Origin of the sequence: Pseudomonas fluorescens (assembly GCF_000968015.1) — a bacterium.
GTDB lineage: Bacteria > Pseudomonadota > Gammaproteobacteria > Pseudomonadales > Pseudomonadaceae > Aquipseudomonas > Aquipseudomonas fluorescens_W.
The window spans coordinates 14,900-61,849 of record NZ_LACH01000056.1; the positions used below are offsets into that span (position 1 = coordinate 14,900).

45 protein-coding genes are annotated in these 46,950 nt (G+C 59.4%); 24 read left to right on the top strand and 21 right to left on the bottom strand.

The window, feature by feature from the left end:
- Positions 1-174: 174 nt before the first annotated feature.
- A complete protein-coding gene (locus tag VD17_RS23915; RefSeq protein WP_046055970.1) occupies positions 175-570 on the bottom strand; it encodes a YbaN family protein in 396 nt (131 codons plus the stop codon).
- A 10-nt stretch (positions 571-580) separates the two neighbouring features.
- Positions 581-1,168, bottom strand: coding sequence for a UPF0149 family protein (locus VD17_RS23920; protein ID WP_008156162.1), 588 nt, complete (start codon positions 1,166-1,168; stop codon positions 581-583).
- A 415-nt stretch (positions 1,169-1,583) separates the two neighbouring features.
- On the opposite strand from VD17_RS23920, the gene recQ reads away from it, so the two are divergent.
- The 4 genes from recQ (at position 1,584) to VD17_RS23940 (ending at position 6,503) form a co-directional block, all read left to right on the top strand.
- A complete protein-coding gene (gene recQ / locus VD17_RS23925; protein WP_046055971.1) occupies positions 1,584-3,710 on the top strand; it encodes a DNA helicase RecQ in 2,127 nt (708 codons plus the stop codon).
- Positions 3,711-3,829: 119 nt separating this feature from the next.
- Positions 3,830-4,264: a MarR family transcriptional regulator gene (locus VD17_RS23930; RefSeq protein ID WP_046055972.1), complete on the top strand. Its 435-nt coding sequence runs from the start codon at positions 3,830-3,832 to the stop codon at positions 4,262-4,264.
- Between the two features lie 128 nt (positions 4,265-4,392).
- Positions 4,393-6,183: a FimV/HubP family polar landmark protein gene (locus tag VD17_RS23935; RefSeq protein ID WP_046056002.1), complete on the top strand. Its 1,791-nt coding sequence runs from the start codon at positions 4,393-4,395 to the stop codon at positions 6,181-6,183.
- 32 nt (positions 6,184-6,215) lie between these two features.
- The gene (locus tag VD17_RS23940; protein WP_033055915.1) at positions 6,216-6,503 is read left to right on the top strand and encodes a SelT/SelW/SelH family protein; all 288 of its coding nucleotides are present in this window, start codon (positions 6,216-6,218) and stop codon (positions 6,501-6,503) included.
- On the opposite strand, the gene VD17_RS23945 is transcribed toward VD17_RS23940, so the two are convergent.
- Entirely contained in the window at positions 6,497-7,390 is an 894-nt protein-coding gene (locus VD17_RS23945; protein ID WP_046055973.1) for a DMT family transporter, read from the bottom strand. The genes VD17_RS23940 and VD17_RS23945 overlap by 7 nt on opposite strands.
- Positions 7,391-7,547: 157 nt before the next feature.
- Complete coding sequence (locus VD17_RS23950) at positions 7,548-8,312, bottom strand: helix-turn-helix transcriptional regulator (protein WP_033055917.1); 765 nt, start codon at positions 8,310-8,312, stop codon at positions 7,548-7,550.
- A 135-nt stretch (positions 8,313-8,447) separates the two neighbouring features.
- Here VD17_RS23950 and VD17_RS23955 point away from each other — a divergent pair, with 135 nt between their 5' ends.
- The gene (locus tag VD17_RS23955; RefSeq protein ID WP_046055974.1) at positions 8,448-9,263 is read left to right on the top strand and encodes a UDP-2,3-diacylglucosamine diphosphatase; all 816 of its coding nucleotides are present in this window, start codon (positions 8,448-8,450) and stop codon (positions 9,261-9,263) included.
- A gap of 144 nt (positions 9,264-9,407) precedes the next feature.
- Here the strand turns inward: VD17_RS23955 and VD17_RS23960 are convergent, their stop codons facing one another.
- A complete protein-coding gene (locus VD17_RS23960; RefSeq protein WP_046055975.1) occupies positions 9,408-9,998 on the bottom strand; it encodes an HD domain-containing protein in 591 nt (196 codons plus the stop codon).
- Positions 9,999-10,097: 99 nt separating this feature from the next.
- On the bottom strand, positions 10,098-10,409 hold the full coding sequence (locus VD17_RS23965) for a DUF962 domain-containing protein (protein WP_046055976.1): 312 nt from the start codon (positions 10,407-10,409) through the stop codon (positions 10,098-10,100).
- A 160-nt stretch (positions 10,410-10,569) separates the two neighbouring features.
- Between VD17_RS23965 and VD17_RS23970 the strand changes: the two genes are divergently transcribed.
- Positions 10,570-11,631 (top strand): AraC family transcriptional regulator, encoded by a 1,062-nt coding sequence (locus VD17_RS23970; protein ID WP_221174448.1) that lies wholly within the window; start codon positions 10,570-10,572, stop codon positions 11,629-11,631.
- On the opposite strand, the gene VD17_RS23975 is transcribed toward VD17_RS23970, so the two are convergent.
- The gene (locus VD17_RS23975; protein WP_046055978.1) at positions 11,588-13,042 is read right to left on the bottom strand and encodes a TrkH family potassium uptake protein; all 1,455 of its coding nucleotides are present in this window, start codon (positions 13,040-13,042) and stop codon (positions 11,588-11,590) included. The genes VD17_RS23970 and VD17_RS23975 overlap by 44 nt on opposite strands.
- 148 nt (positions 13,043-13,190) lie before the next feature.
- Between VD17_RS23975 and VD17_RS23980 the strand changes: the two genes are divergently transcribed.
- The gene (locus VD17_RS23980) at positions 13,191-13,757 is read left to right on the top strand and encodes an NAD(P)H nitroreductase (protein ID WP_046055979.1); all 567 of its coding nucleotides are present in this window, start codon (positions 13,191-13,193) and stop codon (positions 13,755-13,757) included.
- 115 nt (positions 13,758-13,872) lie between these two features.
- Here VD17_RS23980 and VD17_RS23985 read toward each other — a convergent pair whose 3' ends face one another.
- The 6 genes from VD17_RS23985 to VD17_RS24010 all read right to left on the bottom strand — a co-directional run bounded on the left by VD17_RS23985 (position 13,873) and on the right by VD17_RS24010 (position 18,295).
- Positions 13,873-15,213: a sensor histidine kinase gene (locus VD17_RS23985; protein WP_046055980.1), complete on the bottom strand. Its 1,341-nt coding sequence runs from the start codon at positions 15,211-15,213 to the stop codon at positions 13,873-13,875.
- A 251-nt stretch (positions 15,214-15,464) separates the two neighbouring features.
- On the bottom strand, positions 15,465-15,914 hold the full coding sequence (locus tag VD17_RS23990) for a Spy/CpxP family protein refolding chaperone (RefSeq protein ID WP_046055981.1): 450 nt from the start codon (positions 15,912-15,914) through the stop codon (positions 15,465-15,467).
- Positions 15,915-16,188: 274 nt separating this feature from the next.
- Complete coding sequence (locus VD17_RS23995) at positions 16,189-16,866, bottom strand: response regulator transcription factor (RefSeq protein ID WP_046055982.1); 678 nt, start codon at positions 16,864-16,866, stop codon at positions 16,189-16,191.
- A 7-nt stretch (positions 16,867-16,873) separates the two neighbouring features.
- Positions 16,874-17,287 carry a translation initiation factor 2 gene (locus tag VD17_RS24000; RefSeq protein ID WP_046055983.1) on the bottom strand — a complete coding sequence of 138 codons (414 nt, stop codon included), beginning with the start codon at positions 17,285-17,287 and terminating at the stop codon, positions 16,874-16,876.
- A gap of 110 nt (positions 17,288-17,397) precedes the next feature.
- Positions 17,398-17,697, bottom strand: a complete 300-nt coding sequence (locus tag VD17_RS24005; protein ID WP_008156126.1) for a YciI family protein — start codon at positions 17,695-17,697, stop codon at positions 17,398-17,400.
- Between the two features lies 1 nt (position 17,698).
- Positions 17,699-18,295: a septation protein A gene (locus tag VD17_RS24010; protein ID WP_046055984.1), complete on the bottom strand. Its 597-nt coding sequence runs from the start codon at positions 18,293-18,295 to the stop codon at positions 17,699-17,701.
- 87 nt (positions 18,296-18,382) lie between these two features.
- Here VD17_RS24010 and VD17_RS24015 point away from each other — a divergent pair, with 87 nt between their 5' ends.
- From VD17_RS24015 to rluB, 6 genes are all read left to right on the top strand, one after another.
- Positions 18,383-19,246, top strand: coding sequence for a PHP domain-containing protein (locus VD17_RS24015; RefSeq protein WP_046055985.1), 864 nt, complete (start codon positions 18,383-18,385; stop codon positions 19,244-19,246).
- Positions 19,247-19,259: 13 nt separating this feature from the next.
- Entirely contained in the window at positions 19,260-19,889 is a 630-nt protein-coding gene (locus tag VD17_RS24020; RefSeq protein ID WP_033056081.1) for an L-threonylcarbamoyladenylate synthase, read from the top strand.
- Positions 19,890-20,711, top strand: a complete 822-nt coding sequence (locus VD17_RS24025) for a segregation and condensation protein A (protein WP_046055986.1) — start codon at positions 19,890-19,892, stop codon at positions 20,709-20,711. It begins immediately after the preceding gene.
- 11 nt (positions 20,712-20,722) lie between these two features.
- On the top strand, positions 20,723-21,721 hold the full coding sequence (scpB, locus tag VD17_RS24030) for an SMC-Scp complex subunit ScpB (RefSeq protein WP_046055987.1): 999 nt from the start codon (positions 20,723-20,725) through the stop codon (positions 21,719-21,721).
- A 130-nt stretch (positions 21,722-21,851) separates the two neighbouring features.
- Entirely contained in the window at positions 21,852-22,043 is a 192-nt protein-coding gene (locus VD17_RS24035; protein ID WP_046055988.1) for a DUF1289 domain-containing protein, read from the top strand.
- 157 nt (positions 22,044-22,200) lie between these two features.
- On the top strand, positions 22,201-23,493 hold the full coding sequence (gene rluB / locus VD17_RS24040) for a 23S rRNA pseudouridine(2605) synthase RluB (RefSeq protein WP_033055938.1): 1,293 nt from the start codon (positions 22,201-22,203) through the stop codon (positions 23,491-23,493).
- Between the two features lie 201 nt (positions 23,494-23,694).
- Here rluB and VD17_RS24045 read toward each other — a convergent pair whose 3' ends face one another.
- Together VD17_RS24045 and VD17_RS32305 are read right to left on the bottom strand one after the other, a co-directional pair.
- Positions 23,695-24,660 (bottom strand): hypothetical protein, encoded by a 966-nt coding sequence (locus tag VD17_RS24045; RefSeq protein ID WP_046055989.1) that lies wholly within the window; start codon positions 24,658-24,660, stop codon positions 23,695-23,697.
- A gap of 69 nt (positions 24,661-24,729) precedes the next feature.
- Positions 24,730-24,867 carry a hypothetical protein gene (locus VD17_RS32305; protein WP_010461921.1) on the bottom strand — a complete coding sequence of 46 codons (138 nt, stop codon included), beginning with the start codon at positions 24,865-24,867 and terminating at the stop codon, positions 24,730-24,732.
- Positions 24,868-25,797: 930 nt separating this feature from the next.
- Here VD17_RS32305 and VD17_RS24055 point away from each other — a divergent pair.
- Both VD17_RS24055 and arfB read left to right on the top strand, forming a co-directional pair.
- Positions 25,798-27,219 carry an amino acid permease gene (locus VD17_RS24055; RefSeq protein ID WP_046055990.1) on the top strand — a complete coding sequence of 474 codons (1,422 nt, stop codon included), beginning with the start codon at positions 25,798-25,800 and terminating at the stop codon, positions 27,217-27,219.
- Between the two features lie 221 nt (positions 27,220-27,440).
- Positions 27,441-27,854, top strand: a complete 414-nt coding sequence (gene arfB, locus VD17_RS24060; RefSeq protein ID WP_008010994.1) for an alternative ribosome rescue aminoacyl-tRNA hydrolase ArfB — start codon at positions 27,441-27,443, stop codon at positions 27,852-27,854.
- Here arfB and VD17_RS24065 read toward each other — a convergent pair.
- The 6 genes from VD17_RS24065 to phhA form a co-directional block, all read right to left on the bottom strand.
- Positions 27,851-29,050, bottom strand: a complete 1,200-nt coding sequence (locus VD17_RS24065) for an MFS transporter (protein ID WP_046055991.1) — start codon at positions 29,048-29,050, stop codon at positions 27,851-27,853. The genes arfB and VD17_RS24065 overlap by 4 nt on opposite strands.
- A 105-nt stretch (positions 29,051-29,155) precedes the next feature.
- Positions 29,156-29,353: a hypothetical protein gene (locus tag VD17_RS24070; protein WP_046055992.1), complete on the bottom strand. Its 198-nt coding sequence runs from the start codon at positions 29,351-29,353 to the stop codon at positions 29,156-29,158.
- A 77-nt stretch (positions 29,354-29,430) separates the two neighbouring features.
- Positions 29,431-29,562, bottom strand: a complete 132-nt coding sequence (locus VD17_RS32730) for a hypothetical protein (RefSeq protein ID WP_008156098.1) — start codon at positions 29,560-29,562, stop codon at positions 29,431-29,433.
- Between the two features lie 277 nt (positions 29,563-29,839).
- Positions 29,840-31,033, bottom strand: coding sequence for an amino acid aminotransferase (locus VD17_RS24075; RefSeq protein WP_046055993.1), 1,194 nt, complete (start codon positions 31,031-31,033; stop codon positions 29,840-29,842).
- The gene (locus VD17_RS24080) at positions 31,033-31,389 is read right to left on the bottom strand and encodes a 4a-hydroxytetrahydrobiopterin dehydratase (RefSeq protein WP_046055994.1); all 357 of its coding nucleotides are present in this window, start codon (positions 31,387-31,389) and stop codon (positions 31,033-31,035) included. The genes VD17_RS24075 and VD17_RS24080 overlap by 1 nt, the downstream gene beginning before the upstream one ends.
- 103 nt (positions 31,390-31,492) lie before the next feature.
- On the bottom strand, positions 31,493-32,278 hold the full coding sequence (gene phhA, locus VD17_RS24085) for a phenylalanine 4-monooxygenase (RefSeq protein ID WP_046055995.1): 786 nt from the start codon (positions 32,276-32,278) through the stop codon (positions 31,493-31,495).
- A 401-nt stretch (positions 32,279-32,679) separates the two neighbouring features.
- Here phhA and VD17_RS24090 point away from each other — a divergent pair, with 401 nt between their 5' ends.
- From VD17_RS24090 to VD17_RS24130, 9 genes are all read left to right on the top strand, one after another.
- Positions 32,680-34,245, top strand: coding sequence for a sigma-54-dependent phenylalanine hydroxylase transcriptional regulator PhhR (locus tag VD17_RS24090; protein ID WP_046055996.1), 1,566 nt, complete (start codon positions 32,680-32,682; stop codon positions 34,243-34,245).
- Between the two features lie 380 nt (positions 34,246-34,625).
- Positions 34,626-35,366: a flagellar basal body rod protein FlgF gene (locus tag VD17_RS24095; RefSeq protein WP_046055997.1), complete on the top strand. Its 741-nt coding sequence runs from the start codon at positions 34,626-34,628 to the stop codon at positions 35,364-35,366.
- A 45-nt stretch (positions 35,367-35,411) separates the two neighbouring features.
- Positions 35,412-36,197 (top strand): flagellar basal-body rod protein FlgG, encoded by a 786-nt coding sequence (flgG, locus tag VD17_RS24100; RefSeq protein WP_033055957.1) that lies wholly within the window; start codon positions 35,412-35,414, stop codon positions 36,195-36,197.
- A 52-nt stretch (positions 36,198-36,249) separates the two neighbouring features.
- Complete coding sequence (flgH, locus tag VD17_RS24105) at positions 36,250-36,945, top strand: flagellar basal body L-ring protein FlgH (RefSeq protein WP_033055959.1); 696 nt, start codon at positions 36,250-36,252, stop codon at positions 36,943-36,945.
- Between the two features lie 27 nt (positions 36,946-36,972).
- Positions 36,973-38,061 carry a flagellar basal body P-ring protein FlgI gene (locus VD17_RS24110; RefSeq protein WP_046056003.1) on the top strand — a complete coding sequence of 363 codons (1,089 nt, stop codon included), beginning with the start codon at positions 36,973-36,975 and terminating at the stop codon, positions 38,059-38,061.
- Positions 38,062-38,072: 11 nt separating this feature from the next.
- Positions 38,073-39,374, top strand: coding sequence for a flagellar assembly peptidoglycan hydrolase FlgJ (gene flgJ / locus VD17_RS24115; RefSeq protein WP_046055998.1), 1,302 nt, complete (start codon positions 38,073-38,075; stop codon positions 39,372-39,374).
- A gap of 23 nt (positions 39,375-39,397) precedes the next feature.
- A complete protein-coding gene (flgK, locus tag VD17_RS24120; RefSeq protein ID WP_046055999.1) occupies positions 39,398-41,464 on the top strand; it encodes a flagellar hook-associated protein FlgK in 2,067 nt (688 codons plus the stop codon).
- Positions 41,465-41,477: 13 nt separating this feature from the next.
- Complete coding sequence (locus VD17_RS24125) at positions 41,478-43,082, top strand: flagellar hook-associated protein 3 (protein ID WP_046056000.1); 1,605 nt, start codon at positions 41,478-41,480, stop codon at positions 43,080-43,082.
- A 124-nt stretch (positions 43,083-43,206) separates the two neighbouring features.
- Entirely contained in the window at positions 43,207-46,785 is a 3,579-nt protein-coding gene (locus VD17_RS24130; RefSeq protein ID WP_046056001.1) for a glycosyltransferase, read from the top strand.
- The last annotated feature ends 165 nt before the right edge of the window (positions 46,786-46,950 follow it).

Below are 46,950 nucleotides of genomic sequence, written 5' to 3' on the forward strand. Positions count from 1 at the left end.
TGTGGCGAGGGGACTTGTCCCCGTTCGGCTGCGCAGCAGTCGTAAATCCAGCAAGCACGGTGTGTCAGAGGGCAACGGGTTGCAGGGCTTGGGGTCGCTTCGCAACCCAACGGGGCGGTGCGGCGTTCCGACAAGTCCCCTCGCCACAAAAGCGCTCTCAGCATTGGGCTCGGTTCAGGATTTGCGCAGGGTTTTCTGTTTGAGGATGTAGACGGTCACCAGTACGGCGCTGGTCAGCATGAACCCCCGCGCCCACGGCAAGGGCACCAGATAGCAGGAAAGCAGGATGCTCGCCCACATCAGGCCGATGGCGTAGACCTTGCCTTTGAGCGGGATGCCGTTGCCGCTCAGGTAGTCGCGAACCCATGGCCCAAGCCGCGGATGTTCAACCAGCCAATGATAGAAACGCGGCGAACTGCGGGCGAAGCAGGCGGCCGCCAGCAGCAAGAAGGGCGTAGTGGGCAACACGGGCAGGAAAATCCCGATCACCCCCAGCGCTACGCTCAGCCAGCCAATGGCCAGCAGCACGTAACGCAACATCAGGGAGCGGTTGCCTATGGGGTTGTCCATAGGCAAAACCTTAGTGGTGACGAGGCTTGAGGATCGCCGGTTTTTCGTCTGGCGCCTGGCACAGCAGGTACAGCGCGGTCAGGGCTTCCGGGATCTGTACGATCATGTCGTCCATCAGGTTGGCGTCTTTGGCGATGTCTTCGAACTCAGGCTGTTCGTCGAACAGACCCGAACCGACCATGATCGGCAGCAGCATTTCGCTGACTTCGTCTTCGGCGGTTTCGAACCAGGCCGCTTCGCGCAGGAACACGCCTTCCATGAAACCGATGCACCAGCCGCGCAGGTCGGAATCATCCGGCTCTTCGCCCAGGTCCAGGTCGCAAGGCAGCTCGAACTCTTCATCGGATGCCAGTTGGCGTGCGATGTGAGCCTTGAGGGCCAGCAGGGTGGATTCGATCGCTTCACGCTCGGTGTCGTCGGCGTAATGCGGCTCTTCGGCGAAGAGGGCGTCGATCCATTCACGGTCGGGAACGGTTTCGGAACAGATCGACAGCGCAGTGAGGTAGCCGTGGGCGGCCACGTAGTCCAGCGCCTCGTCATGCAGTTCGTCGGCGTCGAGGAAGACTTGCAAACGGGTTAGTTGCTCAGCGAAGGACATTAAAGGGCTACCTTGGGAATTAAACAGATGCGGGAATTCTAGGCCTTCTTGAGCGCTTGGGCCAGCCGCGCGGCATTTTTGCAGCCCTCGCAAGAACAGGAAACACCGCAATCCCTGTAGGAGTGAGCCTGCTCGCGATAGCGGTGGGCCAGTCAGCACTGATTTTGAATGTAACGCCGCCATCGCGAGCAGGCTCACTCCTACAGGGTTCTTTGTTGCATTGGCATTCGTGTGTCTTCTCAGCGGCACCCTTTGCAGGGGAGGGGTCGGGTATACTCGCGCGTTTTGTGATGCCCTGCCGGCGTCGCGGCTGAAATGTGAAGCGTCATGCAATGCGCACTTACGATTTGTCGGTGCAGCCTTCGTGGTTCTGAACCAGCCTTGCAGGGATGTTTTTGTGATTTTTGGAGTTTCTATGCTCGAACAGGCTCAACGCGTCCTCAAGGACATCTTCGGCTACGACAGTTTCCGTGGCCGTCAGGGTGCAATCATTGAGCGCGTGGCCAGTGGCGGCGACGCCCTGGTGCTGATGCCTACCGGTGGCGGCAAGTCCTTGTGCTTCCAGGTGCCGGCGCTGTTGCGCGAAGGCCTGGCGGTGGTGGTGTCGCCGCTGATCGCCCTGATGGACGACCAGGTCGCCACCCTCGAAGAGCTGGGCGTCGCTGCGGCGGCATTGAACTCCACGCTCAGCGCCGAGCAGCAGCGCGATCTGGCGGCACGGATCAAGCGCGGTGAAGTGAAAATGCTTTACCTCGCGCCTGAGCGTCTGGTTCAGCCACGGATGCTGGCGTTCCTGCAAAGTCTTGAAATTTCCCTGTTCGCCATCGACGAAGCCCACTGCGTGTCCCAATGGGGTCACGACTTCCGCCGCGAATACCTGCAACTGGGCCAGTTGGCGGAATTGTTCCCCAACGTCCCGCGTATCGCCCTGACTGCGACCGCCGACAAGCGTACCCGGGAAGAAATCGTCGACCGCCTCCATCTTCAGGATGCCGAGCGCTTCCTGTCGAGTTTCGACCGCCCCAACATCTTCTATCGCATCGTGCCCAAAGAGCAGCCGCGCAAGCAGTTGCTGGCGTTCCTCGCCGAGCGGCGCAGCGATGCCGGCATCGTCTATTGCCTGTCGCGCAAGAAAGTCGACGAAGTGGCGGTGTTCCTCAGCGAACAAGGCTTCCCGGCGCTGCCGTACCACGCCGGTCTGCCCAACGATACCCGGGCTCACCACCAGAAGCGCTTCCTCAACGAGGAAGGCCTGATCATGGTCGCCACCGTGGCGTTCGGCATGGGCATCGACAAGCCCAACGTGCGCTTTGTCGCTCACCTCGATTTGCCAAAATCCCTCGAGGCTTACTACCAGGAAACCGGTCGCGGCGGCCGAGACGGTCTGCCGGCAGACGCCTGGATGGCCTACGGCCTGCAAGACGTGGTGATGCTCAAGCAGATGTTGCAGAACTCCGAGGGCGACGAGCGCCACAAGCGTCTGGAGCAGCACAAGCTCGACGCCATGCTCTCGCTCTGCGAAGAAACCCGCTGCCGTCGCCAGACGCTGTTGGCCTATTTCGACGAAGACATGCCCGAGCCGTGCGGCCATTGCGACAATTGCGTCGATGGCGTGCAGACCTGGGACGCCACCGAGCCGGCCCGTCAGGCGCTTTCGGCGATCTACCGAACCGGCCAGCGCTACGGTGTCGGGCACCTGGTGGACGTCTTGCTGGGCAAGGACAACGAAAAGGTTCGCAGCTTCGGCCATCAGCACCTGTCGGTGTATGGCGTTGGCAAAGCAATGGGCGAGAGCGAATGGCGCTCCTTGTTCCGACAACTGGTGGCCCGCGGTCTGGCGGACATCGACCTCGAAGGCTACGGCGGCCTGCGTCTGAGTGACACCTGTCGACCGCTGCTTAAGGGCGAAGTGACCCTGGAACTGCGTCGCGACCTCAAGCCGCAAACCACGGCCAAAAGCAGCAAGAGCCAGGCGAGCCAACTGGTTCGCGGCGAAGAACGCGAGCAGTGGGAAGCCCTGCGCGCCCTGCGCCGCAAGCTTGCCGAGGAACATGGCGTGCCGCCGTACGTCATCTTCCCCGACTCGACACTGCTGGAAATGCTCCGCAGCCAACCGACCTCGCTGTCGGAAATGGCCACGGTCAGCGGCGTTGGCGCGCGCAAGCTGGAGCGTTACGGCGAGGCCTTCCTCGAAGTCCTCGGCGGGCAAGTCGAGGCGCCGAAAGTGGTGGCCGACCTGCGCCACGAACTGATCACCCTGGCCCGCGCCGGCATGACACCGTTGCAGATTGCCGGTCAGCTGCAATGCTCGGAAAAGAACGTCTACACGCTGCTCGCCGAAGCGATTGGCAAGCAGCAGTTGTCGCTGGAGCAAGCGCTGGATCTGCCCGAAGAATTGATGGGCGAAATCCAGGACGCATTCCTCGACGGCGAGGGCGAATTACCGCCCGTGTCGGAGATTGCCGCACTGTTTACCGGGAAGGTTCCGGAAGGGGTTTTGTACTGTGTTCGGGCAGCGCTGCAATCCGAATTCGAGATTTAGGCGATCTGCCACCTAGATGTAACGATTCAGTACAGAGCAAGCCTTGCCTCTGGCGAAGGGTCATGCTTAGCTGACTAATAATTAGTTTTTCTTTATTTCAGTCTAATCATGAGTGTTTTATGCCGTTAACCGACCAACACCGCTTTGGCATGCAACTGGCCCAGATGTCGCGCGGCTGGCGTGCCGAACTGGACCGCCGTCTGGCTGGCCTGGGGCTGTCCCAGGCGCGCTGGCTGGTGCTGCTGCACCTGGCGCGTTTTGAGGATGCCCCGACCCAACGTGAACTGGCGCAGAGCGTCGGCGTAGAAGGACCGACCCTGGCTCGTCTGCTCGACAGCCTCGAAGGCCAGGGACTGGTGCAACGTCAATCGGTGCTGGAAGACCGCCGGGCGAAGAAAATCGTCCTCTGTGCCCCGGCGCTTCCCTTGATCGAACAAATTGAAACTATTGCCACCCAACTGCGCCACGAATTGTTCGAAGGCGTCGATGAGGCGGATTTGAAGATCTGCATGCGTGTCCACGGGCACATTCTGGCTAACCTCGAAAAGTCTTGAGGCAAAACCGCAGGCTGGATTTTTGAGAGACCCCGTTGGGCAGACTATAAAGAACTACTTGGCAATATCGTGTTCGTACCGGAGGTGCGAACGCGTACAAGATGGTTCTGGTTATCTAAGGGATGCTCATGCTCGAGAGTTGGCACATGGCTTTACGGTGTTGCGCCAGGCTGCTTCTGGTCGGTGGTGCTGTCACTTACTCGGCATTGGCGCCCGCGTTGGGCCTGGGTGATATCACCCTGCATTCGGCGCTGAATCAGCCGTTGCGCGCCGATATCGCACTCGAAGATGCCGCAGGTCTGGAGGAGGGTGAGCTCTCGGTCAGCCTGGCGACAGCGGACGAGTTCAGCCGCGCCGGCGTCGATCGGGTGTTCTTTCTCAATAATCTGAAATTCACGCCGATCCTGCGCGGCAACCGCAGCCTGATCCGGGTTAGCTCCAGCAAACCGGTCAATGAGCCTTTCCTGAATTTCCTGGTGCAGCTCAATCAGCCCAATGGGCGCGTGCTGCGCGAATACACGGTGCTGATCGATCCGCCGGGTTCGCCGGGGATCGTTCCCGTCACTGACGAGCCGTTGACTGACGTTCAGTCCTCTGGATTCCCGACGGTTGAGCCGGCCGTTGCGCAGCCACCTGCGGCGAAGGGCAAAAAGCCCCCTGTACCTCGCGCCGATCAACCTGCCGCCGCGCCTGTGAGTGATCCCGTTGCCGAGCAACTGGCCGCCAGCGTGCTGCAAAACCAGCAGCTGCAAGCAACCATCAATGATTTGACTGCGAAGCTCCAGGCCCAGGAGGAGCAGGTCGCCGGTCAGAAAAAGCAGGTGACTGAACTGCAAACCCAATTGGCGGAAATCAAGACCGCAGCGGTGGAGCCGGTTGCACCCGTCGTTGAGGCTCCCGCGCCGGTTAATGTTGAAGAGCCTGAAGCCACCCACTGGGGGCTGATTTTGGGGTTGCTGGCGGTGGTGGCGCTGGTGTTGCTGGGGTTGTTCGTTCGGCGTCAACGACAACAGGTTCAGGCATTGCCCGACGCTTTACCTGTTTTGCCGTCACGGCATGAACCGGTACTCAATCGCACGGCAGAACCGATTGCCCGATCGTCAGCGTTGCAACCGGCAACTGAATCGGGCGAAGAGTCGCCCGCAGGCGATGTGCTTGAAGGGGTCGATATCTATCTGGCCTATGGCCGTTTTTCCGAAGCGGCCGGTTTGTTGCGAGAAGCGCTGATCAAAGAGCCGCACCGCACGGATCTGGCCGTTCAACTGTTGGAAGTCTTGGGTAAACAGGGTGACGTACCCGCCTATGAAGCACAGGAAAACAACCTGCGTGACGCCGGATACGACCTGCAAGAACTTAAGAATATTCGCGCTCGACACCCGAAATTGAACAGTGCGGCAGCGTTGACCGTCGCAGCGTCAATCACTCCCCCCAAGGCTGCGATACCTGAAGCAGCGCCCAAGGATGAATTCCAGTTGAACCTGGATGACCTGTCGATGGATTCGAGTTGGGATTTGATCAGCCCTTTTGAGGACTCGCCGTCCGCCGCGAAGCCATCGAGCGAATCCGCGCCGGTCGAGCCGCCGTTTGTCTCGAACCTGCACGTCTTGCCCGAGGTGTTTGAAATGCCCGACGATTCGACGCTGGACGAGCCCGAACTTGAATGGGTCGCCGAGCCTGATTCGCAGTCTCTGGATGACACCTTTCTCAACGAGTTCAGCGATCCCGGCCAGTCGCTGGAACTGGAACCACTGGACCTGGAACCGGCCGAGCCGAGCAGCGCCGACAAACTCGAACAAGCCCAGACCTGCATTGATGACGGCGATGTGGACAGCGCCATCGAACTGCTCAACGAGTTGCTCAAAGAAGGTAACGAGCCGCTTAAGCAGACCGCCCGGAACCTGCTCGCCGGGCTATCATAGCGGCGCCCTCTGGCTCAGGAGTTTCGCCGATCATGACTGCACGCAAACCGGAAATCATCATCACATATTGCACGCAATGCCAGTGGCTGTTGCGTGCTGCCTGGCTGGCCCAGGAACTGCTCAGCACCTTCGGTGACGACTTGGGTAAAGTGTCGCTGGTGCCTGGCACCGGTGGGGTGTTTCACATTTTCTGTGACGACGTTCAGATCTGGGAGCGCAAGGCTGATGGCGGTTTCCCGGAGGCCAAAGTGCTGAAGCAGCGGGTCCGCGATCAAATTGATCCGGACCGCGACCTGGGGCACAACGACCGCACTCAGTGAGAGGCGGCTTCTGCCGCAACGGTCTTCTTGCTTGAACCACCCGAGAGTCGGCTGGAGACCACGATCGCCACGATGATCAACGCGCCACCGAGCAGCATGCGCAGCGTCGGGTTTTCATCAAACAGCAGCCAGGCCATGGTGATGCCGTAAACCGGCTCCAAGGCGAACACCACGGCCGCGGTCCGCGCCTTGATCACTGCCAGGCTGGCGACAAACAGACTGTGAGCGACGCCAGTGCAGAACACCCCGAGCAATCCGATCCACAGCCAGTCGATGGCGCGTACTTCGCTCAACTGCGGTGCCGCAATCGGCAGCAGGCACAACGCGACCACCACGTTCTGACACAGCGCAGCCTGCACCGCCGGGATTCGCCCGGAGCTGGCACGGTTGGTCAGCGATAGCAAAGAGAACAGCAAACCTGAGCCCACCGCCCACAGCAGACCCGTGGTGGCACCGCTGGCCAGATCGAAATCAGGGGTGACCAGCACCAGCCCGATACTGACCAGCACCACCAGCAGGATTTCGTTGGCGCGAATTCGCTCGCGGAAGATCAACCCTTCAAGGATCACGGTAAACGCCGGGAAACTGGCGAAACCCAGGGTCGCGATCGCCACGCCTGCGATCTTCACTGCAATGAAAAAACTCACCCAGTGTCCGGCCAGCAACAAGCCGCTGAGCAACAGTCGGCGCCAGTCCACAGCCTCGAGTTTCTGCCAGCGAGTAGTGCTGGCGAACCGCGCAAAAACGGCCAACGCCAGCACGGCGAACACGGCACGCCCGAAGACGATGACGGCGGGGGAGGCGGCAGCCAGTTTGCCGAACACACCGGTCAAGCCGAACATCAGTGCGCCGATATGCAGGGCGCCAAGGGCGGTACGGGGAGTCATTGCAATCCTTGATAAACGATACGTGTAGGAGCTGCCGAAGGCTGCGATCTTTTGATCTTGATCTTTTCGGGGGCGCTAAAAATCGAGATCAAAAGATCTCAGCCTTCGGCAGCTGCTACATTTAATCGTGCAATGCCCAGCTACGTCTGTCGCCAGACTATCGTTCTTTGTCGCCAGCCTCTCGGCGCAACTTGCCAGGCGATGCGCCGAACTCCCGCAACACTGCTGCAGCAAATGCACTCTGCGAACTGTAACCCACTCGACTGGCAACCTCGCCAATGGGCAATGGCGAATCCCGCAGCAGTCCCACAGCAATATGGAGTCGTCGACTGCGGATGTAATCCATCGGCGTCTGCCCGCATTCAGCAACGAATCGTGCATGCAGCCGAGCGCTGGACAGACCGGCGACGCGCGCCAGATCGGCGACTTGAAGTGGATAGGCTGCGTACTGATCGATGTGCGCATTCAGCGCCGCATAAGGCAGGCGCCGACCGCCGACGATCTCGGGTTTGGCGTTGTTGAGGCTGGCCAGCAACAACACCGCGCCTTGTTGCGCGATCAGTGGATCGCTGACCTGACTGCCCGCCAGCCAACTGACCAATTGGCTTTGCCCGGCATCCAGCGGCAGGCGACCGGCGTTGTCGAGCAAACGACGGCTGGCCTCGGCGTGATCACCCAGGGACTGAGCAACCCATTGGTCGCTGGGCACATCCAGCACCAGACAACGGCTGCCATTGGCGCTACCGCAGGCGTGATGGAAACCGGACGGCACCACCACGAAACTCTGCTGGACCACCTGACTGCCATGCCCGTCGACCTCGAAATCCAGCGCACCCGACAGCCCGAACACCAGCTGCGCGTGGTCGTGGCTATGGACGATCAGGTCATGCGTGTATTGGCGTAGCGTGAGGATCGGTCTCATCGCAGGTCTCCAGGGCTTGGCTGCCAGTCTACACCGAGGGCAATCGTGGGGCGCTGTCACAGGACTGACTCGCCACTGTCATGGGCAATTAACCCGACCGGCGCAAGCTTGCAAAAACTTTCCAGAGGGTTGCCCATGACCAGCGCCGAGCTCGCCAAACCCAGTCGTAAGCAACGTGTGCGGACCTTGTGGATTTCTGACGTGCATCTGGGCACCCGGGATTGCCAGGCCGAACACCTGTCGCAGTTTCTCAAGGGCTATCACACGGACAAGATCTACCTGGTCGGCGACATCATTGATGGCTGGAAGCTGCGCGGCGGCATGTACTGGCCTCAGGCGCACACGAATGTGATCCGCCGCTTGCTGACCATGAGCAAGCGCGGCACCGAGGTGATCTACGTCACCGGCAACCACGACGAATTCCTGCGCCGCTACTCGAAGCTGATTCTGGGCAATATCCAATTAGTGGACGAGGCGGTGCACGTGACCGCCGATGGTCGGCATCTGTTGGTGATCCACGGCGATCAGTTTGATGTGATCACCCGGTATCACCGCTGGCTGGCCTTTCTCGGCGACTCGGCCTACGAATTCACCCTGACCCTCAACCGCTGGCTCAACCATTGGCGCGCACGCTATGGCTACGGGTACTGGTCGCTGTCGGCCTACCTCAAGCACAAGGTCAAAACCGCGGTCAGCTTCATCAGCGATTTCGAAGAAGCCATCGCTCACGAATGCGTCAAACGCGAGTTGCACGGCGTGGTGTGCGGGCACATTCACCATGCCGAGATACGCAAGGTCGGCGGGGTGGATTACCTCAATTGCGGGGATTGGGTGGAATCGTGCACTGCGCTGATCGAGCATTGGGATGGCTCGATCGAGTTGTATCGATTGGCGGATGCCCAGGCGCGGGAGGCGGAGTTGAAGGCCGTCAAAGTCGCAGAACCCGCCTAAAAATCAGGGTGTCTGGTCTGGCCCCATCGCGAGCAAGCTCGCTCCCACAGGGGGCTGAGGAGGGTACAAGATTTGTGCCCGCCACAGATCAAATGTGGGAGCGAGCTTGCTCGCGATGGACCGCGCAGCGGTCCTCTCGGATCTTCAGGCCGGCGAATGTTCTTCCATCGCCTCCTTGTAAATCGAATGCTTGGGCTGCGCAAACAACCGCTCCATCATCGGTTCAAAGAAGCTCAGCGGCAGCGTGTCATACGCCGGATCAAACGCCGCGGCATCGTATTTGGCGCAAAATTCAATGGTTGCCTGATACTGCGGATGCCCGCTGAATTGCTCGCGCAAATGCCGGTCCATCCCTAGATGATGGAAGAAGTAGTACCCCTGGAAAATCCCGTGCTTCTCGACCATCCACAGGTTTTCGGCGCTGACGAACGGCTTGAGGATTGCCGCCGCGATGTCTGGGTGGTTGTAGGAACCCAAGGTGTCGCCGATGTCGTGAAGCAGCGCGCAGATCACATATTCTTCATCGCGGCCATCACGCCAGGCACGGCTGGCGGTTTGCAGGGAATGGGTCAGACGATCCACCGGGAAGCCGCCAAAATCACCCTCCAGTAATTTCAGGTGCGCCACAATCCGTGTCGGCAATTGCCTCGCATAGGCACTGAAATCTGCGGCGATGATCGCCCAGTCTTCCTGCGTGCCGTCCTGCATGTGGGTGAAACGGGCGCTGGCATTCATCGGCTATCCTCTTGTTCTTATCGAAAGGGATTTTTTGAGTGTAGAACCTGGATCCAATACCGCACTGGCTGCGCAGGACGCTTTTGTGGCCCATCGGGCCTAGAACGGCACGCGACCCAGAATCATGTCTCGGTACATGACGAAATCGCCGAGCAGGCTGTAAAACGGATGTTGAAAGGTCGCGGGACGGTTCTTCTCGAAAAAGAAATGCCCGGCCCAGGCGAAGCTGTAACCCGCCAGCGGAAGAGCCCACAGCAGCAGCCAGGCGCCTTTGCCGATGGTCAGGGCCAAAATAAAAATAACCAGCGTCGTGCCGATAAAGTGCAATCGTCGGCAGGTGCTGTTGCTGTGTTCGCTGAGGTAATACGGGTAGAACTCAGCGAAGCTGTTGAAACGTCTGATGTTTTCCACGACTGCGATCTCTGTGGTTATTGTTCTGACTGCAAGATGCTCTGCGGGTAGCTTATTTGAGTCTAGAGTGATCATTGGTATCAGCCAGTGACAATAGGCGCCAGTTTAGTATCCTTCGGAAATTGGCCGTAGCATGCGGCTCATCATGTAAGTGGACGACATGAGCGAACGAACAACTTCTGCAAGCTGGGCGATGGGGATTGTCAAAGCACTGGAGATGGACGGCCTGGATTGCCGGGTTCTGTTCAAGCAGCTGGGGCTCGACTACGCGGCACTGGATGATCCGGACGCGCGCTTCCCGCAAGATTCCATGACACGCCTGTGGCAGCGCGCGGTTGAGCTGTCCGGCAACCCGGCGATTGGCCTGAACATGGGCAAGGTGGTGCGACCGGCCTCCTTCCATGTGGCGGGCTACGCGTTGATGTCCAGCCAGACCCTGGCTGAAGGCTTTCAACGGCTGGTGCGCTATCAACGGATCATTGCGGAAAGTGCCGACCTGAGTTTCCGATTGTTGGATGAGGGTTATGCGCTGATTCTGACGGTCCACGGCGACCATCTGCCACCGACCCGACAGAGCGCCGAAGCGTCACTGGCTTGTGCCCTGGCGCTGTGCGGCTGGTTGACCGGACGCACCCTGCAACCGCGCAAGGTGCTGGTGCAGGGTGATCAGCCCGTCGATCTCGAACCCTATAAACAAGCCTTCCATGCGCCTTTGATGTTCAACGCACCTTATGACGCCTTGATCTTCGAGCGCGCTGACATGGAGGCACCGCTGCCTACCGCCAATGAGGCGATGGCGCTGTTGCATGACCGGTTTGCCGGTGAATACCTGGCGCGGTTTTCCGAGAGTCGCGTGACCCACAAGGCGCGGCAGGTGCTGTGCCGTTTGCTGCCCCAGGGCGAACCCAAGCGCGATACCGTGGCGCAGACGTTGCACCTGTCGCAACGCACCTTGCAGCGACGCTTGCAGGAAGAGGGCACGAGTTTTCAGGCGTTGCTGGACGACACGCGACGTGAACTGGCTGAGCAATACCTGGCGCAGCCGACCATGACCCTGCTGGAAATTGCCTACCTGCTGGGGTTCGCCGATCCGAGCAATTTCTTCCGCGCTTTCCGCCGCTGGTTCGACGCCACCCCCGGCGAGTACCGGGCGCGCCTGATGGGCACACCTGTTCCTGTCAGTGACGCCAGAACGCCGGAATACACAGAACAAACACCGTAATGATCTCCAGTCGGCCCAGCAGCATGCCGAACGAGAGAATCCACTTGGCGGCGTCCGGCAGGGTGGCGAAGTTGCCCGCCGGGCCAATGGTCTCGCCCAGTCCCGGACCGACGCCCGACACCGTACTGGCCGCGCCGGTGAGGGCGGTCATCCAGTCCACACCGAGCAGCGACAACAGCAGCGCGATGACGCAGATGGTGATGGCGAAGAAGAACGAAAAGGTCAGAATCGAACGCACGATCTCTTCGTCGAGGCGGTGACCGTTGTACTTCTGCTTGATCACTGCGCGCGGGTGAATCAACTGGTTAAGGTTGGCCTTGAGCAGGATGTACGCGACCTGGAAGCGGAAAATCTTGATCCCGCCAGCGGTTGAGCCTGAGCAGCCGCCGATAAAGCCCAGATAGAAGAACAGCATCAGCGAGAAATTGCCCCAGAGGCTGTAGTCCCCCAGCGCAAAGCCTGTAGTCGTGACCACCGAGGTCACGTTCAGTGCCACATGCCGCAGGGCTTCCAGCCAATGCAACTGGGTGGTCCACCAATACCAGGTGCCAAGCACCAGCCAGGTCACCAGCAACATGCCGAGCAGCCCCTGAACCTGTTCATCCTTGATCAGTGCTTTGCGGTTACCGCGCAAGGTCGCTACATACAGGGTGAACGGCAGGGCACCAAGAATCATGATGACGATCGCGACCCAATGCACTGCAGGCTCCGGCCACTTGGCCAGAGACTGGTCGGACGTTGAAAAACCGCCGGTGGAAATCGCAGACATCGCGTGGTTGATCGCATCGAACAGGCTCATCCCGGCCCACCAGAACGCCAAGCTGCCGAAAATGGTGATGCCGACGTAGGCCGCAACGATCAAACGCGCCACCATGTGTGAACGGGGCATGACTTTTTCGGAACGGTCCGACGACTCGGTCTGAAACAGCCGCATGCCACCGATGCGCAACAAGGGCAGAATTGCTACCGCCATGCCGATAAAGCCGATGCCGCCGATCCAGTGCAGCAATGATCGCCATATCAGGATGCCGGGAGACATGTTGTCCAGGCCCGTGAGCACCGTCGCACCGGTGGCGGTGATGCCGGACATGCTTTCGAAGAACGAGTCCGTGTAGCTGATGTGCTGGGTCAGCAGGAACGGCAGGGCGGCGAAGATGCACACCACCAGCCAGCTGCTGACGGTCAGCAGGTACATGTCTCGTGGACGCAGGTGTACATGTTCCGGGCGACCGGGGATAACCAGCGCGAGGCCGGCGACAAAGGTAATCATGCTCGCCCAGAGGAACGATGGCAGGTCGCTGGTGCGGTCGAAAATCACCAGCGTGGCCATGGGCACGACCATGGAGATGGCCAGTGTGATCAGGAAGATGCCGATGATGAAACCAATAGTCCGTAAGGTCGGCAACGCCATGAAGTCCGCTCGGGCTGAAATAGGGAAGGGCGCCATTCTACCTGTGGGGCCTGCTATGTAAACCGACCCTTCCAGGCAACAACGCGGCGCAGGCAATAATTGATGGCAGGCCCTAGAATAGCCTCACATTTTTTTCAGGAGGTGGCCGATGCAGGCTCTCGACGCTTTGCTCAACCGTGTTTCCGTTCCACGATTGATAGAACCCGCACCGACCGCAGAACAACGCGAAGTGTTGTTTGGCGCTGCGATGCGAGCGCCAGACCATGGTCACTTGCAGCCTTGGCGCTTCCTGACAGTCGAAGGCGCGGCGCGCGAGCAAATGGGCGAGTTGCTGGCCGAAGCGGCGAAGCTGCAGGACAGTGAAGTGTCCGAGGCCGCACTGGACAAGGCGCGTAACGGTCCACTGCGCGCGCCGCTGGTGGTTGTGGTGATCGCGCGATTGCAGGATCACGTTAAATATCCGAAGTCCGAACAACTGCTGGCGGCGGGTTGTGCGGCTCACGGGATTTTGCTGGCGGCGTATGCGCAAGGGATTGGCGCGGTGTGGCGCACGGGTGAACTGGCGTATTCCGCGCATGTGGCCAAGGGGTTGGGCCTGGCTGAAGGGGAAGAGGTGATTGCGTTTCTTTACCTTGGCACACCGCAGAAGGAACCGCGCGTGGCGGAGAAGGTTGACCTGGCTGAATTCGTCAGCGCCTGGCCTCGCGAGGTCTGAAGATCAAGAGATCGCAGCCTCGTTTCACTCGACAGCTCCTACAGGTGTACGCATAACCCTTGTAGGAGCTGACGAGTGAAACGAGGCTGCGATCATTTTTGCATCACCACTGCACTTACGGCTGAACAACTGCCCCCGGCACCAACGGTAATTCGAGGCTGGCAATAAACCCGCCATCGGGATGATTGGCCAGCACCAGACTCCCGCCATGCCGCTCCGCCGCACGGCGCGCAATCGCCAATCCCAAACCATGTCCAGCCGCCGTCTGCCCCGGCGCCCGATAGAACGGCTCGCCCAACTGACTCAAATGCGCAGCCTCTACGCCCGGCCCATGGTCACGCACACTGACCACAATCCGCTCACCTTGACGCACCGCCTGCATTTCAATCGCTTGCCCTACCGGGTTGAACCGCTGAGCATTGCGCAGCAGGTTGTCGACGGCGCGCTCGATCATGGTCGGCCAGCCTTTAAGGTTCAGCTGCGGCTCGGCCTCAAGGTGCACGTTTTGCTCCGGCGAACCCAATTGAGCATCCTTTTGCAGCGTGTTGAGCAGCGTATTGAGATCAACCTCTTCAGCGCTGGCGTTGTCGGCATCGACCCGCGCCAGAACCAGGATTTCACTGATCAACGCTTCCAGCCGGTCGCACTCACGGGTCAAGCGTGGCGCGAGTTTTTCCCGTTCTTCGGGAGTGGCCCGCTCGGCCAGAGCCAGCGCGATACGCAGCCGGGCAAGCGGTGAGCGCAATTCATGGGACACATCCCGCAGCAACTGCCGCTGACTGCCGATCAAACTTTGCAGACGCGCGCCCATGCGGTTGAAGTCGTTGGCCAGCACGCCGAACTCATCGCGCCGGTTGGCCAGTTTTACCAGGCTGTTTTGTTGGTAGGTGGTTTGCCCCAGATCATGCACGGCACCGCGCAAGCGGCTGAGTGGGCGAGTAATGGACATCGTCACGAACAGGCTGAACAAGGTCAGCACCACCAGCGCGATACCCAGCGCACTCAATGGCCAGAGAAGGCTTTCGCGGTGCCATGAGTCCAGTTCCGGGTGCGGAATTCGATAGATCAGCAGGTAGGTGTCGCCGGTTTTTTCGCTGGTGTATTCCGCGGTCAGGCGACGCCACGGCAGGCGTCGATCGTCGTTGTTCTGCCGCGCTTCGAAGGCCGCCGCACGGCGCGGGAAAGTACCGCGGACCACCGGGTCACCGCTCTCGTTGAGCACTTGAACGTCGATGTGATACTGGCGTTTGCGCTGTTCCAGAATGTCCTGGGCCGCGTCTTCACCCTGTGACTCGTAGGTTTGCGTCCACTGTTCGGCCAAGGTATTGAGGCCGGGATGACGACTGAGAATCCACGCGTCCTGGTTGAGCATGTGCCCCAGCAGAATGGAGAGCCCTGCAACCAGAGCGATGGCCAGCCAGAAGCTGGCCAGAATACGCCAGAACAATGAGCGCACAGAAAATCCTCAAACAAAAACACAAACCAGTGTGGGAGCGAGCTTGTGTGGCGAGGGGATTTATCCCCGTTGGGCTGCAACGCGGCCCCGAATCAAACATTGCGGTGTATCAGATGCACCGCAAGCAATGGTTTGCGACTGCTTCGCAGCCGAACGGGGATAAATCCCCTCGCCACACAAGCTCGCTCCCACATTAGACTGAGTGGCAACAGACCCAACGGTGTTAGCCGTCGGGTCCGGGGGTTAACGCATTATTGCGCCTTTTGCGGTTGTTGCGCTTTCCAGGCCTTGAACTCGGCCCATTCGGCGCGACGCTCAGCCTGCTTTTTCTGGATCTCGTCGAATTTCTTCTGTTGATCCGGTTTCAGCAGGGCGCGCACGTCGGCTTCTGCTTTCTTGTGGTTGGCCGCCATTTCATCTTTCATGGCTTTCTGGTCGGCTGGCGAGAGTTTTTCCAGGTACTTGTCGACCACTTGCTTACGCTCATGCATCTGCTCGCCCATGATTTTGCGGATCTGCTCGCGCTGTTCGCGGCTCAGGTCCAGCTGGCTGTACGGGCCTTTGCCGTGCATGCCGTGCATCTGACCGCCATGGCGTGAGCCGTCCATCGGGCCACCCATCGGGCCGGCACCTTCAGGCATGGCCATGGCAACGGTTGGCAGGGCGGCAGCGAACATCAGAGCGATAAGAGTCTTGCGCATGGTGAATCTCCTTGTCTCGTTCCCGGTACGTTCCGGATGAGTACAGATTACGGAGATCAAGGTCAGCGGCGGTCAGCGGAGCGTAAAGCTTGGGTAAAGACGAATCTGGACCTTCCTGACAAATCCGTTATCGCAGATGCCCCCAACCCCTGTAGGAGCTGTCGAGTGAAACGAGGCTGCGATCTTTTGATCTTGATCTTGATCTTAAAAATCAAAGTCAAAAGATCGCAGCCTCGTTTCACTCGACAGCTCCTACAGGAGATCGCGTTGGGGTTCAGAGGCTGTAGTAATAGCCGCGGCTACGCAGGGCCACGATGCGTGGGCGGCCGTCGGGGTGCGGGCCGATCTTTTTGCGCAGATTGCTGACGTGCATGTCCAGGCTGCGGTCGTACAGCGTCAGCTTGCGGCCGAGGGCGATTTGCGCCAGTTCCTGTTTGTCCAGCGGCTCGCCGGGGTGCTTGAGCAGGGCTTCGAGCAAACGGCTTTCGGAGACGGTGAGGGTGAATTCCTGTTCATCGATGCTGACCACGCCACGTACCGGACTGAAACACAGGTCGCCCAGTTCCAGCTGACTGGAGACTGCGGCCGGATGACTGCGGCGCAACACGGCGCGCAGGCGAGCTGTCAGTTCCCGTGGGTCGCACGGTTTGGCCAGGTAATCGTCGGCGCCGAGTTCCAGGCCGAGGATGCGGTCCAGCGGCTCGCCGCGGGCCGAGAGCATCAGCACCGGCAAGTCCGGATGATCGCTGCGCAATTGCTTGAGCAGCTCCAGGCCGCTGCCGTCCGGCAGCATCACGTCCAGTACCACGGCTGCCGGCGACGTTTCGGCCAGTGCGCGACGGGCGCTCTGACCATCGTGGCAGGCGCGGACCTGGAAGCCTTCCTGGCTCAACCAACTGCTCAGGAGCTCACATAGCTCCTGGTCATCATCAATTAATAACAGCTCGCTCATGACTCACTCAATTTAGCCATTGCCTACGTTTTCTGGTGGCACCACTGGCGAAGATACCGCAGAGCAGCGCCAATAGCGCTACTGCGGCGCCGATGACGAACCACTGTTGCTGATCGGTCAACAGACGCGGCAGCGGGCTGCTGGCCTGGGTTTCCTTGAGTTGCAGCTTGAGGCGCTGATTCTCTTGGCGCAACCGGCTCAGCTGAGCGCTTTCGCGTTCGGCATCGGTATTTTGCAGTTGTTTGCTCAGTATTTCTCGTTGCTGTTCGCTTGCCTTCAAGCGCTGTTGCAACTCGGTGATCTGGCTGCCGGCGCTCAGGGACAGCGGTGTGGAATTACCGCCCTCGGCGCTTTCTTCACCGTGAACAGGGGCCACAATCGACAACGTCACCAACATCAGACACAACGGACCTTTGCGCATCGCCACTCCTGATTCCAATACGAGTATTGGGCAGGTTGTCGGCCGGTAAACGAGAATAATGAGCGTTGAGAGCGCGATGAACCGATAAGGTTCATCGCGCTGGAGGGATATTACGGCAGGACTTGCTTGAACGGCTTGACCGAAACGTTGGCGTAGACGCCTGCGGCGATATACGGGTCGGCGTCGGCCCAGGCCTGGGCGGCGCTCAGGGAATCGAATTCGGCGACGATCAGGCTGCCGGTGAAACCCGCAGCGCCCGGATCATTGCTGTCGACCGCCGGGTGTGGGCCGGCCAAAACGATGCGACCTTCACCTTTGAGCACTTGCAGGCGCTCAAGGTGTGCAGGCCGTGCGGCCAAGCGGGCTTCCAGGGAGTTGGCGACGTCTGTGGCAATGATTGCGTAAAGCATGTCAGTCCTCGGTTTTTGGCGTTGTGGTATCGGTGTCGTGCAGGTGGCGGGACAAGTAAATGCCCTGGCCGACCAGGAACAGCAACGTCATGCCCAGGCTGCCGAAGACTTTGAAGTCGACCCAGTAGCTCTGGAACGTGAACGCGACGAACAGGTTGGCGGCACCGCAAAACAGGAAAAAACCGATCCAGGCGATGTTCAGACGGGTCCAGACCGGCTCCGGCAGGGTCAGCGCGTGGCCCATGATGCGTTTGATCAGCAGTTGTTCACCGACGAAGTGGCTGCCAATGAACGCCAGGGCGAACAGCCAGTTCACCACCGGGGCTTTCCATTTCAGGAAGGTTTCGCTGTGGAACGCCAGGGTCAGGCTGCCGAAGACCAGGCAGGCGATGAGGGTCAGCCACTGGCTCTTCTCGAGCTTGCGCTGCTTGATGAACAGCGTGCCGTAAACCACCAGGGAGCTGATGATCAGCATGGCGGTGGCGCTGTAAATACCGCCTACAGTTACCTCGTGGCCGGCAATGTCGACGACCCGGGGATCGAGTTTGAAGACGATGAAGAACAGCAGAAGCGGGATGAAATCGATGAATTGTTTCACAGTGGCAGCCAGAAGCAGGATGTGGCGGCATAATAACAAACATATGGGCGCGCGATAGCGCCAGCTGATTTGAGGTAAAAAAGTCCTGTGAATGTTGATTTGCACTGCCATAGCACGGCCTCCGATGGCGCTCTCGCGCCTGCAGTACTGGTTGCGCGTGCGTTCGAGAAAGGCGTGCGAGTCCTGGCCTTGACCGATCATGACACCCTCGAGGGCCTTGATGAGGCTCGCAGTGCGGCGACCGCGCTGGGGATGCAACTGGTCAATGGCGTCGAATTGTCCTGCACCTGGGGCGGCGCGACCATTCACGTGCTGGGCTATGGTTTCGACGTCAACGCCGCACCGTTGGTCGATGCCATCGCAAAATTGCACGATGGCCGCTGGTTACGGTCCGAAGAAATTAGCCGCAAGTTGGCCCTTAAAGGCATGCCGGGCGCGCTCGAAGGAGCCCGGGCCATCCAGCAGGAACTGGGCGACAGCGGCAATGCGCCGGCCCGCCCGCATTTCGCCGACTGGATGGTGCGTGAAGGTTACGTCAAGGACCGCGCTGAAGCGTTCCGCAAATGGCTGGGCGCCGGCAAGTTGGGGGACGTCAAGCAACATTGGCCGACCCTGGAAGACACGGTCGAAACCCTGCGCGCCGCCAAGGCCTGGGTCAGCCTGGCGCATCCGTGGCACTACGATTTCACTCGCAGCAAACGCCGCCGGCTGATTGCCGACTATATTCAAGCTGGGGGCCACGCTATCGAAGTGGTCAATGGCCATCAGCCCGCCGAGCAAGTGGGCAGCCTGGCGATTCTCGCCCGTGAGTTCGGTCTGCTGGTCAGCGCCGGCAGTGATTTTCATGGCCCTGGAGGCTGGTCCGAGATCGGTGAGTACCGCCCGCTCCCGGAGGATCTGCCACCACTGTGGTGTCGATTCAAACATGACCCAAATATTGCCGCCGTCTGAACAGGTAGAGAATGTGAGTCAATTTTTCCAGATTCATCCGGAAAACCCGCAAGCGCGCCTGATCAAACAGGCTGTCGAGATCATCCGCAGCGGCGGGGTGGTGATTTATCCCACAGACTCGTCCTATGCCATTGGTTGCCAGATCGGCGACAAGAATGCCGTGGAACGCGTGCGCCGGTTGAGACAGCTGGACGAAAAACACAACTTCGCGCTGATTTGCAGCGACCTGTCGCAACTGGGGCTGTTCGCCAAGATCGATACCGGTACCTTCCGCCTGCTTAAAGCTCACCTGCCGGGGCCTTACACCTTCATTCTCAACGCCACCCGCGAAGTCCCGCGGCTGTTGTTGCACCCGAAAAAACGCACCATCGGCCTGCGCGTGCCAAGCCATCCGATTGCCCTGGCGCTGCTGGAAGAACTCGGCGAACCGCTGATGAGCGTGACCCTGATCATGCCCGGTGACACCGATCCGATGACCGATCCTTACGAAATGCGTCAGTTGCTCGAGCATCAGGTCGACCTGATCATCGATGGCGGTTTTGGCGGGATCAAGGCGTCCACCGTGATCAACCTCGCCGATGGCGAGCCGGAAGTGATCCGCGTGGGTTGCGGCGACCCGACGCCGTTCATGGCCGAGGCGTAGATGTCTGCAGTAGAACCCGTTGTCGACAGTCAGGCCGGAGCCCAGCAGGAGCTGCCCTTCGCGATGGTCTATGGCCAGGCGGTCATGGAAATGCCGCTGGACCTGTACATCCCGCCGGATGCGCTTGAGGTCTTTCTCGAAGCCTTCGAAGGCCCCCTCGACCTGCTGCTGTACCTGATCCGCAAACAGAACATCAACATTCTCGACATCCCGGTGGCGGAAATCACCCGTCAGTACATGGGCTATGTCGAGTTGATGCAGTCAGTGCGCCTGGAGTTGGCCGCCGAGTACCTGGTCATGGCCGCGATGCTGGCCGAGATCAAATCGCGGATGTTGCTGCCGCGTGCCGAAACGATCGAGGCCGAAGAAGACGATCCTCGCGCCGAACTGATCCGCCGCTTGCAAGAGTACGAACGCTTCAAGGCCGCGGCCGAAGGCATCGATGGTCTGAGCCGTGTGGGTCGTGACGTGGTAGTCCCCAGGCTCGACGCCCCGGAAGCCCGGGCGCGCAAGCTGTTGCCAGACGTGCGTCTTTCAGAGCTGTTGTTGTCCATGGCAGAAGTGTTGCGCCGTGGCGACATGTTCGAAAGTCACCAGGTCAGCCGCGAGGCACTGTCCACGCGCGAGCGCATGAGCGATGTGCTGGAGCGCCTCAAGGGCGGCGGTTTCGTGCCCTTTGCCGAGCTGTTCACCGCTGAAGAAGGACGTCTGGGGGTGGTGGTAACCTTTATGGCGATTCTCGAACTGGTCAAGGAATCCTTGGTCGAGCTGGTGCAGAATGAGCCGTTCGCAGCGATCCACGTGCGGGCCCGAGCCGAATAACGAGTTGAATCATGAACCTGACTGAACCCCGCGAGCTGGCGCCACTGCTTGAAGCCTTTCTGTTGGCCTCGGGAAAACCGCAATCGCTTGAACGCCTGTTCGAACTCTTCGAAGAGGGCGAGCGACCGGAGCCGCCAGTCTTCAAGAAAGCCCTGACGATTCTCGCCAAATCCTGCGACGGCCGGGCCTTCGAGCTGAAGGAAGTGGCCTCCGGGTATCGTCTGCAGATCCGCGAAAAGTTCTCGCCGTGGGTAGGACGTTTGTGGGAAGAGCGGCCGCAGCGCTATTCCCGCGCCATGCTCGAAACCATTGCGCTGATCGCCTATCGCCAGCCGATCACCCGGGGCGAGATCGAAGACGTGCGGGGCGTGGCGGTCAACAGTCACATCGTCAAAACCTTGCTGGAGCGCGAGTGGATCCGCATCGTCGGCTACCGCGACGTGCCGGGTAAACCGGCGATGTTTGCGACCACCAAGGCCTTTCTCGATCACTTCAACCTGAAAAACCTCGACGATTTGCCACCGCTGGCCGAATTGCGCGAACTGGAGCCTGATCCGGTGCTCGATTTCGACGACGCGCCGGTGCCTGCCGGACTGCAGGAGTTGGCCGACGCCAGCGCCGAGCCGGAAGAGCCGAAGGAGGAAACCAGTTTCCACACGTTGTTGCTGGAGCTGGATACCATGGAGGAAGGGCTCAAGACCGATTTCGACGACATTCTGCGCGATAGTGCGGTGACGGATTCCGAAGAGGTGCTGGATCAGCCTGAGCGAGAGATCGAAGTTGAACTTCAGGTCGAGCCAGAAGCCGCAGTCGAAGAAGAGCAGGAAGAAGAGCAGGAAGAAGAGCTTGAAGACGACGTGCTTGGCGTCGCCGAAGCTCGCGAAAAACTCCTCGCTGCCGTCGCCGCTCTGGAAAAACCGAAACCCGAGCCCGAGTTGTCCGACGAAGAAGCCGAAGCCCGGGCTCTGGCCGAAGCGATCGAGGCCGAACGCCGCGAGTTCGACGATTGACCCCGGCCCCCTGTGGGAGCGAGCCTGCTCGCGATAGCGATCTGTCAGTCACTTAGATGTTGAATGTGCCGCCCTCATCGCGAGCAGGCTCGCTCCCACAGTGGATTAGTGTTGTTTCCTGGAGATGGTGATGAGTTCTACAAAAGACCCCTGCATCAGTGTCTGCAAATTCACCGACGACATCTGCCTCGGCTGCGGCCGCAGCAAGCGCGAGATCAAGGCGTGGAAGAAATTCGACAAGGTCGACAAGCTCACGGTTCTTGCCGAAGCCTCGCTTCGGCTGATCAAACTCGGCGCCACCGGTCGGCGGAAATCCAGGTAACGACCCATTAATCAACTAGTCTCTGATGCGCGAACGCTCCCATGAGCGTATGATTCGCGACCCTTCGGCAATCCCTTTGCCCAAGCTCTTCAAAAAAGTACCCAGATTTACATCGCTCAGGCAAAAGCCTGAACAGACCACACCGGGAGGTGCCCAGATGAGTATCAAAGACCAGAAAGACGACCAGGAAATCGGCCCAGCAGGCGAGAAGCTGCAGAAAGTCCTCGCCCGTATCGGCGTCGGCTCGCGCCGTGACGTAGAAGCCTGGATCAGTCACGGCCGCATCAAGGTCAATGGCAAAGACGCCACCCTCGGGCAGCGCGTCGACATGCACGACGCCATCACCATTGATGGCAAGGTGATCAAGCGCGAAGAAGCCGCCGAGTCGGTACGCCGCGTGATCATGTACAACAAACCCGACGGTGAAATCTGCACCCGCCTTGATCCGGAAGGTCGTCCGACCGTTTTCGACAAGATGCCGAAACCAAAAGAAGGTCGCTGGATCAACATCGGTCGCCTGGACATCAACACCACCGGCCTGCTGATGTTCACCACCGACGGTGAGCTGGCCAACCGCCTGATGCACCCTTCCTACGAAATGGACCGTGAATACGCGGTACGTGTGCGTGGTGAAGTCGATGACGAGATGATCGAGCGCCTGAAAGCAGGCGTCGTTCTCGAAGACGGCCCGGCCAAGTTCACCGACATCAAGCAGGCGCCAGGCGGCGAAGGTTTCAACCACTGGTACCACTGCGTGGTGATGGAAGGTCGCAACCGCGAAGTCCGTCGTCTGTGGGAATCCCAGGGCTTGGTGGTCAGCCGTCTGAAGCGCGTGCGTTTCGGCCCGGTGTTCCTCAACTCCGATCTGCCGATGGGTCGCTGGCGCGAAATGAGCCAGTACGAAGTCGACATTCTGAGTGCTGAAGTTGGCCTGACGCCTGTGGCCATGCCGCAGATGAACGCCAAGAGCAAGGACAAGCTCGACCGCATGCAGCGTAAATCGTCGCGTCCGATGGGCAAGACCGAGCGCGTGCGTTCGTTGCGTCCAGCCATCGGTAACCAGACCGCTGCTACGCCGCGTGACTCCCGTGAACCGCAAATCGAAGGCGAGCGTCCAGCCCGCAAACCAGCAGCGCCACGCGCTGATGGCGAGCGCGGTCCACGCACGCCACGTCCGGCCAATGGTCGCACCGAGCGCGGCGAAGGCCGTGGTGCGCCAAGCGGTGGTCGTAGCGATCGCGGTGCTCCTCGTGGTGAGGCTCGTGGTGATTCGAGTCGCGGTACGCCAGTGGCAGACCGTCCTTCCGACACCAAGCGCCCGGCCAAGGCACCGGCGAAGAAGCGTCCAGGCATCGTCCTGGTCGACAAGGACGCGCCATCGGGCAAACGCCGTGGTGCGCCAGCCGGTTCGGGCCAGCGTCCAGGCTTCGGTCGTCGCAAGCCTGAGTAATCGGTAAGCGCCCCATGAAAAACGCCAACCCTCGGGTTGGCGTTTTTTTTGGTCTTGCTTTAAGTAAGGTGGTGACCGTTCGGGCCTCATCGCGAGCAAGCTCGCTCCCACAGTGGATCGCATTTCCATGAGACAACGCGGTCACCTGTGGGAGCGAGCTTGCTCGCGATGAGGCCTGTAGCGGCACCGCCTGCTTTGTGGCTAGAACACAAACCGCCCATCAAACACCGGCTCATCATCCAGCGCCAACACCCCGCTGGAGAAGATCAGGTCCAGATGATGGCTACCCTTCGCGCCACCCCCCAATCCCAAATGCAGCCCGCAATGGCGCTCCTCAAACCCTGCATTGCGCGCATACAACGCTTTAACGCCTTCATTGGTGCCGATCCCCAATTCCTCAATGCGCCGATTGGATGGATTGGCCTCCAGGTACTTGTTGAAGTCATGTTCCAGCCCCGGCACCTCGGTGGCGATTTTGCTGATGGTCGAGTTTTCGATCCACAACTCCAGCGGCGACTCCAGCACCCCGTATTTGCGGGCAAATGGAATGGTGCCGAGAAAAGTCCCCATGAACTTGACCCGACCGTTAATGGCCTCGCTGTGCGTGGCAATTTCACCGGGCGCCAGATCGAAGTTGCCGACACCGTTGATGTCGGTCCACTTCTTGATACTGCTCAACGGTGTTTCGAACCACGAGCCGTGATCATCTTTGAAACTTAACGTGGTGGCATGGGACATGCGCTGGATCAAGTGGCTGTTCAACCCGGCAATGCGTTGCGGGGTGACACTGAACGTGTCGTAGAAGTAATCGCCGTAATCTTTGAACAGTAACGACTTCTTCCAGTTCTCGGCCATGACGCCTTGCAGCGCGCGGACAAATTCCGGGCCGTCGGGGCGTGGGTTGGGCAGGGTGGAAGAGTCGTAGAAGAAAATGTACAGATCGCTGTCGGCAATCGCCTGGGCCAGCAATTCCTTGGGTTCCAGGTCCAGTCGCCTCACGCTGAAACTGAACCGTGGGCTGTCACCGACCTGTTCGACGATGGCGCTCGTCAGTGCCTGGTAATCAGCCGTGTGGCCGAGCAAGACCTTCGCCGGGTTTATGCCGGCAAGGGCAGGGTGATGTTCGAGGTAGTAAAGGAAATGCGAAATGGCGCGTTGCTTATCCATGTAGTCCTCCCTGACAAACCGAGAAAAAGTGGCAGGCACAACCGGCCGGATCGTGCCTGCCGGGATGTCTTACAGAGGCCACATCGCCGTGCCGAATGGAACAACCGCATCGGCTTGCATCATTTCAACGGCGGCTTCATGGGTCGGTGCTTCAAACCAATCGTCCAGTTGCAGTTCAGTTTCCAAGTCTTTTTCAAGTGCTTGCATTGTGAATCTCCTAGATGACTTTTTCGGTAAGTGCTGCGGCGCGTTTTCAGTCATTGAATAACCCGCCAACTTGCTGGTTGATGCGTCTCGGCAAGTCGCTGAGAACCTAGTTCACCGGTTTTTAAATTGCAAAAAAATAATCAAATAAGATTTATTTGAACTTTTTATTCTGTTTTTTATTAAGCCATTTGTTAATAAAAAACAAAAAACTAACTCGACCTTCTCCTAAGGAAACGTCCTACCGTCAATTTGCAGTCAACCTACAGCCAGATCTGATTCGGCAAATTTACGTTACGCCATGTAAAGAAATGCTGACGAAATCAAGCCTCAAAGCCCTTGGTTTGACGCTTGCGGAAGGGATGTAAGGAAAACCTTCCGCCTAACAGCCGATTAACCCTTGCGCAGGGCTCTGGCCCGCTTGTTTCAGGCGCGGTTGAAGGGTGAGATGCGCCCCATGCCTGTCGTGCAGGTGCATAACAAGAAGGAGGCGCAATGTACGCTGTGACTCATCTCCATCTCTCCCCGTGGGGCGATTTTTCCCTCGCTCCCGTCGACGACCCGCAAAGGTCTGACTCAAATTTTGCAGCCGCCCGAGACCCTCGAGGCGGACACAGGCAATCCCGGCAAATGACACGCTGATCCAGTGGTGTCTGGCAGCAGGGGGTTACAGGTGTACAATGCGCCGCGTTTTAACTGTGACCTCCTGCGCATCTGCGCAAACCTCAAGGCTATCCGCCTTGTTCACTCCGCTGCGCCACAAGCGTGTCGGGTTCGATTTCGTCACAGATAAAAACAAACAGGTGACGCATGACCGTTGTAAAAACGCTGAACTCCTTTTGCCTTCGCTGGGGTTTGATCGGCGCTGCTTGAGATCGCAACCGAGCAGCAACGTCTAACGAACATCATCAAACCTTGCGTGAGACCCTTTTCATGAGTGGACAAAACTCGCATTCAGGCGAGCTGAAACGCGGCCTGAAAAATCGCCATATTCAACTGATTGCCCTCGGTGGCGCGATCGGTACCGGACTGTTCCTCGGCTCGGCCGGCGTCCTGAAGTCCGCCGGCCCGTCGATGATCCTCGGCTACGCCATCTGCGGCTTCATTGCTTTCATGATCATGCGCCAGCTCGGCGAAATGATCGTCGAAGAGCCGGTGGCCGGTTCCTTCAGCCACTTCGCCCATAAATACTGGGGCGGTTTCGCCGGCTTCCTGTCGGGTTGGAACTGCTGGATTCTGTACATTCTGGTGGGCATGTCGGAGCTGACCGCGGTCGGCAAATACATCCACTACTGGGCGCCACACATCCCGACCTGGGTCTCGGCAGCCGGCTTCTTCGTCTTGATCAACCTGATCAACCTGGCGAACGTCAAAGTCTTTGGTGAGGCCGAGTTCTGGTTCGCGATCATCAAGGTCGTGGCCATCGTCGGCATGATTGCGCTCGGCAGCTACCTGCTGGTCAGCGGCGACGGCGGCCCGCAAGCGTCGGTGACCAACCTGTGGGTCCACGGCGGCTTCTTCCCGAACGGTGTCAGCGGCCTGGTAATGGCCATGGCGATCATCATGTTCTCCTTCGGCGGCCTGGAGATGCTCGGTTTCACCGCAGCTGAAGCCGACAAGCCGAAAACCGTGATCCCGAAAGCCATCAACCAGGTGATCTACCGGATCCTGATTTTCTACATCGGTGCGTTGGTTATCCTGCTGTCGCTGACGCCATGGGACAGCCTGCTGGCGACCCTGAACGCGTCGGGTGATTCCTACAGCGGCAGCCCGTTCGTACAGGTGTTCTCGATGCTTGGCAGTGACACCGCTGCGCACATCCTCAACTTCGTGGTGTTGACCGCGGCATTGTCGGTGTACAACAGCGGCACCTACTGCAACAGCCGCATGCTGCTGGGCATGGCCGAGCAGGGCGATGCGCCGAAAGCCTTGTCGAAGATCGACAAGCGCGGCGTGCCAGTGCGTTCGATCCTTGCGTCGGCGGCGGTGACGTTGATTGCCGTGTTGCTGAACTACCTGATCCCGCAAAACGCGCTGGAACTGTTGATGTCGCTGGTGGTTGCCACCCTGGTGATCAACTGGGCGATGATCAGTTTCTCGCACTTCAAATTCCGCCAGCACATGAACAAAACCAAGCAGACACCGCTGTTCAAGGCCCTGTGGTACCCGTACGGGAACTACATCTGCCTTGCGTTCGTGGTGTTCATTCTGGGCGTCATGCTGCTGATTCCGGGTATTCAGATCTCGGTGTATGCGATTCCGGTGTGGGTCGCGTTCATGTGGATTTGCTACGGCATCAAGAACAAACGTCGTGACCGGCATGCGTTGCAGGCTGCGAGTTCCGTAGCGAAATAACGTAAATGCAGAAACAACAAACCCGGCCATGTGCCGGGTTTGTTGTTTTCAGGCTTCACACAAATTCCCTGTAGGAGTGAGCCGGCTCGCGATAGCGGTGTGTCAGTCAACACCTTTGTTGCCTGACACGACCCCATCGCGAGCAGGCTCACTCCTACAGGGACCGCATTCGTTCAGTCCATTCGCGGTATCCTGCGCGTTCTGAATACGGACGCTTTTCCATGCTGGTGATTTCCAACAACGTGCATCTGCCGGATGCCGAGATCGAGTTGACGGCCATTCGTGCCCAGGGCGCCGGTGGGCAGAACGTCAACAAGGTCTCCAGCGCGGTGCACCTGCGTTTCGACATTCCGGCCTCGTCCTTGCCTGAGTTCTACAAGGAGCGCTTGCTGGCGTTGCGTGACAGCCGCATCACCAGCGAAGGGGTGTTGATTATCAAGGCCCAGCAATACCGCACGCAGGAAGCCAATCGCGCGGATGCGCTGGAGCGGCTGACCGAGTTGATTCTCAGCGCCACCAAGGTCGAAAAGAAACGTCGTCCGACCAAACCGACCCTCGGTTCGAAGAAGCGTCGGCTGGAGTCCAAGACCAAACGCGGCAGCATCAAGGCCGGGCGCGGCAAGGTGGATTTCTAGCGCGCGTCTCTTTCCTCTCGATACCTTGGCGCCTGCCGGTACAAGTAAACACTCAGTGCCAGACCGCTCAGCGCGGCGAGTGCAGCGAACAGGAAGATCGAGGCAAAACCAAAGCCTGCCGCAATCGCACCGGCCAGTGGCCCGGTAATCCCCAGCGACAAATCAATGAACAGCGAATAAGCCCCGACTGCCGCGCCACGACTTGAGGCCGGCACCAGGTTGACCGCTTCCACCCCCAGCGCGGGGAACACCAGCGAGAAACCGAACCCGCTCAGCGCCGCACCGGCCAATGCCCAATGAGCGTCCGGCGCCAGCCACAGCAGCAACAGCCCCAGCGTTTCCACCGACAGGCAGGCAATCGCCACGCGAAAGCCGCCGAGGCGGTTGATCAGGTTGCCGAACAGCAGTCGCGCACCGATGAAACTGGCGCCGAACAAACTCAAGCACAGCACCGCGTTGTCCCAATGCTGTGTGGCGTAATACAACGTGATGAACGTCGCGATAGTGCCGAAACCGATGGAGCCCAGCGCCAGACCGCAACCATGTGGCAGCACGCGCCCCAGCACATGCATGAACGGCAAACGCTCACCGATCACAATCGGCGCGGCGGTCTTCGGCCAGGCCAGCACCAGACCGAGGACGGCCAGCAACACGATGCTCACGCCCATGCTCCACAAACCTAATTGACTGACCAGCAGCACGCCCAGCGGTGCGCCGACCGCCAGTGCGCCATAACTGGCGATGCCGTTCCAGGAGATGACCTTGGCAGTGTTCGCCGCGCCAACCCGACCGATGCCCCAGCCGATCGAACCGGAGCCCACCAGGCTTTCCGCGCTGCCGAGCACCAGCCGGCCGATCAACAGGCTGATCAAGCTCAAGGTTGGCAGGCTCTGGGTCCAGGCCGAGATCAACATGAACACACCGCTCAAACCGCAGCCGGCGAGGCCGTACATCACGGCGAGTTTACTGCCCTTGTTGTCGATGATTTTCCCGGCATAAGGACGGCTGAGCAGGGTGGCCAGGTATTGCACGCTGATCACCAGGCCGGCGATGACCGCACCGAAGCCCAGATCGCTGTGGACGTAGCCCGGCAATACGGCCAGGGGAATGCCGATATTCAGGTAGCCGATGAAGGTGAACAGGACGATGGAAACGACTTGCAGCGTGACCGCCAGGGGGCGCTGGTTTTCAGACATGGGTAAAGATCCACGGGAAAGCAGGATAGATAGGCTGCTTATGATAGCGGCGCAAGCGGCTTCGGGTCGTGGAAAAAGTAAAACTATTTGCCGGGCAGGGATGAATCAGGGTTTGGCGGGAGCGACCAGGTGCGTGGTGACCAGGGCGGCCAGGGCGTTTTCTTCGCTGCCGAAACGGGCGAGCAACGCGGCGCGTTTCTCGGGGGACAGGCGACTCCAGATCTCGATCATCTTCTCGGTGGTACCGATCAAGACGCTGGCCTGCAGCTCTTCATCAAAAGGAGGGGAGAAGTCGTCGGTCATGGTGTGGGGCTCAAGGATTCAGGCGGTGTGGAAAGCGCATGTTAGCGCTTTCCACACGGTCTGGCATTGCAGGTGAATCAGTCTTCGCTGTCGGCCTTGCGGCGTTCAGTGGCTTCTTTCGGCTCGGGCTGTTGGGCACCGGCTTGTTGCGTGGGTGTCTGCTCAGTTTCGTGCAGGCTTGGGAAGGGGAGATTAGGGATCTCGTGCATGTTTCGCGCTCCTCGCAAAGTCTGTTGATAGATCTGGTAGATCCGCGCTTTTAAAAAGCTTGGGCAGGATACAGCAGGAGAAATGACAAAAAGACTTTTATATCTAATTGTTGCGACGGATGGGATTGTCTAGACAGGTCTGGAAGAGAGAGCGACACAAAACAAATGTGAGAGCGAGCTTGCTCGCGATGAGGACTGAACAGTCGATATAAATGTCGACTGCGAGTCCGCTATCGCGAGCAAGCTCGCTCCCACAGGGGATTTGCAATGGCTTGAGTTATTTGCAGACTTCGGCGATCGCTTCGGCCAGCAGGTCCAGACGCGTCGCATCAATCCCGGCCACGTTGGCCCGGCCAGTGCCCACCATGTAAACGCTGTGATGATCGCGCAGTTGTTTGACCTGGTCCGGCGTCAAACCGGTGTAGGAAAACATCCCGCGCTGCACGCCGATGTGCGCAAAGCGTTCGCGTAAACCATGAGGTTCAAGCGCTTCAACCAAACCGCTACGCAGTTGGGCGATACGCAAGCGCATGGCTTCCACTTCGTCGGCCCAGAGGCTTTTCAGCTCCGGATCACCGAGGATGGTCGCTACCACCGCCGCGCCGTGATCCGGCGGTGTCGACCACAGGTTGCGGGCGATGTTGGCCAGTTGGCTGCGGATATCTACCAGTTTGTCAGCGGTTTTCGCGCAGACAATCAGCGCGCCGGTGCGGTCCCGGTACAGGCCGAAGTTCTTCGAGCAGGAACTGGTGATCAGCACTTCCGGCAACGCGGCAGCGAACAACCGGGTCGACCAGGCATCTTGTTCCAGGCCATCGCCGAAGCCTTGGTAGGCGAAGTCGATCAGTGGCACCAAATTGCGACTGCGCACCACATCCAGCACCCGGCGCCAATCTTCATGGGACAGATCGAAACCGGTCGGGTTATGGCAGCAGGCGTGCAGCAGCACCACATCGCCCTTCGGCGCTTCGTTGAGTACTGCGAGCATCGCTTCGATGTCGAGACGGTTATCGCTGCCAACATACGGGTAATGACTGACCTTGATTCCGGCCGCCGCGAAGATGGTTTCGTGGATCGGCCAGGTCGGGTTGCTCAGCCATACACCACGGCCCGGAAGGCACTGAGCGATGAAGTCGGCACTCAAGCGTAGCGCGCCAGTGCCGCCCGGCGTTTGCGTCGCGCCGGTCCGTTGTTCGGCGATCAGTGGGGAATCGGCACCCAGCACCAATTCAACGATGGCCTTGCCGAACGCCGGTTCACCATGGCCACCGATGTAGGTCTTGGTGGTCTGGCGATCCACCAGGCGTTGCTCGGCGAGCTTCACGGACTGGGGGATCGGTGTCAGGCCCTGGGCATCTTTATAGACGCCCACGCCGAGGTCGAATTTGCGCGGGTTGGGGTCCTGCGCATAGGCCTCCATCAGGCCGAGAATCGGGTCGCCGGGTACTCGTCCGATGGCGTCGAAATGCATTATTTGCGGCCCTCGGCGTCCTTGGCCACTTCGTCGGTGCGCGCGGCCATGATGAAATCGTTGCGATGCAGGCCCTTGATGGAGTGGCTCCACCAGGTCACGGTGACTTTGCCCCACTCGGTCAGCAGGCCCGGGTGGTGACCTTCAGCCTCGGAGATTTCACCGACGGCGTTGGTGAACGCCAGTGCGTGTTCGAAGTTCTTGAACAGGAAAACTTTTTCCAGCTGCATCACGCTGTCGCGCACTTCAATGTTCCAGTCAGGAATCTGCTTGATCAGTACCGGCAGTTCTTCGTCGCTGACCTGAGGGGCATCGGCGCGGCAGGCTTCGCAATGGGCTTGGTTCAATGTGGACATGATGGGTTCCTGAAATCGAATTATTGGAATTCGGCCGTCAATTCACCACGCTAAACCAAAGCGTCGGTTCCTGACAGGCTCACTTGATTCTAAAAGCTGCGGATCACGCAGCCTTTGGCGGAAATTTTGGTGTGTGCAAGCCCAGCTGCATGCCTTGTTTGACCATGCCCATGATGTCTTCGTGGGCCAAGTCGAACAGGCGCTTGAGGTTCGGCAGGACAAAGTACAGCGGTTGCAGGATGTCGATGCGATACGGCGTGCGCATGCATTCCAGCGGGTCGAAGGCCTGATGTTCAGGTTCGTTCGACAGGCAGTAAACGGTTTCTTTCGGCGAGGAGAGAATGCCTCCACCGTAGATGCGCTGGCCTTCTGGCGTATCGACCAGGCCAAACTCGATGGTCATCCAGTACAAACGCGCCAGGTACACGCGTTCTTCCTTGGAAGCCTGTAGGCCAAGTTTGCCGTAGGTGTGGGTAAATTCGGCGAACCAAGGGTTGGTCAGCAGCGGACAGTGGCCAAAAATCTCGTGGAAAATGTCCGGCTCTTGCAGGTAATCCAGTTCTTCGCGGGTACGAATAAACGTCGCTACCGGGAACTGCTTATTAGCGAGCAATTCGAAAAAGGTCTGGAAGGGGATCAGTGCGGGTACCCGGGCAACCTGCCACCCGGTGGTTTCACCGAGGACCTTGTTGATCTCACCGAGTTGCGGAATGCGGTCGTGGGGCAGACCGAGTTTTTCGATACCATCCAGGTATTCCTGGCACGCACGACCCTCGATCACTTTCAGTTGGCGAGTAATCAGCGTGTTCCACACCGCGTGTTCTTCGGCGGGGTAGTCGATAAAACCTTGCGCATCGGGCTCGCGAGCCACGTATTGCGTCTGCTTCATGCTGCTCTCCTGCTAGGGGATTTCGTTCTTGTTATGTCCTGCTATGACTTAGAAATACCTCAAGAAATGCAGTGTTGCAGCACGTGAGTAGCGCTGTACGTAGGAAAAATCGTCGATTTTTGTAAAGTATTCGTTACGGATCAGCCGCTGTGGCGTAGGGATTGATATTTCAGGGTTTGAAATGGTGTCCAGGTGTCACATAATCTTGACGACTATCTGCGTGCCTCGACAAATAAACAGATCCGAGGGCACGGCGAATATCCCTGTGGGAGCGAGCTTGCTCGCGATAGCGGTAGGTCATGCACATTAATGTCGCCTGACCCACCCTCATCGCGAGCAAGCTCGCTCCCACAGGTTGTACGGCTGGTATCAACCCATTCACTGCTTCCTTGGGTCTTTATATGCGTATCAAAGTCCACTGCCAGAACCGCATCGGCATCCTGCGCGACATTCTCAACCTGCTGGTGGAGTACGGGATTAACGTCGCTCGCGGCGAGGTTGGCGGAGAGCATGGCAATGCGATCTATCTGCATTGCCCAAACCTGATCAACATTCAGTTTCAGGCGTTGCGTCCCAAGTTCGAGTCGATTAACGGGGTTTTTGGCGTCAAGCGCGTAGGGTTGATGCCCAGCGAACGTCGGCACATGGAACTCAATGCGTTGCTCGGCGCCCTGGAGTTTCCGGTGCTGTCGATCGACATGGGCGGTTCGATCGTCGCGGCCAACCGCGCGGCGGCGCAGTTGCTCGGCGTGCGGGTAGATGAGGTGCCGGGGATTCCGCTGTCGCGTTACGCCGAGGATTTCGACTTGCCGGAACTGGTGCGCGCCAACAAGTCGCGGATCAACGGCTTGCGGGTGAAGGTCAAGGGTGACGTATTTCTTGCTGACATCGCGCCGCTGCAATCGGAGCATGACGACAGCGAAGCCATGGCCGGCGCGGTACTCACGCTGCACCGCGCCGACCGGGTCGGTGAGCGCATCTATAACGTGCGCAAGCAGGAGTTGCGCGGCTTTGACAGCATTTTCCAAAGCTCGAAGGTGATGGCGGCAGTCGTGCGCGAAGCCCGACGCATGGCGCCGCTGGATGCGCCGCTATTAATAGAAGGTGAAACCGGTACGGGTAAAGAGTTGTTGGCGCGAGCCTGCCACTTGGCGAGTCCGCGGGGGCAGTCGCCGTTGATGGCGCTTAACTGCGCCGGCCTGCCGGAGTCCATGGCCGAGACGGAGCTGTTCGGCTACGGCCCCGGCGCTTTCGAAGGGGCGCGGGCCGAAGGCAAGCTCGGGCTGCTGGAGCTGACGGCAGGCGGTACGCTGTTTCTCGATGGCGTCGGGGAAATGAGCCCGCGTTTACAGGTGAAATTGCTGCGCTTCCTGCAGGACGGTTGCTTCCGTCGTGTGGGCAGCGATGAAGAGGTTTATCTGGATGTACGGGTGATCTGCGCGACGCAGGTCGACCTGTCTGAGTTGTGCGCACGGGGTGAGTTTCGCCAGGATTTGTATCACCGTTTGAACGTGCTTTCACTGCACATCCCGCCACTGCGCGAATGCCTCGATGGACTTACGCCGCTGGTGGAACACTTCCTCGATCAGGCCAGTCGGCAGATCGGTTGCCCGCTGCCGAAACTGGCGCCGGCGGCGATGGAGCGGCTCAGTCACTACCATTGGCCGGGCAATGTTCGGCAATTGGAAAACGTGTTGTTCCAGGCGGTTTCCTTGTGCGACGGCGGGACCGTCAAGGCCGAACATATTCGTCTGCCGGACTACGGTGTGCGTCAGCCACTTGGCGATTTCTCGCTCGAGGGCGGGCTGGACGAGATTGTCGGGCGTTTCGAGAAAGCGGTGCTGGAGCGCTTGTACTCCGAGCATCCGAGCAGTCGGCAACTGGGTAAGCGGTTGGGGGTTTCGCATACGACCATTGCCAATAAGTTGCGTGAGTACGAAGTCGGCAAAGAACCCGGCAGCGCATAGGTCCCTGTAGCAGCTGTCGAGCCCGCGAGGCTGCGTTCGGCGGCGAAGCCGTCGCAAACCCTGCATATAAGGTTTTACTGATACACCGCGGTGGATGGTTTTACGACTGCTTCGTCCGAACGCGGCCCGAACCGAACGCAGCCTCGCAAGCTCGACAGCTGCTACGAGGTCGGTGTTGAGCGAAGAGGTCGGCACTTGCCGCGAAGCGGCATAACACCGCCGGTTTTTCGTCTTCGACACAATCCTCCAATCCCTCCTGATTCCCTCAAGTCCTTTGTTTGCCGGGCCCCGCGCCGCCAGAAAAAAGTTGGTCTGCAAATTGCTTATGGCTCAGCAGTACAGCAGTGGGCGGCAAACGTCCGGCATGCAGAGGAAAGAGTGTGGACAAGTACCTTTATGTGGCAATGACCGGCGCCAGCCAGAATGCACTGGCGCAGAAGGCTCATGCGAACAACCTGGCGAACATCTCCACCAACGGTTTCCAGAAAGACCTGGAGCAGGCACGTTCGATGCCGGTGTTCGGTGACAGCTTTCCGGCGCGTGCGTTTGCCCTGTCCGAACGTCCTGCCACCGATTTCTCCCCTGGCGCCTTGGTGGAAACCGGTCGCGACCTCGATGTCGCGGTGCAAGGCAATGGCTGGATCGCCGTGCAGAACCCTGACGGCGGCGAAAGCTACGTGCGCACCGGCAGCCTGAACGTCGACGCCCTGGGCGTGCTGCGGGCCGGCAACGGTATGCCGGTGATGGGCAATGGCGGGCCGATTGCCGTGCCGCCCGAGCAGCAAATCGAAGTGGGCGAAGACGGCACCATCAGCATTCGTGCGATGGGCGAAGGTCCTCGCGTGATGGCGGAAGTCGACCGCATCAAGCTGGTTAATCCTGATTTCAAGAACATGACCAAAGGCCTGGACGGTTCGATCCACACCAAGGACGGCAAGCCGGCGCAAGCCGATGCCAAAGTCAAACTGGTGTCCGGTTTCCTTGAGTCGAGCAACGTCAACGCCGTGGAAGAGATGACTTCGGTGCTGGCCCTGTCCAAGCAGTTCGAGCTGCACATCAAGATGATGAACACCGCCAAAGACGATGACCAGGCCATGGCTCGGGTCTTGCAGATCAGCTAATTATCAGAACGTCGCGCCGTAAAACAGGCGCACGAGGAGAATCGAATGCTTCCGGCTCTATGGGTTGCCAAAACAGGTCTGTCCGCCCAGGACACCAACCTGACGACCATTTCCAACAACCTGGCCAACGTGTCGACCACGGGTTTCAAACGTGACCGCGCCGAGTTTCAGGACTTGCTCTACCAGATCAAACGCCAGCCAGGCGCCCAGTCGACCCAGGACAGTGAACTTCCGTCGGGCCTGCAATTGGGTACCGGTGTGCGCATTGTCGGCACCCAGAAAAATTTTACCGCCGGTAGCCTGCAAACCACCGAGCAGCCGTTGGACATGGCCATCGACGGTCGCGGTTTCTTCCAGATTCTGCAGCCGGACGGCACGACTTCCTACACCCGTGACGGTACGTTCCACCTGGACTCCAACGGTCAGATCGTGAACTCCAGTGGCTTCGCTTTGGAACCGGCCATTGTCATTCCGAACGATGCCCAGACCTTCACGGTCGGTCGCGATGGCACCGTGTCCATCACCGTTGCCGGCAACCCGGCATCCCAGGTGATCGGCAACCTGCAAACCGCCGACTTCATCAACCCGGCCGGTCTGCAAGCCGTGGGCAACAACCTGTTCCTGGAAACCGCTGCCAGCGGCGCGCCGCAAGTCGGCACCCCGGGCCTGGCCGGTTTCGGCACCACGCTGCAGAACACTCTGGAAACCTCGAACGTCAGCACCGTTGAAGAGATGGTCAACATGATCACCACTCAGCGCGCTTACGAGATGAACTCCAAGGTGATCTCCACCGCCGACCAGATGCTCTCGTTCGTAACGCAGAATCTGTAATCAAGTCTATGAGGCGACCATGAGGTCGCCTGTAACACCGTGAGGTAGGGTCATGAATCGCTTCGTATCTGTTCTGGCACTGAGTGGGATCGCCGCGCTTTCGGGCTGCGTCGGTCCGACGCCCAAGCCCAATGACCCTTACTACGCCCCGGTGTTACCGCGCACGCCGCTGCCGGCGGCGGCCAATAACGGCTCGATCTACCAGGCTGGTTTCGAACAGAACCTGTACAGCGACCGCAAGGCGTTCCGGGTCGGTGACATCATCACCATTACTTTGAACGAGAAGACCCAAGCCAGTAAAAACGCCAATTCCCAGGTCGGCAAGAACAGTAAGACCAGCATTGGCCTGTCCTCATTGTTCGGCAGTACGCCCAACACGAATAACCCGCTCGGCAGCGGCGACCTGAGTCTGGATGCCAGCTACAGCGGCGACCGCGCGACCAAGGGTGACAGCAAGGCCGGGCAGGGCAACAGCCTCACCGGCTCGATCACCGTGACCGTCGCCGACGTGTTGCCCAACGGCATCATCGCCGTACGCGGCGAGAAGTGGATGACCCTCAATACCGGTGATGAACTGGTGCGGATTGCAGGGCTTGTTCGCGCTGATGACATCGCGACTGACAACACCGTTTCGTCGACCCGTATCGCCGATGCACGCATCACCTATTCGGGCACCGGTTCGTTTGCCGATGCGAGTCAGCCTGGCTGGTTCGACCGTTTCTTCCTCAGCCCGCTGTTCCCTTTCTAGGTGGCTACGTTGAATCTCAAACACCTGATGGTGGCCGCCCTGATGCTCTCCGCAGCGTTCAACGCGCAAGCCGAGCGGCTGAAGGATATCGCCAGTATTTCCGGCGTGCGCTCCAACCAATTGATCGGCTACGGCCTGGTGGTCGGGCTTAACGGTACCGGCGACCAGACGACGCAAACCCCGTTCACCTTGCAGACCTTCAACAACATGCTCTCGCAGTTCGGCATCAAGGTGCCGCCGGGTTCGGGCAACGTGCAGTTGAAGAACGTCGCTGCGGTGTCGATCAGTGCTGATTTGCCGGCGTTCGCCAAGCCGGGGCAGCAGGTCGACATCACAGTATCGTCCATCGGTAACTCCAAGAGCCTGCGCGGCGGCACCTTGCTGCTGACGCCGCTCAAGGGTATCGACGGCAACGTCTATGCGGTCGCTCAGGGCAACCTGGTGGTCGGCGGTTTCGACGCCGAAGGTCGTGACGGTTCGAAGATCACCGTCAACGTTCCGTCGGCTGGTCGTATCCCGGGCGGTGCGTCGGTTGAGCGTTCGGTGCCGAGCGGTTTCAATCAGGGCAACAGCCTGACGCTGAACCTCAATCGTTCGGACTTCACCACGGCAAAGCGCATCGTCGACAAGATCAATAATATGCTCGGCCCTGGCGTTGCCCAGGCTATCGACGGCGGTTCGATTCGCGTCAGTGCACCACTCGATCCGAGTCAGCGCGTCGACTACTTGTCGATCATCGAGAACCTTGAAGTCGACCCGGGTCAGGCGGTGGCGAAAGTCATCATCAACTCGCGCACCGGCACCATCGTGATCGGCCAGAACGTCAAGGTTTCCCCGGCCGCCGTGACCCACGGCAGCTTGACCGTGACCATCACCGAAGATCCGATCGTCAGCCAACCCGGCCCTCTGTCCAATGGGCAGACGGCGGTCGTGCCGCGCTCGCGGGTCAACGCCCAGCAGGAAGCCAAGCCGATGTTCAAGTTCGGCCCGGGCACCACCCTCGACGAAATCGTGCGTGCGGTGAACCAGGTCGGCGCGGCGCCGGGTGACTTGATGGCGATCCTCGAAGCACTGAAACAGGCCGGCGCGTTGCAAGCCGATCTGATCGTGATCTGAGGACGGCGACCATGGATATGCGCAAGGGCGGATTGGGGGTCGGCAGCAACGATTCGGGTTCCTATTCGGACCTCAATCGCTTGAACCAGCTCAAGGTCGGCGACAAGGACAGTGACGCGAACATGCGCAAGGTTGCGCAGGAGTTCGAGTCGCTGTTCCTCGGTGAAATGCTCAAGTCCATGCGCTCGGCCACCGACGCGCTGGGCCAGGACAATCCGCTCAACACGCCGGCAGCCAAGCAATACCAGGAAATGTACGACCAGCAGTTGGCCGTTTCCATGTCCCGTGAGGGTGGCGGTATTGGTCTGGCTGACGTGCTGATGCGTCAGATGTCGAAGAACAAACCGCTGGCGCCGGGCGAGGCTGCTGCCGCGTCAGCCGCCAAGCAAGCTGCCGCGAAAGCCGCCGTGGAAACCCCGATTGCCGCCGGTACGGTCGGCACCAACGGGCCGCTGTCGCGCCTCAATGGCGAGCGTCCGTTGTGGGCTTCGCGCTCAGTGAAGTCGCCAGCCAGCGTGGGTGAGGGTGCTCATCGCAATGACATGGCGCTGATCAATCAGCGACGCCTGGCGCTGCCGCCGAAACTGGCCGACCGCTTGCTCGCAGGGCTGGTGCCGTCGGCATCGACCAATGCCGTGACCACCGCGACGGCGCAGAACAACCTCCAAATGCCGCAGAGCACCAAGACCGGTGCCGGGCCCCTGTACAACGGCGATTGGCTGGCTTCGCAAACGGATGCGACATCCAGCGGGCGCCTGCAGGTTTATGGTCGTGCCATGGCGCAAATACCGCTGGCACCGGCGAAGAAAGCGTTCAGTTCCGCCGACGAATTCGTCAACACCATGCTGCCGATGGCCAAAGAGGCCGCCGAACGCATTGGTGTCGATCCGCGTTACCTGGTGGCGCAGGCCGCCCTTGAAACCGGTTGGGGCAAATCGGTCATGCGCGCCCAGGATGGCAGCAGCAGTCACAACCTGTTCGGCATCAAGGCCGGCAGCAGCTGGAAAGGCGATTCGGCGCGCGCGATCACCAGCGAATTCAGGAATGGCGAGATGGTCAAGGAGACGGCTCAGTTCCGTTCCTATGACTCTTACAAGGACAGCTTCCATGACCTTGTGACGCTGCTGCAAACCAACAATCGCTATCAAGATGTTGTGAAGTCGGCCGATAACCCAGAACAGTTTGTGCGCGAGTTGCAAAAGGCCGGTTACGCAACCGACCCGGACTACGCAAGCAAGATTTCGCAGATAGCCAAGCAGATGACGAGTTACCAGAACTACGCTGCGGCGGGCGCTACCACCACGCCTCTATAGGCATAAGCTATAAGGTCTGAACCATGAGTTTGCTCAATATCGGGATGTCGGGGCTGGCTGCTGGCCATTCCTCATTGCTGACTACCGGCAATAACATCGCCAACGTCGATACCGCGGGTTACTCGCGTCAGCAGACCGTGCAAGGCAGCAAAGCCTCGCAGCAGTTCGGCAATGTCTACATCGGCACTGGTACGACGCTGGCTGATGTACGTCGGGTGTACAACAGCTACCTTGACGCCCAACTGCAGACCACCACGTCGCTCAACAGCGATTCGGCCGCGTACCTGGGTCAAGTCACGCCGCTGGACAAACTGCTGTCGGACAGCAGCACCGGCCTCAATGGCTCACTGACCAAGTTCTTCGCCTCGGTGCAAAACGTCAACGCCAAGCCGGGTGATGACGCTTCACGCCAGTTGCTGCTCAGCGATGCCCAGGCCTTGAGCAACCGTTTCAATTCAGTGTCCAGCCAGTTGAACGAGCAGAACGCGAACATCAATGGCAACCTGAAGAACATGGCCGATCAGGTCAACAAACTGGCCGCCACCGTGGCGCAGTTGAACCAGAAGATTTCCGAGATTTCCAGCTCTGGCGGCATGCCGAACGAGCTGCTCGACGCCCGTAACGAGACCGTACGCCAGCTCTCGACCTTCACCGGTGCGCAAATCGTCGAACGCGAAGGCAACGTCGATATCTACTTGGGCAGCGGCCAGCCGCTGGTCATGGGCAACACCGTCAACAAACTCGAAGTCGTGCCGGGCAAAGACGACCCGAACCGGTTGTCGCTGCAACTCAATCGTGGATCGAGCACCATCGATATCACGTCGATCATGACCGGTGGCGAAATCGGCGGTTTGCTGCGCTATCGCAGCACCGTGCTCGACCCGGCCATGAACGAACTGGGTCGCGTCGCTCTGGTCGTCGCCGATCAGATGAACAGCATTCAGGCCCACGGCATCGACAAGAACGGTGACTTCGGCTCGAACCTGTTCAACAGCATCAACAGTGCCGCGCAGATGGCTCAGCGCAGCATCGCCTCTGGCAATAACAGCGTGGGCTCGGGCAACTTCGATGTCAGCATCAAAGACACCGGCAAGCTGACCATCAACGATTACAAGGTAACGTTCACCAGCGCCACCGACTACACCGTGCAGCGCCTGCCAGACAATTCGTCTATGGGCAGCTTCAGCACGCTGACCACACCACCGCCGGTGATCGACGGTTTCTCGATGACGCTGGGCGGTGGCACTGCCGCCGCTGGCGATACCTTCAAGATCACCCCGACCCGTAACGCGGCCGCCAACATCAAGACCGAGATGACCGACTCCAAACGTCTGGCCATCGCGGCACCGTTGGGCGCGGCCATTGCAGCGAGCGGCAGTGGCGGCGGCAGCCTGACGATCCCGGCCAGCGGTCAACCGACCCTGACCAGCAAGTTCGATATCTACGACGCGGCGACCACCACCGCGATGCAGAATGGCCTGAAAAACTCCACGCCGACCAAGGTGGTATTTGGTGCGGTGTCCGCCGACGGCACCAGCCAGACCTACCAGTTCCTGGATGCCAAGGGCGGGTTGATCAGCAGCGGCACTATCAAGCCAGGTGAAAGCAACACCCTGAACCTGAGCATTCCGCTCAAGGATGCCACGGGTGCGCCGATCCCGCCTGCGCCTGCCACTCAGTACACCGCGACCTTCAGCATGACCTTCGCCGGTGCACCGAGCAACGGCGCGGCAATCAACGTCTCGCTCAGTCAGCCGGGCAGCCTGGACAACCGTAACGGCACCACGCTGGCCGGCTTGCAGACTGCGCAGACCGTGGACACCGGCTCCGCCAGCAAAGGTATTTCCCTTAACGACGCTTACGGCAAACTGGTTGAAGGCGTTGGCTCCAAGGCCGCCCAGGGCAAGCTCGACAGCGCCGCGACCGACGCCATCCTGGCGAACGCCAAAGGTGCGCGCGACTCGCTTTCGGGTGTCGACCTCGATGAGGAAACCGGCAACCTGGTCAAGTATCAGCAGTACTACACCGCCTCTTCGCAGATCATCAAGGCTGCGCAGGAAATCTTCAGCACACTGATCAACAGCATTTAAGGAGTCGTAGCCCATGCGCATTTCTACCGCCCAGTTTTACGAGTCCTCGGCTGCCAACTATTCGAAGAACTTTGCCAACGTGGTCAAGAGCAGCGAAGAGGCGAGCAGCCTGGTTCGCGTCAACACCGCCGCCGATGATCCGGTCGGCGCCTCGCGCCTGCTGCAATTAGGCCAGCAGGCTTCGATGCTCGATCAGTTCTCCAACAACATGACTACGATCAAAGCTACGCTTGGCCAGGCTGAAGCGGTCATGACCAGTATCGGCAATGTGCTGCAACGCGCCAAGGAACTGGCCCTGGGTGCCGGCAACGCCGGTTATACCGATTCCGACCGTCAGGCCAATGCTGCGGAGCTCGGCCAGATCGAAGAGCAACTGTTGAGCCTGATGAACACCAAGGACGAAAACGGCAAATACATTTTCGCCGGTTCCAAAGGCGATACCGTTCCGTTCTCGCGCAATACCGACGGCACCTACAGCTATAACGGTGATCAGGTCACCCTGGACCTGCCGATTGGCGATACCCAGTCGATGGCCACCAATAGCACCGGTTGGGCTGTGTTCCAGCAAGCCATCAACACCAGTCGCACGCAGACCACAATGACTTCGCCCACGGCGCTGGTCGATAGCGGTCGCGTGGTGCTTTCCAATGGTCAGGTAGGTTCCGACGTGACCTACAACGCCAAATTCCGCAGTGGCGAGCCTTACACCGTGAATTTCCTCAGCCCTACACAGCTGGAAATCAGGGATTCGTCGGGTGCCGATGTCACGTCCGAAGTCAGTGGTAACGGCGTGTTCAGCTCTACCGACGGTGCGGCTACCCAGACGATCAGTTTCCGTGGCGTTGACCTGAAGTTGAACATCAACATGAAGCCTGGCGACGTTCCGGCGACCGTGTTTCCGGCGGTCGGGTCCCCCAATGCCTACAGCTTCACCCTGGCGGCCAAGCCGGACAGCTTCAATGCGTCGCGCAGTCCAGGCAACCCGTCTACCGAAGTAGTCACCAATACGAGCATCACCAACAGTGCCGCCTACCACGCCAGCTTTCCGGAAGGCGGGGCGATTCTCAAGTTCACCAGTCCCACGGCTTTCGACTTGTATGCCGCGCCTCTGACCGCGAACAGCAAGCCGGTCTCCAGCGGCGTTCTGGCGGGCAACGTCGCCACCGCATCGGGTGTCGCCTTCACGCTGAGCGGCGTGCCGGCGCCGTCGACGCTTGCCGGTGACCAGTTCTCTGTCATGGTCAACACTCACCAGACGCAGAACGTTCTGGACACCGTCAACCAGCTGAAAACCGCGCTGTCGACGCCGACCAACAACGATCCGCTGGCCATTCAAAAAGTCAACGCAGCCATTAATTCGGGCATCGGCAACCTGGCCAGTGGCATTGACCAGTTGACCTCCAGCATCAGTTCCGTGGGTGGTCGCGGTGCGTCGCTGACGACTCAGACCGAGATCAACCAGAGCCTGGTGCAGGCAAACACGCAGACCCAGGGGGCGATCCGTGATTCGGACCCGGCCACGGTGATGACCCGCCTGACCTTGCAGCAAACCATGCTGCAGGCCTCGCAACTGGCATTCAGCAAAATCGCTCAGTTGGGGCTGTTCAACAAAGTCTGAGTCGAGGCCTTCGCGCTGTTGGCGCGAAGGTTAAGGCACCGAGTGCAAACCGTCTTTTTTCAGCGGTTCAGGGCTGCTCCACTCGTTCCAGAGTGAGCGCCCGCCGCTCGCGAGTTCCCCTGTCGTGAAACCAACTCCTCTTGTCAGCATCGCCATTCCTGCCTACAACCCGCTGTACTTTCAGGCAGCGCTGCAAAGTGCTCTGAATCAGACCTATGCGTCGCTTGAAGTGATCGTGTGTGACGACAGCGACAGTGACGAAATCCATGAGCTGGTCCAGGCCTGCGCGGTGCCGCAAACCGTGACGTTACGTTATGTGCGTAATGAACAACGCCTGGGGTTCAAGGGGAATCTGATGGCCTGCGCCGAGCAGGCAACCGGGGAGTACCTCAAGCTTCTCTGTGATGACGATCAGCTGCTACCTGAGAGTATTGCCCGACAGGTACAGGGTTTCATTGACCATGACGACGTGAATCTGGTGATTGCACAGCGTCAGTATTGCGACGGCGATTACCTTCTGCTTCCCGAGCGTCTGGAGAACTCCAGTTTTTCCTCGGGAGATACGCTGTTCAAGGGTGAAGACTTGCTGGATGTGCTGGAAAGCACGGCCATGAACTTCCTCAGCAATTTGAGTGGCGCGCTGATGCGTACTCATCAGGTGCTGGAGTATCTGCCCGCATTGACCCAGGTCGGCGAAGGGTTTGTCGCCCGTCTCGATTTCGCCTTGTTTGTCTGCCTGTTGCGTCGTGGCAATCTGGCGGTCATGGGACAGGTGCTCAGCTTCGAACGCCTGCACCCGGCGCGCATGAGCAATCAATTGGAGGTCCAGCAGGCCGTGGCGGTCGAGCTCGGTTGGCTGACCCAAATGCTGGCGGTGCGCAGTGGCGAACCGGCGCCAGCGCCGGGGCATGTGCGCTATATCGATCTGGCCAGTGCCGCCCTCGGTGAACCGTATGACTGGGAGGAAATGGCGCTCAGTCGCTCTCTGGGCTTTTCCTCGACCTTGATACGTTCGCGGGTGGGTGAAAACTGTGACAGCTTCGCTGATGTGTACCAGCAATGGCTGGCCTGTCGCACCCTGAACCCGGCCGAGCAGCGCCTGTTGCCTACGCGCCTTGCATCGTGGGCGTGGCAGCCGCGAATTGTGCCGGTGGTGATTGATGCTGACGCGGATGAAGCGGCACTCGACGTCACTCTGGACAGCATCGATAGGCAGGTTTATGCCGCCGAAACCGTGTTGGTGCTCTCCGGTGAGAATCGTGCCAGCGCCCTTGCTGGCAACGTGATTCGTGTGACCTTGCAAGGCGACGGACTTGAGCAACTCAATGGCCTGCTGATGCAGACGGACAGTGCAGACTGGTTCTATCTTCTGCGGGCCGGTGATCGCCTGAATGAACTGGCTTTGTTGCTTTTGGCCGAGCGGATGGTCGAGAGTGCCGATGCGCTGTGTATCTACAGCGATGAAGGCGGCTTGCGCAATGACGTACCGGTCGAGCCAATCTTCAAGTCCGATTTCAATCTGGACCTGTTGCGCAGTTATCCCTATATCGGGCGGACACTGGCCATTCAACGCCAGCGCTTTGTCGACGCAGGCGGCTTCAACCCGGAATTCACCGAGCTCAGTCCTCATGACCTGGTCTGGCGCCTCGTCGAAAACCACGGCGCGCATGTCGTGGAGCATGTCGCCCAAGTGCTGGTCGAGTCCTCGTTCGGTCTGTCGCAATGGCTCGCTCTGCCGCAGGTTATCGAACAAAACGCTCGCGTACTGACTGCGCACCTTGATCGCATCGGCGCCGCACACGAGGTCCGCGAAGGCAGCGTGCCGCTGATCAATCGAATTGACTACCACCATGGCGTTCAGCCGCTGGTGTCCATTGTTGTGGTGATGCGGGACCGGCTCGGCCCGCTTCAGCGCTGCATTGAGAGTGTGCTGGAGCATACGGCGTATGCTCACTACGAATTGTTGATCGTGGACAACGCAAGCACCTCGCCCGAGGCGCAGGACTGGCTGGCCGCCATGTCGCAAATGGGTGGCGAAAAACTGCGTGTGCTGCACTGCGATTACGCCGATAACCCGACCGCGGCGCAAAACTTCGCTGTTGCTCAGGTTCGCGGCGAGTATGTGCTGTTGCTCAGTCCTGACAGCCTGATCGTCAACCGCGACTGGCTTGGCGAACTGCTGAATCACGGCTTGCGTCCGGAAGTGGGCGTCGTGGGTGGTCGAATGGTCAGCCCTAAGGGGCGTATTGAAGGTTCGGCCCTGGTGCTGGGGATGCGCGGCCCTGTCGGCGTGCCTTGGCGCGGGGAAGTGGTGACTGCCTCAGGGTATATGCAGCGCCAGCAGGCGGTGCAGAATTTGAGCGCTGTGAGCACCGAGTGCCTGCTGGTCCGCAAGCAGGTATTCGATGAGCTTCAGGGGTTTGACGAGCAGGCCTTTTCCCAAAGGCTTGGCGGCCCAGACTTCTGTCTACGTGTCAGGCAGAAGGGGTATCTGGTGGTCTGGACGCCGTATGCCGAATCGGTCCACGTGTCTGCCGAGACGGAGAGCGGGCCGGTGGTGTCAACGCTGGTGGCTGAGCACAAGCTGTTTTATCAGCGCTGGCTGCCGATCATCGCCAGAGATCCGGCGTACAACGTCAACCTGAGCCTCAACACCAACAATTTCAGTCTTGAACCTGGTTTCAAGAACGATTGGAATCCGTTCGCCCGTCACCTGCTGCCACGGGTGCTGGCGATTCCGATCAACGAAACCGCAGTAGGGCATTACCGTGTCACCCAGCCATTTCTCGAGCTGGAGGCTGCGGGGCAAGTGCTCGGTAATGTTTCGTTCCATACACCTTCGGACATTGAGCTGGAGCGTCAGTCGCCCGACGTCATCATTCTGCAAGGGCGCTACAGTGAAAGCGCGGTGAATGAAGTGGAGCGGGTCAGGAACAGTTCGCGGGCCTTCCGGATCTTTGAGCTTGATGACTATGTCATCGATGTGCCGAAGAAAAATGCTCACGTGCGCAAGGCCATCGTTGGCGTTGAGCAGATCGTGCGGCGTGCGATCGGGTTGTGTGACCGGGTGGTGGTGTCGACTCGGCCGCTGGCCGATGCTCTCAAAGGCATGCATGACGATATTCGCGTGGTGCCGAACATGCTCGCTCCGCATCTGTGGACCGGCCTGAGCAGCCAGCGACGTACGTCCCGCAAGCCGAGAGTAGGTTGGGGTGGGGGGACCAGTCATGATGGGGATCTGGCGATCATTGCCGATGTCATTCGCCTGCTGGCGGATGAAGTGGAATGGGTGTTCTTCGGTATGTGCCCACCGGCACTCAAGCCTTTCGTACATGAATTCCATCCCGCCGTTGGCCTGCAGGCTTACCCCGCCAAACTGGCGAGCCTGAACCTTGATCTGGCTTTGGCGCCGTTGGAGTTTCACATCTTCAACGACTGCAAGAGCAACTTGCGCCTGCTGGAATATGGCGCATGCGGTTACCCGGTGATCTGCACGGACACCGAGGCTTATCGGGGTTACTTGCCGTGTACCAAGGTGGTGAGCAACAGTACCGAAGAATGGCTTGAGGCAATCCGTATGCACCTGGCTGACCCGGATGCGAGTTACCGCATGGGTGACGCGCTGCGTGAGGAAGTGCTGCGCGACTATATGCTGCGGGGTAACAACCTGAATTATTGGGCTGAGGCTTGGTTGCCGAACTGATCCGGGGGGGGCTTTTGCGATTGGGTTGGGTACATATCCGTTTCTGCGGTAATGGCGGCTGACGGTTTCGCTTTTACAGCGAGTCACTTGGAGAAGCGCCAAGTAACCAAGGGCTTTTGCCCCTTTCGTTCGGTGCCTCGCTGTGGCTCGGCATGCCCTCGCTCC

What these genes read in the sequence shown, in the direction of transcription:
- VD17_RS23955 (WP_046055974.1), top strand. Translation starts at nt 8,448, where the DNA reads ATGACCAGCGCCGAGCTCGCCAAACCCAGTCGTAAGCAACGTGTGCGG.
- scpB (WP_046055987.1), top strand. Translation starts at nt 20,723, where the DNA reads ATGAACCTGACTGAACCCCGCGAGCTGGCGCCACTGCTTGAAGCCTTT.
- VD17_RS23945 (WP_046055973.1), bottom strand. Translation starts at nt 7,390, where the DNA reads ATGACTCCCCGTACCGCCCTTGGCGCCCTGCATATCGGCGCACTGATG.
- VD17_RS23920 (WP_008156162.1), bottom strand. Translation starts at nt 1,168, where the DNA reads ATGTCCTTCGCTGAGCAACTAACCCGTTTGCAAGTCTTCCTCGACGCC.
- VD17_RS23990 (WP_046055981.1), bottom strand. Translation starts at nt 15,914, where the DNA reads ATGCGCAAGACTCTTATCGCTCTGATGTTCGCTGCCGCCCTGCCAACC.
- VD17_RS32730 (WP_008156098.1), bottom strand. Translation starts at nt 29,562, where the DNA reads ATGCACGAGATCCCTAATCTCCCCTTCCCAAGCCTGCACGAAACTGAG.
- VD17_RS24075 (WP_046055993.1), bottom strand. Translation starts at nt 31,033, where the DNA reads ATGCATTTCGACGCCATCGGACGAGTACCCGGCGACCCGATTCTCGGC.
- VD17_RS24055 (WP_046055990.1), top strand. Translation starts at nt 25,798, where the DNA reads ATGAGTGGACAAAACTCGCATTCAGGCGAGCTGAAACGCGGCCTGAAA.
- VD17_RS24090 (WP_046055996.1), top strand. Translation starts at nt 32,680, where the DNA reads ATGCGTATCAAAGTCCACTGCCAGAACCGCATCGGCATCCTGCGCGAC.
- VD17_RS24035 (WP_046055988.1), top strand. Translation starts at nt 21,852, where the DNA reads ATGAGTTCTACAAAAGACCCCTGCATCAGTGTCTGCAAATTCACCGAC.
- VD17_RS24080 (WP_046055994.1), bottom strand. Translation starts at nt 31,389, where the DNA reads ATGTCCACATTGAACCAAGCCCATTGCGAAGCCTGCCGCGCCGATGCC.
- flgH (WP_033055959.1), top strand. Translation starts at nt 36,250, where the DNA reads ATGAATCGCTTCGTATCTGTTCTGGCACTGAGTGGGATCGCCGCGCTT.
- phhA (WP_046055995.1), bottom strand. Translation starts at nt 32,278, where the DNA reads ATGAAGCAGACGCAATACGTGGCTCGCGAGCCCGATGCGCAAGGTTTT.
- flgJ (WP_046055998.1), top strand. Translation starts at nt 38,073, where the DNA reads ATGGATATGCGCAAGGGCGGATTGGGGGTCGGCAGCAACGATTCGGGT.
- VD17_RS24025 (WP_046055986.1), top strand. Translation starts at nt 19,890, where the DNA reads ATGTCTGCAGTAGAACCCGTTGTCGACAGTCAGGCCGGAGCCCAGCAG.
- VD17_RS24070 (WP_046055992.1), bottom strand. Translation starts at nt 29,353, where the DNA reads ATGACCGACGACTTCTCCCCTCCTTTTGATGAAGAGCTGCAGGCCAGC.
- rluB (WP_033055938.1), top strand. Translation starts at nt 22,201, where the DNA reads ATGAGTATCAAAGACCAGAAAGACGACCAGGAAATCGGCCCAGCAGGC.
- flgG (WP_033055957.1), top strand. Translation starts at nt 35,412, where the DNA reads ATGCTTCCGGCTCTATGGGTTGCCAAAACAGGTCTGTCCGCCCAGGAC.
- VD17_RS24005 (WP_008156126.1), bottom strand. Translation starts at nt 17,697, where the DNA reads ATGCTTTACGCAATCATTGCCACAGACGTCGCCAACTCCCTGGAAGCC.
- VD17_RS23950 (WP_033055917.1), bottom strand. Translation starts at nt 8,312, where the DNA reads ATGAGACCGATCCTCACGCTACGCCAATACACGCATGACCTGATCGTC.
- recQ (WP_046055971.1), top strand. Translation starts at nt 1,584, where the DNA reads ATGCTCGAACAGGCTCAACGCGTCCTCAAGGACATCTTCGGCTACGAC.
- VD17_RS24045 (WP_046055989.1), bottom strand. Translation starts at nt 24,660, where the DNA reads ATGGATAAGCAACGCGCCATTTCGCATTTCCTTTACTACCTCGAACAT.
- VD17_RS23960 (WP_046055975.1), bottom strand. Translation starts at nt 9,998, where the DNA reads ATGAATGCCAGCGCCCGTTTCACCCACATGCAGGACGGCACGCAGGAA.
- VD17_RS23940 (WP_033055915.1), top strand. Translation starts at nt 6,216, where the DNA reads ATGACTGCACGCAAACCGGAAATCATCATCACATATTGCACGCAATGC.
- VD17_RS23995 (WP_046055982.1), bottom strand. Translation starts at nt 16,866, where the DNA reads ATGAGCGAGCTGTTATTAATTGATGATGACCAGGAGCTATGTGAGCTC.
- VD17_RS23970 (WP_221174448.1), top strand. Translation starts at nt 10,570, where the DNA reads ATGAGCGAACGAACAACTTCTGCAAGCTGGGCGATGGGGATTGTCAAA.
- VD17_RS23975 (WP_046055978.1), bottom strand. Translation starts at nt 13,042, where the DNA reads ATGGCGTTGCCGACCTTACGGACTATTGGTTTCATCATCGGCATCTTC.
- flgK (WP_046055999.1), top strand. Translation starts at nt 39,398, where the DNA reads ATGAGTTTGCTCAATATCGGGATGTCGGGGCTGGCTGCTGGCCATTCC.
- VD17_RS23980 (WP_046055979.1), top strand. Translation starts at nt 13,191, where the DNA reads ATGCAGGCTCTCGACGCTTTGCTCAACCGTGTTTCCGTTCCACGATTG.
- VD17_RS32305 (WP_010461921.1), bottom strand. Translation starts at nt 24,867, where the DNA reads ATGCAAGCACTTGAAAAAGACTTGGAAACTGAACTGCAACTGGACGAT.
- VD17_RS24110 (WP_046056003.1), top strand. Translation starts at nt 36,973, where the DNA reads ATGGTGGCCGCCCTGATGCTCTCCGCAGCGTTCAACGCGCAAGCCGAG.
- VD17_RS24065 (WP_046055991.1), bottom strand. Translation starts at nt 29,050, where the DNA reads ATGTCTGAAAACCAGCGCCCCCTGGCGGTCACGCTGCAAGTCGTTTCC.
- VD17_RS23930 (WP_046055972.1), top strand. Translation starts at nt 3,830, where the DNA reads ATGCCGTTAACCGACCAACACCGCTTTGGCATGCAACTGGCCCAGATG.
- VD17_RS23935 (WP_046056002.1), top strand. Translation starts at nt 4,393, where the DNA reads ATGCTCGAGAGTTGGCACATGGCTTTACGGTGTTGCGCCAGGCTGCTT.
- arfB (WP_008010994.1), top strand. Translation starts at nt 27,441, where the DNA reads ATGCTGGTGATTTCCAACAACGTGCATCTGCCGGATGCCGAGATCGAG.
- VD17_RS24125 (WP_046056000.1), top strand. Translation starts at nt 41,478, where the DNA reads ATGCGCATTTCTACCGCCCAGTTTTACGAGTCCTCGGCTGCCAACTAT.
- VD17_RS24000 (WP_046055983.1), bottom strand. Translation starts at nt 17,287, where the DNA reads ATGCGCAAAGGTCCGTTGTGTCTGATGTTGGTGACGTTGTCGATTGTG.
- VD17_RS23915 (WP_046055970.1), bottom strand. Translation starts at nt 570, where the DNA reads ATGGACAACCCCATAGGCAACCGCTCCCTGATGTTGCGTTACGTGCTG.